Origin of the sequence: Burkholderia sp. Bp8963 (genome assembly GCF_003854275.1) — a bacterium.
In the GTDB taxonomy this organism is placed as follows: Bacteria; Pseudomonadota; Gammaproteobacteria; order Burkholderiales; family Burkholderiaceae; genus Burkholderia.
Genome location: NZ_QTQP01000002.1, coordinates 172,359 through 230,029 on the forward strand (window position 1 = coordinate 172,359; position 57,671 = coordinate 230,029).

43 protein-coding genes and 1 pseudogene (2 of these 44 cut by a window edge) are annotated in these 57,671 nt (G+C 64.0%); 18 read left to right on the forward strand and 26 right to left on the reverse strand.

Features of this window, described 5'->3' with window-relative positions; all coding sequences use genetic code 11:
• The 4 genes in view from DID96_RS02665 to DID96_RS02680 are tightly spaced (each overlapping or abutting the next) and all read right to left on the reverse strand, a layout consistent with a single transcriptional unit that may run on beyond the window.
• Nucleotides 1-1,621: the 5' portion of a type I restriction endonuclease subunit R gene (locus DID96_RS02665; RefSeq protein ID WP_124597713.1), read on the reverse strand. 1,481 nt of this gene lie to the left of the window's left edge; only the first 1,621 of its 3,102 coding nucleotides appear in the window; the start codon lies at nucleotides 1,619-1,621; its stop codon lies off the left edge, out of view.
• Nucleotides 1,618-3,483: a DUF262 domain-containing protein gene (locus DID96_RS02670; RefSeq protein WP_124597714.1), complete on the reverse strand. Its 1,866-nt coding sequence runs from the start codon at nucleotides 3,481-3,483 to the stop codon at nucleotides 1,618-1,620. Before DID96_RS02670 ends, DID96_RS02665 begins: the two co-directional genes overlap by 4 nt.
• Nucleotides 3,480-4,871: a restriction endonuclease subunit S gene (locus DID96_RS02675; RefSeq protein WP_124597715.1), complete on the reverse strand. Its 1,392-nt coding sequence runs from the start codon at nucleotides 4,869-4,871 to the stop codon at nucleotides 3,480-3,482. The genes DID96_RS02670 and DID96_RS02675 overlap by 4 nt, the downstream gene beginning before the upstream one ends.
• Nucleotides 4,868-6,706: a class I SAM-dependent DNA methyltransferase gene (locus DID96_RS02680; protein ID WP_124597716.1), complete on the reverse strand. Its 1,839-nt coding sequence runs from the start codon at nucleotides 6,704-6,706 to the stop codon at nucleotides 4,868-4,870. The genes DID96_RS02675 and DID96_RS02680 overlap by 4 nt, the downstream gene beginning before the upstream one ends.
• A gap of 186 nt (nucleotides 6,707-6,892) precedes the next feature.
• Between DID96_RS02680 and DID96_RS39500 the strand changes: the two are divergent.
• A pseudogene (locus DID96_RS39500) lies at nucleotides 6,893-7,081 on the forward strand (DUF6538 domain-containing protein); the annotation flags it as partial.
• A gap of 51 nt (nucleotides 7,082-7,132) precedes the next feature.
• A complete protein-coding gene (locus tag DID96_RS02685; RefSeq protein WP_185732158.1) occupies nucleotides 7,133-8,617 on the forward strand; it encodes a tyrosine-type recombinase/integrase in 1,485 nt (494 codons plus the stop codon).
• 713 nt (nucleotides 8,618-9,330) lie between these two features.
• Here the strand turns inward: DID96_RS02685 and DID96_RS02695 are convergent.
• The 4 genes from DID96_RS02695 to DID96_RS02710 form a co-directional block, all read right to left on the reverse strand.
• On the reverse strand, nucleotides 9,331-9,903 hold the full coding sequence (locus DID96_RS02695) for an HAD domain-containing protein (protein ID WP_124597718.1): 573 nt from the start codon (nucleotides 9,901-9,903) through the stop codon (nucleotides 9,331-9,333).
• The gene (locus tag DID96_RS02700) at nucleotides 9,897-10,340 is read right to left on the reverse strand and encodes a hypothetical protein (protein ID WP_124597719.1); all 444 of its coding nucleotides are present in this window, start codon (nucleotides 10,338-10,340) and stop codon (nucleotides 9,897-9,899) included. Before DID96_RS02700 ends, DID96_RS02695 begins: the two co-directional genes overlap by 7 nt.
• A gap of 40 nt (nucleotides 10,341-10,380) precedes the next feature.
• Nucleotides 10,381-10,836, reverse strand: a complete 456-nt coding sequence (locus tag DID96_RS38645; RefSeq protein WP_221624566.1) for a DUF6088 family protein — start codon at nucleotides 10,834-10,836, stop codon at nucleotides 10,381-10,383.
• 209 nt (nucleotides 10,837-11,045) lie between these two features.
• Nucleotides 11,046-11,543, reverse strand: a complete 498-nt coding sequence (locus DID96_RS02710) for a hypothetical protein (RefSeq protein WP_124597721.1) — start codon at nucleotides 11,541-11,543, stop codon at nucleotides 11,046-11,048.
• A gap of 200 nt (nucleotides 11,544-11,743) precedes the next feature.
• On the opposite strand from DID96_RS02710, the gene DID96_RS02715 reads away from it, so the two are divergent.
• The 3 genes from DID96_RS02715 (at nucleotide 11,744) to DID96_RS02730 (ending at nucleotide 15,694) form a co-directional block, all read left to right on the forward strand.
• A complete protein-coding gene (locus DID96_RS02715) occupies nucleotides 11,744-12,067 on the forward strand; it encodes a helix-turn-helix domain-containing protein (RefSeq protein ID WP_260463784.1) in 324 nt (107 codons plus the stop codon).
• Nucleotides 12,068-12,585: 518 nt separating this feature from the next.
• Entirely contained in the window at nucleotides 12,586-14,292 is a 1,707-nt protein-coding gene (locus DID96_RS02725; protein WP_124597724.1) for an ATP-dependent endonuclease, read from the forward strand.
• A complete protein-coding gene (locus DID96_RS02730; RefSeq protein ID WP_124597725.1) occupies nucleotides 14,285-15,694 on the forward strand; it encodes a UvrD-helicase domain-containing protein in 1,410 nt (469 codons plus the stop codon). The genes DID96_RS02725 and DID96_RS02730 overlap by 8 nt, the downstream gene beginning before the upstream one ends.
• A 141-nt stretch (nucleotides 15,695-15,835) precedes the next feature.
• Here DID96_RS02730 and DID96_RS02735 read toward each other — a convergent pair whose 3' ends face one another.
• The 6 genes from DID96_RS02735 to ppa form a co-directional block, all read right to left on the reverse strand.
• Complete coding sequence (locus DID96_RS02735) at nucleotides 15,836-16,672, reverse strand: HNH endonuclease (protein WP_124597726.1); 837 nt, start codon at nucleotides 16,670-16,672, stop codon at nucleotides 15,836-15,838.
• Nucleotides 16,669-18,180, reverse strand: a complete 1,512-nt coding sequence (locus DID96_RS02740) for an AAA family ATPase (RefSeq protein WP_124597727.1) — start codon at nucleotides 18,178-18,180, stop codon at nucleotides 16,669-16,671. The genes DID96_RS02735 and DID96_RS02740 overlap by 4 nt, the downstream gene beginning before the upstream one ends.
• Before the next feature lie 255 nt (nucleotides 18,181-18,435).
• Entirely contained in the window at nucleotides 18,436-20,265 is a 1,830-nt protein-coding gene (locus tag DID96_RS02745; protein WP_260463785.1) for a DUF3732 domain-containing protein, read from the reverse strand.
• A 20-nt stretch (nucleotides 20,266-20,285) separates the two neighbouring features.
• Entirely contained in the window at nucleotides 20,286-20,678 is a 393-nt protein-coding gene (locus tag DID96_RS02750) for a three component ABC system middle component (RefSeq protein ID WP_221624567.1), read from the reverse strand.
• A 43-nt stretch (nucleotides 20,679-20,721) separates the two neighbouring features.
• Complete coding sequence (locus DID96_RS02755) at nucleotides 20,722-21,939, reverse strand: ABC-three component system protein (protein WP_124597730.1); 1,218 nt, start codon at nucleotides 21,937-21,939, stop codon at nucleotides 20,722-20,724.
• A gap of 577 nt (nucleotides 21,940-22,516) precedes the next feature.
• Nucleotides 22,517-23,044 carry an inorganic diphosphatase gene (ppa, locus tag DID96_RS02760; RefSeq protein WP_017333852.1) on the reverse strand — a complete coding sequence of 176 codons (528 nt, stop codon included), beginning with the start codon at nucleotides 23,042-23,044 and terminating at the stop codon, nucleotides 22,517-22,519.
• Nucleotides 23,045-23,329: 285 nt separating this feature from the next.
• Between ppa and DID96_RS02765 the strand changes: the two genes are divergently transcribed.
• From DID96_RS02765 to DID96_RS02775, 3 genes are all read left to right on the forward strand, one after another.
• The gene (locus DID96_RS02765) at nucleotides 23,330-24,769 is read left to right on the forward strand and encodes an aldehyde dehydrogenase family protein (RefSeq protein WP_124597731.1); all 1,440 of its coding nucleotides are present in this window, start codon (nucleotides 23,330-23,332) and stop codon (nucleotides 24,767-24,769) included.
• Nucleotides 24,770-24,835: 66 nt separating this feature from the next.
• On the forward strand, nucleotides 24,836-25,594 hold the full coding sequence (locus DID96_RS02770; RefSeq protein ID WP_124597732.1) for an SDR family oxidoreductase: 759 nt from the start codon (nucleotides 24,836-24,838) through the stop codon (nucleotides 25,592-25,594).
• 99 nt (nucleotides 25,595-25,693) lie between these two features.
• On the forward strand, nucleotides 25,694-26,998 hold the full coding sequence (locus DID96_RS02775; RefSeq protein ID WP_124597733.1) for an MFS transporter: 1,305 nt from the start codon (nucleotides 25,694-25,696) through the stop codon (nucleotides 26,996-26,998).
• Between the two features lie 143 nt (nucleotides 26,999-27,141).
• On the opposite strand, the gene DID96_RS02780 is transcribed toward DID96_RS02775, so the two are convergent.
• Genes DID96_RS02780 through hemC form a run of 3 tightly spaced genes read right to left on the reverse strand, consistent with a single transcriptional unit; the run spans nucleotide 27,142 to nucleotide 31,345 of the window.
• Nucleotides 27,142-28,329 (reverse strand): heme biosynthesis protein HemY, encoded by a 1,188-nt coding sequence (locus DID96_RS02780; RefSeq protein WP_124597734.1) that lies wholly within the window; start codon nucleotides 28,327-28,329, stop codon nucleotides 27,142-27,144.
• A gap of 2 nt (nucleotides 28,330-28,331) precedes the next feature.
• Nucleotides 28,332-30,335, reverse strand: coding sequence for a fused uroporphyrinogen-III synthase HemD/membrane protein HemX (gene hemDX, locus DID96_RS02785; RefSeq protein ID WP_409333755.1), 2,004 nt, complete (start codon nucleotides 30,333-30,335; stop codon nucleotides 28,332-28,334).
• A gap of 8 nt (nucleotides 30,336-30,343) precedes the next feature.
• Entirely contained in the window at nucleotides 30,344-31,345 is a 1,002-nt protein-coding gene (gene hemC / locus DID96_RS02790) for a hydroxymethylbilane synthase (protein WP_124597736.1), read from the reverse strand.
• Between the two features lie 189 nt (nucleotides 31,346-31,534).
• Between hemC and ppc the strand changes: the two genes are divergently transcribed.
• The gene (gene ppc, locus DID96_RS02800) at nucleotides 31,535-34,555 is read left to right on the forward strand and encodes a phosphoenolpyruvate carboxylase (protein ID WP_124597737.1); all 3,021 of its coding nucleotides are present in this window, start codon (nucleotides 31,535-31,537) and stop codon (nucleotides 34,553-34,555) included.
• A 61-nt stretch (nucleotides 34,556-34,616) separates the two neighbouring features.
• Here the strand turns inward: ppc and DID96_RS02805 are convergent, their stop codons facing one another.
• A complete protein-coding gene (locus DID96_RS02805) occupies nucleotides 34,617-35,369 on the reverse strand; it encodes a class I SAM-dependent methyltransferase (RefSeq protein WP_124597738.1) in 753 nt (250 codons plus the stop codon).
• A 133-nt stretch (nucleotides 35,370-35,502) separates the two neighbouring features.
• On the opposite strand from DID96_RS02805, the gene DID96_RS02810 reads away from it, so the two are divergent.
• The 3 genes from DID96_RS02810 (at nucleotide 35,503) to DID96_RS02820 (ending at nucleotide 38,671) form a co-directional block, all read left to right on the forward strand.
• On the forward strand, nucleotides 35,503-36,312 hold the full coding sequence (locus DID96_RS02810) for a helix-turn-helix transcriptional regulator (RefSeq protein ID WP_124597739.1): 810 nt from the start codon (nucleotides 35,503-35,505) through the stop codon (nucleotides 36,310-36,312).
• Nucleotides 36,313-36,473: 161 nt separating this feature from the next.
• Nucleotides 36,474-37,883, forward strand: a complete 1,410-nt coding sequence (gene argH / locus DID96_RS02815; RefSeq protein WP_124597740.1) for an argininosuccinate lyase — start codon at nucleotides 36,474-36,476, stop codon at nucleotides 37,881-37,883.
• A 107-nt stretch (nucleotides 37,884-37,990) separates the two neighbouring features.
• Entirely contained in the window at nucleotides 37,991-38,671 is a 681-nt protein-coding gene (locus DID96_RS02820; protein ID WP_124597741.1) for an HAD family phosphatase, read from the forward strand.
• A gap of 39 nt (nucleotides 38,672-38,710) precedes the next feature.
• Here DID96_RS02820 and DID96_RS02825 read toward each other — a convergent pair whose 3' ends face one another.
• The 5 genes from DID96_RS02825 to apbC form a co-directional block, all read right to left on the reverse strand.
• A complete protein-coding gene (locus DID96_RS02825; RefSeq protein WP_124597742.1) occupies nucleotides 38,711-39,517 on the reverse strand; it encodes a lysozyme inhibitor LprI family protein in 807 nt (268 codons plus the stop codon).
• Nucleotides 39,518-39,543: 26 nt separating this feature from the next.
• Entirely contained in the window at nucleotides 39,544-41,823 is a 2,280-nt protein-coding gene (locus DID96_RS02830; RefSeq protein WP_124597743.1) for an arginine/lysine/ornithine decarboxylase, read from the reverse strand.
• An 88-nt stretch (nucleotides 41,824-41,911) separates the two neighbouring features.
• Complete coding sequence (dcd, locus tag DID96_RS02835; RefSeq protein WP_124597744.1) at nucleotides 41,912-42,481, reverse strand: dCTP deaminase; 570 nt, start codon at nucleotides 42,479-42,481, stop codon at nucleotides 41,912-41,914.
• A gap of 142 nt (nucleotides 42,482-42,623) precedes the next feature.
• Nucleotides 42,624-43,160 carry a superoxide dismutase family protein gene (locus DID96_RS02840; protein WP_124597745.1) on the reverse strand — a complete coding sequence of 179 codons (537 nt, stop codon included), beginning with the start codon at nucleotides 43,158-43,160 and terminating at the stop codon, nucleotides 42,624-42,626.
• A 131-nt stretch (nucleotides 43,161-43,291) separates the two neighbouring features.
• Nucleotides 43,292-44,383, reverse strand: a complete 1,092-nt coding sequence (apbC, locus tag DID96_RS02845; RefSeq protein ID WP_124597746.1) for an iron-sulfur cluster carrier protein ApbC — start codon at nucleotides 44,381-44,383, stop codon at nucleotides 43,292-43,294.
• Nucleotides 44,384-44,730: 347 nt separating this feature from the next.
• On the opposite strand from apbC, the gene DID96_RS02850 reads away from it, so the two are divergent.
• Both DID96_RS02850 and metG read left to right on the forward strand, forming a co-directional pair.
• Nucleotides 44,731-45,372 carry an OmpA family protein gene (locus DID96_RS02850; protein WP_124597747.1) on the forward strand — a complete coding sequence of 214 codons (642 nt, stop codon included), beginning with the start codon at nucleotides 44,731-44,733 and terminating at the stop codon, nucleotides 45,370-45,372.
• A gap of 375 nt (nucleotides 45,373-45,747) precedes the next feature.
• Nucleotides 45,748-47,928 (forward strand): methionine--tRNA ligase, encoded by a 2,181-nt coding sequence (metG, locus tag DID96_RS02860; protein ID WP_124597748.1) that lies wholly within the window; start codon nucleotides 45,748-45,750, stop codon nucleotides 47,926-47,928.
• Nucleotides 47,929-48,036: 108 nt separating this feature from the next.
• Here the strand turns inward: metG and DID96_RS02865 are convergent, their stop codons facing one another.
• Both DID96_RS02865 and DID96_RS02870 read right to left on the reverse strand, forming a co-directional pair.
• On the reverse strand, nucleotides 48,037-52,095 hold the full coding sequence (locus tag DID96_RS02865; RefSeq protein ID WP_124597749.1) for a translocation/assembly module TamB domain-containing protein: 4,059 nt from the start codon (nucleotides 52,093-52,095) through the stop codon (nucleotides 48,037-48,039).
• 23 nt (nucleotides 52,096-52,118) lie between these two features.
• Complete coding sequence (locus DID96_RS02870; RefSeq protein ID WP_124597750.1) at nucleotides 52,119-53,942, reverse strand: autotransporter assembly complex family protein; 1,824 nt, start codon at nucleotides 53,940-53,942, stop codon at nucleotides 52,119-52,121.
• Between the two features lie 252 nt (nucleotides 53,943-54,194).
• Between DID96_RS02870 and DID96_RS02875 the strand changes: the two genes are divergently transcribed.
• The 4 genes from DID96_RS02875 to panD all read left to right on the forward strand — a co-directional run bounded on the left by DID96_RS02875 (nucleotide 54,195) and on the right by panD (nucleotide 56,807).
• Nucleotides 54,195-54,383, forward strand: a complete 189-nt coding sequence (locus tag DID96_RS02875; protein ID WP_010091005.1) for a DUF3460 family protein — start codon at nucleotides 54,195-54,197, stop codon at nucleotides 54,381-54,383.
• 4 nt (nucleotides 54,384-54,387) lie between these two features.
• A complete protein-coding gene (locus DID96_RS02880; RefSeq protein ID WP_185732159.1) occupies nucleotides 54,388-55,290 on the forward strand; it encodes a ScpA family protein in 903 nt (300 codons plus the stop codon).
• Nucleotides 55,291-55,536: 246 nt separating this feature from the next.
• Nucleotides 55,537-56,376, forward strand: a complete 840-nt coding sequence (gene panC, locus DID96_RS02885; RefSeq protein WP_124597751.1) for a pantoate--beta-alanine ligase — start codon at nucleotides 55,537-55,539, stop codon at nucleotides 56,374-56,376.
• 44 nt (nucleotides 56,377-56,420) lie between these two features.
• Nucleotides 56,421-56,807 (forward strand): aspartate 1-decarboxylase, encoded by a 387-nt coding sequence (panD, locus tag DID96_RS02890; protein ID WP_124597752.1) that lies wholly within the window; start codon nucleotides 56,421-56,423, stop codon nucleotides 56,805-56,807.
• Nucleotides 56,808-57,034: 227 nt separating this feature from the next.
• Here panD and DID96_RS02895 read toward each other — a convergent pair whose 3' ends face one another.
• On the reverse strand, nucleotides 57,035-57,671 hold the 3' portion of the coding sequence (locus DID96_RS02895) for a ParA family protein (protein ID WP_124597753.1). Its footprint extends 14 nt past the window's final position; 637 of the gene's 651 nt are visible here — the last part of the coding sequence; its start codon lies off the right edge, out of view; its stop codon occupies nucleotides 57,035-57,037.

The following is a 57,671-nucleotide window of genomic DNA, read 5'->3' on the forward strand; positions in this document are numbered from 1 at the left end:
TCTCGTCGTATTCCTGGCCGTCATGGGCCAGCTTGAACGCGAGCTTGTAGGTCGTGTAGTTCTTGAGCACGTCGAGAATGAAGCCTTCCTCGATAGCCTGGCGCATCGAATACACGTGAAACGGTTCCGGCAGGCCGTCCGGTCCAGGGCGGCCGAACAGCTCCAGAGTCTTCTGCTTTGGCGTCGCGGTAAACGCTACGTAGGTCAGCCCTTCGCGGCCGGTGCGTGCGCCCATCTGCGCGGCAAGTAGCACCTCGGTATCAATTTCCCCTCCATCTTGCAGTTCTGCCCATTCCTCGGCCGACAGCAACTGTTTGAGCTTGGCCGCCGCCTCGCCCGTCTGCGAGCTGTGGGCCTCGTCGGCAATTACCGCAAAGCGCTTGCCTTCCGTTGCCGCCAGTTCTTGCACTGCCTGCAAGGCAAACGGGAAGGTCTGGATGGTGCAGACGATGATTTTCTTGCCGTCCTTCAGCGCCTGCGACAACTGTGCGCTCTTGCTGCCATGTTCATTCGTGACGGTCGCGACCACCCCGGTGGTCCGCTCGAAGTCAAAGATGGCTTCCTGTAGCTGCGCATCCAGCACAGTACGGTCGGAGACCACCAGCACACTGTCGAACAGCTTCGCATGTTGGTCGTTGTGCAGGTCGGCGAGAAAGTGGGCAGTCCAGGCGATTGAGTTGGTCTTGCCCGAGCCTGCGGAGTGCTGAATCAGATAACGCTGGCCAGGTCCCTGGGCCAGCACATCGGCAACCAGTCTGCGTGTCGCGTCGAGCTGGTGATATCGCGGGAAGATGACGCTCTTGAGCTGCTTCTTGTCATCGCGCTTGCCAATCAGGTAGCGGTGCAGGATGTTGAGCCAGCTGTCACGCGCCCACACTTCTTCCCATAGATAGGCAGTGGCGAACCCGCCCAGATTGGGTGCGTTGCCTGCGGCGCCGGCATTGCCCCGGTTGAATGGCAGGAAGTAGGTGGCCGTGCCGGCCAGCCGGGTGGTCATTATGACCTCGGTCTGGCTGACGGCGAAATGCACAAGCGCCCCGCCGGGAAAGCTGAGAAGGGGCTCGACCTGTCCGCCCTTCGGCTGCGGATTTCGGTCAAAGCGGTACTGGTCCACCGCGTCCTGCACGCCCTGCGTGAAATCCGATTTCAGTTCGGCGGTCGCGACCGCGATACCGTTGACAAACAGGACAAGGTCGAGCGCATCTTGCGGCTGGTTCAGCGAGTGCCGCACCTGGCGCACCACGCGCAGGCGGTTGGCAGCATAGTGCTGCTGGATGACCGGGTTGATGGCCAGCGCGGGCTTGAACTGCACGAGCGAGAGCGGCTCTTTCAGGCCCAACATCTCGACGCCCCGGCGCAGCACATCGAGCGTGCCGCGCTCGTTCAGACTCTTGCGCACCCGTTCAGCCAGACGCTCGTGAAGCGCGGGACCGTGAGTCTTGCTCAGGCGCTGCCAGGTGTCGGGCTGGGTGGTCTCAATCCAGGTCAGCAGGTCGGGCAGGAAAAGCGCGTTAGTGCGGTCATACCGCGCCGCATCGCCTTCGCTATATAGCCAACCGTGGTCTGCTAAGTGAGCGCAGATTTCGGCCTCGAAGTGGACTTCCTGGTGCAGCGCCATCAGGCCCCCTGTGCTTCACGCGTTAGTTGCTGCGGGTCCCAGACGCGGTCTGCCAACTGGCGGTAGAGCTGCTGGCGAGCCTCCATCTCGACCTTGTGGAACTGGGGCAGCGCCTCAAAATGCAGGCCGTGCTCCCGGATATAAGTCAGGAAGCCCGGGTGTCGCTCATAGCATTGCTCGTGCAGCGAGCGGGCAAGCAGATTCTGGCTCACATAGTGTTGCCGCTTTTCGGCGTATGGTAGGTCGCTATAGCTAGCATTGAAGGTCTTGGGCAGCAGTAACAGGCCGCCGAAGCGGTTGCGCCATTCAGCGAAGTCCGCAGGCGAAGCAAACTCGTCAACGTGTCGTTCAGGATGGTCCGCCCAGATATGCTCGATTTCGAAGCGGCCACGACCTTCCACCAAGAAATCACTTGTCTGGCTGCGTACACCAGAGGCCGCCTCCAGGAAGGCTGTCATGCGCGCAAGCAGCACCTTGATATAGCGCATCGACCATTGGTTGAGCCCGAACCCGGCGAAGCCGTTACGCTTGCGGTCGCTCGTACCGTCGAAGTCGCATCCCTGTTCTTCGAGCCTTGCCAGAAGGACACTCACCAATTCACCCAAATCTTTGCCACGAATGTCGCGCAGGATGAGGAACACGGCGTACGACATCGCCCCATAAGTCATGCTGAGGTAATTCACCGCGCGGCGCGCGAGCAGGATGTCCAAGAAGGTGGCTACGGCGCGCACCTTCCGTATCACCATCTCAGGCGAATCGGTCACTCTCAGCGGCGCCAACAGCAACGGGTACTGCAAGCTGAAATTGAAGCACGCGACGTGGTACACCGGCTCCAAACCTTCTTCGGGTTTGAGCGATGCCTTGCGGATGCGCTCATACTGGCGCGTGTAGAAAACGAAGTCTTCGCACAGGAAACGGACATAGTCCCCGCTGTTATGCAGCCCGAGCGCCTCGGCGTGCTCGCCGACCCAGCGATGAAACTCGGTGCCGATGCGTTCAAAGTCCTTATTCTCTGCCCCACTTTTACGTTCGCGCACGCTGTTGGCATAGCAGGCACGCAGCCAAGCTTTCACTGCGTCGGTGTCCTCGTCTTTCCCGAGCTTACGGAGCGCCTCCACGCGTTCGCGCCAAAGCCTCGCCGCCTCGTTGCGCTGGCTAACGTCGCTGATGTTGGCCAGCAAATAGCCCTTTAGCATATCCAGCGGCGAGAGCGACAGGCCCCGGTCATTCATCGTCTCGAAGATAGTGTATGCATCCTCGTCGGAGGCGGCACGAATCTCGATGAGGTACACCTTCTCGCTCAGCCAGTCGCAAAAGTAAGGCAACGCTTCATCATCGAGGTCTTCGCCGAGTTCATCGAACAATTCCTCCAGGTCAGCGTAGCGCGCGACGATGGTCTGCACTGACTCTGACGCCTCGCTGGTGTCGGGAACCTCGCCATTGAACAGCGCCATCATGATGGCGCGGCGGTCTTCGACCGCGATGTTGAACGCTCGTTCGCCGAAGCGCTCGGAGTAAATCAGGTCTTCCAGGTGCACGCGGTCCGTTCGCTCGCCTTGACGGCGGTGTAGCAGCAAAAGCAGCAGAGTTAGCGTAGTCAGGCGTTGCTGACCATCCACAATGAACAGTTGCCCGTCACGTTCGCTAAGGATGATTGAGCCTAGAAAATAGTTGCCGTACTGCGCGACCGCGCCACGCGCATTGCCGGCGCGGTGCGACTGCAGGAACTGGCCGGTCAGGTCATCGATGAGTTCCTTGGCCTGCTTGCGCTGCCAGCGGTACTCGCGCTGATAGTAGTCGATGCCGTAGCGCTTTCCTTTGAGCACCTCGCTGACGGTGCGCGCCTTGCCGTCGATGGTCTTCATGCGGCGAGTTCCTCCCCTTTGTCGACGGGCGATGCAACTGCACCGCGCACGTCAATTTTACCCGTGACGGCAGCGGCAATTACGGCGGTGCGGCGCTCCCTCAGTAGTTCGATGCTCCTCTCGGCTCGGGACTTCAGGGCGTCAAGCCTCTCTGTCTCCGCATCAAGGAAGGCGACAATATCGCGTTGCTCTTCCACGGGGGGCAGCGCGAGCATGATTCTGACCATACGCGTGAGGCCAAGGTCATTGTTGGTCGCGCCGCGTGTCAGGAGTTGGCTCTGCTCGTAGCATCCGATACTGTTTAGCGCATACGCTACGAAATACGGGTCCGCAAGCTCTCGGCGTATTTTTAGGACCGCAACGTGAACCCAAACTTGGAAAGGGACTTCGAGGTCAACTACACGCGCGACTCCGGTTGTGCCACCCTTTGTATACAGCACGTCTCCTTTCTCCGGAATTACCCGCTTGCAGAACTCCTCGTAATCTGCTTTTGAAACATATTTCGCGTCACCGAGGGACCACCCACCAACTTTGATATTTCTTGCCGACAAGAACATTACGCCCTCATCTTCTTCCACGTATATGGGTGAGAAGTGAGGGCCATCAGAAACCTGCCTGCACAGCCTGCCAAGTTGAACTCGTTGCCAGTGCGTTGGCAGGCTGCCGAGCCAGGTTACGCCGGATTCCTTCATCTGCGCGTCGCGATTAAGGCCGCGTGTAACTGCGTGCGAGATAGTGGCCTGGCGCTTTTCTGCCAGCAACACGAGGAGCTTTTCCTGCTCTGCAATCAGTGCATCAATCTTGTCGTTCTCGCGGTCGAGAAAGGCGATGATGTTCGCCTGCTCTTGCAAAGGCGGTACGGGAATAACCAGCGAAGCCATCGTCTCCGTGTAGATAACTTCGATAGTAGTGGCGTTGCTGTACAGACTAATTTGAGTTCGCAATAGACTGCTATCTTGAATCAATGCAAGGAAAAATTGCGCGTGAAGCTTTGCCGCGTCCGGTTGCACCCGCAACAGGCATGGGTGCAGGATTCCCCTCTCCGCGTTCTCCGGAAGTATCGCCGCCCTTCCGATTGTTCCACGCGTGGTGACCAGCACGTCACCTGGAAAGGTCTCGAACGAGCTAAGTTGTTCAAACTTCGCTTCAGATATGAAATTCTCGCCGCCGACAAAATCGCCATCGATAACATTGCGTTGGTTATATACCTTGACTGAGCCCTCGAGCATTTCTGCGGAAGTTAAGTGACTTCCAAAAGGACCAGTTTTAATGGCACCGGAACCGTGTCGTATGAAGTGTTTAAGCGCCCCAATCTCCCAATGCTCGGGAACTTTCCCCAGCCATGGCAAGCCGCTGTCTTTGTATTTCGGATATCTCAGCAAGCTCATTCGGCCAACTCCTCTAGCATCTTCATGATGTTGGCCGACACTGCCTTCAACTCATCATCAATTGTGTGCAAGTCGCGCGGCGGCTCAAACACGTAGAAGTGCCGGTTGAACGGAATCTCATAGCCGACCTTGCTCTTCTCTTTGTCTATCCAGGCATCCGGCGCGTGCGGCAGCACCTCCCGCTCGAAATACGTGCCGACATCCTCGACGAGCGGCACGTTCTCAGTGTCACGAAGCGCGCTATCCGCCTGCGGCTTACCCTTCTGCTTGCCTTTGACCCCCAGTACGACCCGTCCCTGCTCGTCGCGCAGCGGGCGCTCGACTGTAATCGTCGTGTAGCCGAAGTCCTCATTCCTGAAAATGCGCGAAATCGGCATCGACTTCACGTTGCCGCCAGCCGGCGCGTCGGGTGCGCTGCCACCAGCCGGTACTACCCACCGTGACACCTCCTTGCCCCCAGCGTCAAACACCGTCGTGAGTTCAGCATCGACAAAGTTCCCGAACAGCTTGGTGACAGTTGCGATTTGCTCGTCGGACATTTCCTTCCGTTTACTGCCAAGCGACTTTCGCATCTTCTGCCAGAAGCTCGACGCATCGATGAGCTGGACAAATCCTTTGCGTGCAGCGGGCTTCTTGTTCGACAGTATCCACGCGTACGTCGCGATGCCCGTGTTGTAAAACATGTCCACAGGCAAGCCCACGATGGCTTCCACCAGGTCGTTCTCTAGTACGTAGCGGCGAATCTCGCTCTCGCCAGAGCCCGCGCCGCCTGTGAACAGTGGCGACCCATTGAGTACAATACCGAACCGGCTGCCGCCATCGGTTGCAGGGCGCATTTTCGAGAGCAGGTGCATCAGGAACAGCATGGAGCCGTCCGAAACGCGCGGCAGGCCCGGACCGAAACGTCCGTCGAAACCCTTCTGCTCATGCTCGGTTCGCACGGCCTTCTCGACCTTCTTCCATTCGACGCCGAAGGGGGGATTCGAGAGCATGTAGTCGAACTTGCGACCGCCATGGCCGTCGTCCGACAGCGTGTTGCCCGCAACGATATTGGCAACATCCTGCCCCTTGATGAGCATGTCCGCCTTGCAGATTGCGTAGGACTCGTCGTTGAGTTCCTGCCCAAACATCGTCAGCCGCGCCGCCGGGTTATGCTCGAGCAGATATTCACCCGCGATTGACAGCATGCCTCCGGTACCGGCCGTGGGGTCATAAATGGTCCGCACCACAGCGTTGCCGGGCGTCAGGACGTCGTCATCCTCGACAAACAGGAGGTTGACCATCAGCCGGATGACCTCGCGCGGAGTGAAGTGCTCCCCGGCGGTCTCGTTCGAGATTTCCGCGAATTTTCGAATCAGCTCCTCGAAGACCAGCCCCATCTGGTTGTTGTCCACCACAGCCGGATGGAGGTCGATGTTTGCAAACTTCTCGGTGACCAGATAGAGCAGATTGGCCTTGGCAAGCCGTTCGACCTGCGTGTAGAAGTCGAAGCGTTCGAAGATGTCCCGCGCAGCAGGCGAGAAGGCTTGAACGTAGGCATAAAGGTTCTGCCGGATATTGTCCTGGTCGCCCAGCAGCTTGACCAGGTCAAGGGGGGAAGTGTTGTAAAACGACTGGCCGGCCTTCCGAACGAGAAACGGGTCGGGATTCAAGCCAGCCTTCGTTTTGGCGTCAAACTCCGCGAGAACCGCAGCCTTGGTGGTTTCCAGGACGCAATCGAGACGGCGAAGTACTGTAAACGGCAGGATGACCCGGCCATACTCGGACTGCTTGTAGTCGCCGCGTAGCAGGTCGGCGACCGACCAGATAAATGAGGATAGGGCGTGATGATTCATTCTTGGTGCCTTATGCGCGCTGCTTACAGTAGGTAAGCCAACTAACCGATGCCAGCCGCCACGCGAGATTGACGAATTTAACGGCTAAAAACTGGCCGATTTTACCCCTCAAGGTCACACGCGGAGGGAACCACAAGGCGGCCGCCATGGGAATTCTGTCGCAGTAGTTCGACCGAGGAGGGAAAAATGTCGCAAACATCACACGTCCTCATACGGCGGGATTCGCGCGTGCCGTACTTTCGTAGGTCAATCCCCGAAGCCCTCCGCAGCCAGTTTGGCCGCCGGGAATTCATTTGCTCCCTACGGACAACGGAAACGGCGGAGGCAGAAAGGCGGGCCGGCGCCTTGCTCGCAAAGACAGAGGAGTTGCTCCGATATGCCCGACGCGCGTCGAGGGCGGCCCAAGACGGCTCCGTCGAGTTGGGGATGATATTCGACCGTTACCGAGAAATGACGTGTTGCGACGGAAACGCCCTTGCGTATCCAGATGCCGGAGACGAACTGCCGCCGCTCCCGTTCGCCGAAGCGCGTAATACGCGTTCATGTAACCAGCGGTTTCGATACGCGTTCCACCCCTCGATGTCTGCTCGCCTGTTGGGACGTTACCAGGCACGTGTGCTGTCAGATGACGATGCATGGCGCCAAACGCTCGCGCCGAGTGACTTGCACGCGGCTAGGGCGGACCTCGTACAGCGCGAGCAGGCGCTCATCGACGACATCGCACTCGACAACGTCAACAATGCGTGGAAAAGCGCGGCTGAACTGCTGAAACTCGAGGGAGTCGACTCGACGCTAGCGTCGATGGCGGCAATGCAGTCGTTCGTCAACCGCTACCTGCGCAACGAGCTCGACCTCATTCGAATTCGAATCGCCCGACTCAACGGCGCAGACATCCCAACTCCTCAATTACCGCCAGGCGCCTTGGACGAGGACGAATGGGCCGTCATGCAGGCAACGTGGGAAGCGGCACGGGTTCCGAAGCCTGCCAGCAGATACGAGGCCGCCCTTGCCGTCAAACGGCTGCGCGAGTGCATTCATGACAAGAGCCCATGCGATTTGACACTAGCCGATGCGATGCTTTTCAGGACCTCGCTTCTTTCATACATGTCGCGCGGGCGGGCGAAGTCGAGCCTCTCGCTCGTGCGGTCAATCCTCAAAACGGCGGCTGCGGAATACCGCGTACCCCTCAACGTGAGCATGGCATTCGAGTCGGTGAAAATTGAAGTTTCCGAAAAATCTGTTCACTCGTTCCAACCTTTTTCCGTTAGCCAGCTTCAAGCGTTTTTTGACGGCCCTGTGCATTCCCGCGGACTGCGCCCCGCAAAGGGCGGCCGCGACGCCGCTTTCTGGGTGCCACTGTTGGCGCTCTTTGAAGGTATGCGCCTTGAGGAAGCTGGCAGTCTGGTATGTGGGGCATTGAGCCCGCGTTCGGGGCGATACTGGTTGCGTATAGGGCGAAGCAAAACGGCGGCTGGACTTCGCGAAATACCCCTGCACCGTGAGCTCGAACGGCTCGGGTTCGTTGAATACTTCGTGGCACAACAGGCTGGCCGAACTGCAACCGAACCCCTCTTTCTCGGGCTGCGCTACGGGAGCAAAGAGAACCAAACGCACATGTTTTCGACTTGGGTGAACGAATACATCGACAAACACGTTGTTGATGAAGCAGCCTATGTTTTCCATTCGTTCCGGAACAGCTTCGAGGATGCCGCAACTGCTGCCGGTGTTCCTGAGGACGTGCGTCGAGCCCTCATGGGGCATGCACAGGTCGCGATGACGCGCCGTTATGGCAAGAAAGATGGGCGGAACCGGCGCATCTTCCCTGACCAAGCACTCATTGAGGCAATCGACAAAGTCTGCTACCAGGGACTTGATTTGTCACACGTGATTCGTATGGAAACTGGGCTCTAGATTTTGTTTTGCATTTGCTGGCGAACGCGGTCTAGTTGTTCTACGAAGGCTGTGAAGCGACGCTTTGCATCTAAGCTAGCACCTTCGTACCAGATAGCTGTAGACCAAGAAAAATTGATTTGATTCGGTAGGTCACGAGTCTGCGATGCCACGGACGTGCTAACAAGAACCCCGTCGGAGGCGTCAGGCAAGGACTCATCGAGCCGGGCGCCTCGCGGTGCGTCGTGGCAACTAAAATTACTCCACTTCCGGCGGGTCAAAAAAGGCCATGATGCGCTGATACGTGCTGCTGTCCGTCTGAGTGCTTCCAAGCTTGCGCATCGCGTTGTGGTGACGGTCGTTCAGCCAGAGGCCTGGCCCTTCCTCGCGGAGCTGAGTACGGAAGACTCGGATGTCCTCTCTGCTCGCAAAGAGTTGCTCCAGATAATTGGAACCTTGGAGCCGTCCAGCTTCTGCCGCCGCCGCTAATCCTTTCGGGATGGGGAGCCTTTAACTAAGCAGTCTTCAGGTGTGCGAACTGGGCAGCGCGCAACAAGGTCCCACACCGATGCCGACCAGCGCGGGTAGTCCGCCACGACAGCTTCGTCACCGACGCCATTGAGCAACTGTTCCTCGAGACGCACTCGATATCAGCAAACGCACCATCACGTATTCGACCAATATCCGCCGTCGCGATGACTCGGCACCCCGACTCGCGACCACCGGGCCACAACTTAACCGTCACTTTCAGCACCATCCCCTCCAAACGTCTTTTCCAGCTTTCTTTTAAGTTCCGCAAGCACGTGCGGCTCGCTGATGCCGAGCAGAGGGTCTGTGCGCACAAGTTGTTCGCGGCACCATGCGGGCCAATGCAGATAATCGTCGTCGAGCGCGAGCCATGCGGACGGTGTACGGCGCAGGACGTCAGCCCATATCTGCATACCCCTCGGTGCCTGAGAAAACTCGGCGACGTCCATCCTCGAGTGGTACGTGGCGCCAATAACTCTTGCCTGCAAGCCCGGCGTCAATCTACGCGACACGCGGTGGATGCTTCCGCGGTAGCGACGCACCCAGGACGTCGAAAGGACAATGCGAACATCGCTGTACGATGCGAGCAGTTCTTCAAGAAGTGCGCAGTGCTCAAAAAGTTGGTGACCCGGGGAGTTCTGCAAGGTTGGACCGCGCCTGTGAAGCAAAAATACGTTCTCCGGATGTAGCACCCCATCGTAATCGAGAAAGAGCAGGCGCCCGCCGGTGTGTCGCGGGCGCGGTATCTCGTACGTCGGCCCCGCAAATTCTTTTAGCATTGCCTGTCGCCGTCTGTCTGAAGCACCACTGACCAAGCCTCCAACAGGCGACGGGCAGTGGTGACCACGTCGTCGCCAATCACATACGCGGTTGGCGGAAGCTGCGCAACCGATTGAGCCGCTCGTGCGCTGGCGTAAGCGAAACTTCCTTTGCATAGAACGTCAATTCGAAAGGTGGTCACCAGCCGCATGCCCGCGGCTGCGCGGCAGGAAGTCTCATGAACAAAAATCGTGAAGCGCTCCGACACCGGATATGGACCACGCGGTATCGGATAGGCGAGCGCCCGTAGAGCGCGCTGCGACGTCGTACCGCCCGATTCGATGGAAGTGCCGTCGCACACCACGAGCAAGGTATCGCCACTGCAGTCACCCAGATACACCGTGACGTCCGTCTGCACGGCAGCGCTATATGGCGACATCCCCATGGCATCGCACATCGCTAGTCCTCTCGCGTCTCGATTCGTCTCATGGCGTGTCCTAGTCACCGCGCTCGTACACGACTCTCCTGCTACCAACTTGAATACGCCGGGTGATACGTCGTCGGCCAGTGGTCACGACCGCCACCATAGGAATTTGCGTGGACGTACCAGCGTTGTACTCTCTCGCGAGCTTTCCCGGACCGACGGAAATGCCCAGCTTTTTGAAAGCCTCCGCGGCTATTGCCTCAAACGTCGAGGCCGGCGCGGGACGACCGGTAAATCGGTTTATGCGGGTTTTGGCATATATGCCATGCCCCACACGCGCCAGTTGTCCAGCGTCGACCAAGGCATGCAGCACACGGGTAAGCTGCGACGGACTTCCCAGTTTCGCGAGTTCTGACCGGAGAATGACGACTCCCTTTCTCTTTCGAATGGAGCGTGCAACTCGGTCCTTAACCCGGGAGGCGCGAGTCGTTGGGGAGCCCATATCATCAGGCCTTCGTATTGCACACATGGTGTGCTTCCTCAGTTGTCTTCGTACATCTTGGCCAGTTGTGTCTCAAGGTCCGCGAGCGCTGAAGGCTGACTTATCCCACGCAGCGGGTCTGTGCGCACGAGCCGGCGCAGCTACAAGCTGAGTTGTTAGATGGAGCGCTGCATACTCGAGTCACGGTGTGAGGACGACCACCGCGCGTCCTTACAAATCAGCAATGCGCCTCACCGTCATGGCGCGACTTTCATCCTGAATTCCTTTTTGCCGTCAAGCCCTGGCTCGACCCGAGTGCCGTGTGAAATCACCATGCCTGCAAGTCGATTGTCGAGCGCTTCACCAGCCGATTTAAGCTCCACGTCATGAAGCGCCGCATTGTTTGCAAGCAACTGGAGGTCCGACGAAGAAAGGTCCTGTAGCGACAGCAACACCCCCTCCGAGAATGCCTCCGTTTCGACGTTCAGCAGCAGCTGTTTCTGAACTGCCTCCGCTTCGACTTCGAGCAACGTCGTTACCCATTCATCCTTCGGCCTTCGGGCGAGGTAGTGGACGAACCGCCGGACCATCCACTTCATGTAGTCGGCTCGCCACTCGACCTCCCCCGGCATCTCGCGGGACGGAACCGCATAAATCAGTCCGTCGACCTCGAGCGCAATCACTGCCCCCAAACGAGACATCGTCGCGCGCGTAGTGGCGGGGACATACGCGAGATGTGAGAGACCAAGCTTCAAGTCGTTTCCTCGTCCGAAGAAGGCCATGTTTAGGCTGGAGACTGCTGAGCGAGAACGACGACGCTGCGACAGCTGACCGTCGCCAGCGACAGTAGAGCGCAGTTTAGGCGAAAAAATATGTCCTGTATACTCTGTCTATTTTAAATATGCCTATTTTTAGTCTGTAGATAAACAATCATCATTGGGCGATGCTTCCGGGCATGACTGATGACATCATTGATGCCCAGAAGCATGCACGCCACCTAGTGTCAGCAAATCTAAAATCGCTGCGAAAGAGGAAGGGTTTGTCCCAGGAAGGTTTCGCTGACCTAGCCGGCTTGCATCGCACTTACATAGGGAATGTAGAGCGTGAAACGGCCAACATCACGTTGGACAATCTCGTGTTGATAGCCACGACGCTCGGGGTTGAGGCGGCAGACCTTCTAAACAAGTCGCCCGAAAAGGTCGCCGACCTAAAACTGGGCCGTCGTCCGAAAACCTCATCCCCGACGGTTGAGCCACTACCGCGGCGGAAAGAAAAATAGCATCAACAATGCGCGTCTGACGGGTGCCGCATCCTGACTTGCCGACAGGCAACCGTCGCAGCACATCATTCGTCTCTCTCACGCAACCACGCGTACGCAACGTCCTGTCGCCAGCGCAGCAGTTCGTGCTCGTACAACTGAGCGCGTGGCGGAAGCCGCCACGGACGATGTCTTGCCCACAAGGTGATTGTGCGGACCGACACGCCGAGAAGTTCGGCAAGTTCGTAAGCGTCCAGGCACGTGAAAATCTGCGGGTCAACGGCTTTCATGCGCCATGTAGCGCAATCGTTTTAGTCACCGGTGTACCCCAGAGACCCAAGAGGTTCCGGTCCGCAGATTTTGCGTAGGTGATTGTCGCGTCGCACCCTACGCCCCTTCGGCATTGCCTAATTGCTATCGGAAGATGCGAACTGCCTGCCGTGGCTTCTGCTACATTTGAAGTGCCAACTCACTCGCCGAGTCGCAATGCGAATCGAATCTGCAGCCACGCAAAAACCGCTATACGCCAAGAGGGTGACGTGCACATCGTAGCGCTTCGGGTCTACAACTTTCGAGGAATCCGCGAGCTCTCTTGGTTTCCCGGTCAGGGAGTCAACTGTTTGATTGGCCCGGGTGACAACTGCAAAACGACGATTCTCGACGCTATCGACCTTCTGCTCGCAGAAAGGCAGAACGCCACCTTCGATGACCTCGACTTTTACGACGCGAATCCAACAAACGCCATCAGGATTGTTGCCTGCATCGCTGGGCTGCCGACGGAGTACTTGCGCGAGGACCGCTACGGCCTGTATCTATGCGGCTGGAACGACGTAAAGCTCGAATGGAAATCGGAGCCTGCTGAGAACGAGGGCTTCGCACCTGCCCTGGTGCTGCAACTCGACGTCGACGATACGCTCGAGCCCACATGGTCAATCTATGTTGGTGGCGCGACTAACGACAAGACCAAGCGAGTTCGCTTCGCTGACCGCAAGGAGATGGCGCCAGCGCGCCTCGGCGCCTACGCAGACCGGCATCTCTCATGGGGCCGCGGCTCCGCTTTGCAACGCGTCGGGGCACATCCAGAAAAGCTGCCAGCGCAGTTGAACGAGCTGCTGCGCTCGGCTCGCGACACCTTCGCTGCCAAAGGTGCGTCGACTTTCAGTGAAATCATTGAAGCGGTCTCGCCGGACATCGCGGGCTTGGGCGTTCAAGTCCGTGACAAACTGACGGCAAATTTGGACCACACGAGCTTCTCGATGAACGCAAGCGGGGTTGCCTTGCATGACGGCAACGTGCCGTTTCGCTGCATGGGAACAGGGTCCGCGCGCCTAGCCGTCGCAGCCCTCCAGAGCGCCGAGTCGGCGCAGCGTCACTTCCTGCTCATCGACGAGATTGAGTACGGGCTCGAGCCCCACCGAATCTCTCTGCTAGTAAGCCATCTGCGCAAACGGGTTGACGCAAGCGGTCAGGTATTCCTCACCACTCACTCTACGAGCGTTCTACGCGAGGTGAGATTCGGCGAAGTCTTCGTTTGTCGACGTGACGTTACAGGGAAGGTTGAGGTGAAGGCTTCCGCGGCAACCGCCACAGCCCCCCTCGAAGCAAAGCGTTACGTTCGTGACCTGGGCGAGGCGTTGCTCACGAGGTCCGTGCTTGTCTGCGAGGGCCAGACAGAAGTTGCGCTTCTCAAGGGATACGCTGAAGGGACACAGCTGCAGTTCCAGAGATTCGGCGCGACGGTCATAGATGGCGGCGGCGGGTCGGCGCCCGCCGTCGCCATCCACTTTGCGTCGCTCGGCTATCGCACTGCCCTGTTGACCGACAGCGATTCGCCAATCCCGCCGGCATTCATTGCGCAGCTCAAGGCCCACAACGTTCCCCACTTCGAATGGGGTGACGGGCGGTGCACCGAAGAGGAGCTTTTCATAGGGATATCGCCTTACTCGCGTTCCAACCTACTGAAACTGATAGCGCCCGAAATTGGCCTTCAGCGGATGCTCGGTGAGCTTTCCAGTCGAGCGAGGATGAGCTTCGGGACGATTGAACAAGTGCTCGCCTATCTTCAGAGCCTGGAGGCGCTCCGCACGATTGGCAATCTTGCGCATCAATCCAAGTGGATTAAGAAAGATTATGACCTTTGCTTCAGAATCGGAACCGATGTTCTAGCTCCAGAAAGCTTGATAGGTGGAGAAAGTCTCGACGGACACCTCGAACAAATCTTCGGATGGCTTTGCAGCAATGCTTGAACAAGCAGTCCAGCAGATGCTTCGCTCGCGCGTTGGAGCCATCGAGGCACCAGCGGGTACCGGCAAGACCGAGCAAATCGCTCTCGTGGGTGGCAATGTCCCGGGTCGCTGGCTGATTCTCACCCACACCGTCGCGGGCGTTGATGCTATTCGACGCCGGCTAGCCAAGCACAATGTTCCAGCCGAGAAAGCTCAAGTCGAAACGCTGTCCGCATGGGCGCATCGATGGGCGCGTGCTTTTCCCAAAGGGTCAGGCTTGGCTGCCGACTGGTCAGCGCGGTCGCGGCAATGGGACGCTGTCATGGTCGCAGCTGCGACGTTGGTTGAAAGCGGTGCGGTGCAAAGCATACTCGGCGCGTCGTATAGCGGTGTTCTTGTTGACGAGTACCAGGACTGCACCGTCGCACAGCACGGACTTGTACGTGCCCTTTCGCGTCGTCTTCCCTGCTACGTATTTGGCGACCCTCTGCAGGCAATTTTTGGCTTTCGTCCAGGCATGCTCGCAAACTGGCATTCGGACACCTTGGCTGTCTTCCCTCAAGCCGGCATGCTGAATACCCCACAACGATGGATTCACGCGGGCAATGCTGCTCTTGGCGCTTGGCTTATCGGCCAGCGAGCGAACTTTCAAGCCGGCATCTTCGATTTCCGAGATGCACCGAGTTGCCTGGAATGGCAGCCTTGCGCTCCCAAGCTCGCCGCTCAGCAACTCGCCGGCTCTTGCTCGATTCGGCCTCCGGAAGGAGAAACGCTCGCGATTATTCATTCGAGCGTCGATGAGGTGCGACGCGCGGACTTGGCTAAAGCCATTGGTGCGACTACGGTTGAACCCATTGGGGGAAAGACCGAGCGCAACTTTTACGAGAGCCTCAGAACCCAAACCGGCATCGACCGGGTAAGTGCTGTTCTTGACCTCATGGGGACGGCCTACGTGGGTGTTGGCGCTTCAAATAAAAGAAAGCGTGTCGAATCATTGTTGGCAAATCCTACGCGCATCAAGATGCCGGCAACCCCAGCGGAGCTCGCTTTGACCGGCGTGGCTGCAAGCGATTCGCTTGCAAATGTCTTGGACGTAATTCGGTGCGTTGAGAGCGAAACTGGCGTAACGGCGGTCCGCCCAGAACTGGTGTCTTGCATCAAGTCGGCATTGCAACTGTGCGCGGAAAATCCTGCGCTGCAGCTCGATGACGCGGCATTCCAGGTTGCAAACGCGCGTCGCGAGAAAGGTCGTGTTCTTAGGAACAGGGCGGTTGGCAGCACGCTACTCATGAAAGGCCTGGAGTTCGACCATGTCGTCATTACGCCGGACGCTTGCGAAAATCACCACCATTGGTACGTCGCTCTCACTCGCGGAACAAGGTCAGTTCGCGTCTTGGCGCCAAGCGTGAGCTTCAGCGCTTGACGATTCGAGTTCGCTTTGCGATAGCCTACGGGCACCACCAATATGTCGTTTCGCGAAGTCTTCTCACACAGAAACTAACACATTGAAAAGGAATCCAGATGAAATTTCTTCTTCTGATTGATTGCGAACGCTAAAAACATGTCACTCCTCTATCAGCTCAAAGCCACCATTGCAGAAGTCATCGCTTTCCGCCAGGCATCGATAAAGAACCGCCATCCACCCATTTAAGTTTGCCTGAGACCTAGTTTCGGCTACTTGCCGCAACTCCTCGCGCAGAGCCTCCGGTCCAGAAGCGAAGTTGTTCCGAAAATTTCGTTTGCTTTCTGCGAGTTCCGATGCGGCGTAGCTGACATAAAGCTCGTTAAGTTCAAGGAGGTCGAAGTGATTACGAGCGCGTTGCACATCGACAGCGGACATTTCCGGTGCTGTGAGAACCTGATACGACACCGTTAGACTTGCGCCAAATTCAAGCGATGCCCCGAGTACACAATATTCGCTCCAATCGTCAAAGTACGGGTGGAAAGTCTCTTCGGCACGGCTTTCGGCGACGTGAGCAAGTTTCGATTTGTTGCAATCCGCACAGGCGGGAACCAGATTTGCTGGAAACACGGCAAGTTCAGGAAACCTTGTTTGTGGCAAATAGTGGTCTAGGGTCTTCACAACACGGAGACCACAGAGGGGACAACGCTTGAATTTCGCACTGGCCTTGATTCGGTCGTAAATCGGTCGCCCGTATCCACCCACCAGCACGCGGTCGTACACGCCCGAGAGTTGGCCGCTGGTCACCCCGACCGGCTCCTCTCTATCGAAGGCTGAAAGGTCGCCCACTTCTGCAAGCCTTAAATATTCGCGAGCTCGGCGCTCCACACGTGGACCTTCAGCAACAAGTGCGGCACGCAACACCCGGTCTTGAGTGTGCTCAGCTAGCTCTTCAAATAATTCTCTCGGGTCGTCTCCCGGACATTCCATACCAATCATGCGTCGCGTCCCCGCAAAAGTGAACGCGCCACCGAACGTCCCTCGGCGCCAAGTTGGTCGTTAAAGACTGCAAGTACCTGCTCAAAGTCACGCGATTGCGCCACCACCTTTGAAATCAAGGCATGGTGAGAACTTTCCGTCATTTCAACCCGGAAGATTTCCCGTGTGAGTGTTCCCAAGTTCTCCGCGAACGTCTCCGCTTCTGGACGCTCGAGTTCCACCTCATCCCCAGTCCTGAAGAAAAGGGTCACGCACGCAGCTGGAATTTCCTGGACAACGACCGGAGAATGAGTCGCCAATAGTGCCACGCCATTACGGACAGCGAGAAGGTTTGAAAGCGCTCGCACAAACGCTGCGACAAGAGGAGGATGGAGATGTGCCTCCGGCTCGTCAATTACCACCAACGTCCGTTCGGTGACCAGCTCGACAAGTTTGGTCATCGTAAGCAAGACGACTTTGTGCCCCGAACTCGCCCTGTCAAAAAGCTCTCCAGCTTCCTGCGCAAATCGATTCTGTTCTAAATCGGCTAGCTTGACTAACCCGAGTGCTGCAAAGAGTGGGTCCGTCTCCAGGACCCGCATTGCGGCGCGCCAGCGCGGTACACGCGCACTGCGCAAACACGCAAGCGTACTATCTACGAATTCTTTCTTGAGCTCAGACGTTCTTTTGAGGCTGCTTGCCTCACCGTCCTTTCTTCGCTCCTTCTTCAGCCCCACATACGTGTACCTTATCCCAGTGCCGGTTCCCTTATTTGAGACAGGCGGGTCGAATTCGTCGAATGCGCTGAAAGCAACGGCAACAAGGTTGGCGAAGCTTGTGCGTTCAGTGCTCCCACTCGGCTTTCGCATTTGCAATTCACCGCCTCGCGCGGTGCTCCCATCCCGCAAGGTCTGCACAAGCAACCTAAGGAGTGTCGTTTTGCCGACACCGTTCCGGCCGATGATGGCATGGATGTTTGTAGGGGGATTTGAATCCGGTTCCACATTGACCCGCAGGCGAGCATCACTATTCGCTGAAAGTGAATAGCTAAATCGGAACGCGGTCGATGTGGTGCGCTCAAGGAGGATATCGCTCATCTTTTCGATATCGTCCCGCCCATGCCCGCGCATCAACGACGTTTGAAATGCCGGCTCTTGCTCCACACGTGCTCGGATATCGGCGTCCCATATTACGTCTCGCATCGCGCGAAGAATAACTATGCGCTCTTCCTCGTCGAGACTAATCAGATTTTCATAATATTCGGCGCTTCCACCCAATGAGGCATAGTCTTGCGGAAGTTCAGAGAATGAATCTTCGACGCTCACCCACCCTTCTTCCATGCCGTCGCTCATGACTTTCACCGACCCAATGTCGTGCCGTGTCCCTTCGGAGTCGAAGTAGACGAGCCGGAAAGTAGTCTTAAATAAGTAGTCGTCCCAGTTATCGCGCAGTAGATAACATTCGTCCGTGCCAGCCAGGCTACGAGCCTTGCGCGGAACGTCTTTGTATTGCACAACGGTAAAGAGCATGAGCCTCTCCAGCGAATGCCGCCAATGGTACAGAGTTTATCCGAACCACGGCTCAAAGCGCTTACGATTGGAGGACATTCACCTCCCCACACCCGACATCGTTGAGACTTTCGGGTATCCGAGCGCTAGAACTGCGCCTGGTGCAACTAGGGGAGAGATTGCCCGCCTGTCTAGTTCGATGAACGCCTATTTCAGACCGCCAAGTACGGCCGCAAGGATGACGGAGTATCACCGAAGTAGCCTTCACCTCTCTCGCTATGACTGCCACCCCTCGGGAATGAGCGCTTCTCCATTGCGGAACTCAGGAAGGATATGAACGTAGGCCATGTCCTTGAACGTTTCGCTCGGCACGTGCTCGAAGACAATCATCTGAAACTCGGTCTTGTAGTCCCTATTCATCCGCGCGATGAAATTATTGAGCAGATTGAAGGCAATCGATACCTTCTCCGTGTCGCTGTTCTTAAGCGTCACGTTGTCATCCGCTTTGTTGTCCGGATAGTAAGGCCTGCTAGGCTGGTCGATGATGAGGAAGCTAGGGATGAACATCGACTTGTGACTGATGGCAACCTCATGCAACGCGAGGAAATGCAGCAGATGCAGGAACATGTGGTTCGAGCTGCTGCCCACGTTTTCAATCAGCTTCGAGCGAGGCTTCCGTAGCCGTAAGCGCTTTTCCTTGTAGGCAAAGTCGGTCTGATAGGACGCGTAGTTCGCGAGCGCGTCTCCAGTTTCTTTGAGAAGGTCCAGCGCAATTTCGTTAATCATAGAGACGACGGCCTCGCGAGTTTCTTCCACATCGCGCACCTCGATGGCGTCCATCTGCCTCTGCAGGTCGTCTTCGTCGGAGGTCGTAGTCTGCTGCAGAACAGCCGGAGCTCGCGCTCCCTCATACGCTCTGAATCGCCCCATCGCCTCGCCCACGAACATCCATTTCTCGCGTTGAGAAGCGAAGGACTTGGGTTCTTGCGGAAGTCCGGAGAGGTCCCGTTGCAGCGCATCCCGTTCACCCTCGAGCGATTTGACCATCGCGCCAATCTGGCCATCGACCGGCTGCTTGCCAGTGATAGATTTCTTGACTGCCGACAGGTCTGATTTGAGGCTGCTGATGAGGTCATCAAAAATCTCGGACTTGACCAGGCTCGGTGCCTGCTTCATCAACTGCTCGATTGGTCGCAGACTGTCTTCAGCGTTCTTGAAGGTATCTTTGTAGGACCGGTATTCAGACGAGAACTGCCTGAGTTTCCGAAGGCGGCGCTCCACTACGAACAGCTTGGCGCTGGTCTCGACGTACCTGTTCAGGGCTTGCCCGGTCTCCGGCGACGCCGCGTCGCTGATAGCACGCCGGACGTTGTCCACAGACAGGCCAGCAGGGTCGCTGTCTATGAGGCCGTATTCGGCCGCCTTGACGGCAATATCGCGCACCTCTTCATCAAACGTCTCCCTCCCTTGGCCAAGGTGTGCCTCTTTGCGCTGGAGCCTTGCAATCTCCTTCCTCAGAGCTTCCCTTTTCTCGCGCGCGGCGATGTTAGAGAGGTCGTCAATGCCGAGAGCCATGTCAAAGATGCGCGGCAAAGCCTCCTGGTATCGCTCCTCGGACTGTTTATCGAAGAACACCTTGCTGTTGGTGATGATGTCTTCGGAAATTGTGTTGAACAGGAAAAAGTATCGGAACGACACCTTCGAACCAGTCTTCAGCGCGCGCCCGCCATAAGCGACCGTGACCTTATCGGTGATATGAAACTCTGCTTCAAGTATCGTTCGGATGTCGTCTTCTTTTGTATTCGACTCGGGCATGTCCGGTATCACCCCGGTGCTCGAAAAATAATAGTCGTTCGAGACCTCGTTGTCCCTTGGGCTCCTACGTGCAAGCGTGTACGTCTTGTCGTTCACGTAGAACGTCAGTCCATACCAGCCGACGTTCTCGTTGATGATACTATCCGGGAGCTTGTGGGAACTCGCCAGAAAGCAATAATCGATGATGTCGAGCAACGCGCTTTTGCCGGTGTGACTTTCGCCTGTAATCACGTTCAGGCGGTTGCGCTTGAAATTGAGACTGCGACGCTCGCCTGTGCGTGACCACAGCATGATGGAATCAAAGCCGAAATTCAAAGCTGCACCCTGAAGTTTAAATACAGCTCCTCGACCGGACCAGTGAGGAGCGAAGCGATATGACCCGCCGCTTTGGCGATTTTTTGCGCTCGTTTGCCAAACGCGGAGTCTACCTCTAGCGACTTCAGCAACGTCAAACCGCCATCGAAGCGAACAAAGCCCACTTCGACGAGAAGCTGTATCGCGTTAACTGTCATGGCGAGACTGCCGTCATACCGCGTCGCGAAATTGGCAAACAAATCGGGCCGCTGCGCAACCAGCGCCGCGGCCTCTCGCCGTGCGACTCGTGAGTCGCCAAGATGACGCACAGTCGCATCGTGCATTACCAGAGGCATCACGAGGAGCGCTTTCGGGAGCGTCACACTTTTTGAGTGTTCAAGGACGCTCATCAACGCGATTGCGCATATCCCGACATTGTTATATCCCGACCACCTACTGCTCATTGGCACTCCAGTCTTTATGCCAGCCTATCTGACCGGCGTCTGACAGGTAATAGAGCTCGCCGTTGCTAAGCGTCGTCGATAACTCGGTATCGCCGAGCTTGAACTGGTCCCGCCGCAGCGTAATCAGCAAGGCCATCGCAGCGTCAATAATCTGATGTGGCGTACTACAGCCTCGAAACGCCACCCGAAACTCGTTTCGCCAGCGCACGAATACCTCTTCGTGGAAAGTTTCAATCTCCTCGCTTACGAGGTCCCCCTCCTGGACCCACTGCTGGAGGTAACGCGAGATACGCAGTTTGTACGTGGTGTAATCGATGGCGAGTTCTTCGTCAGATTCGGAAATATCACCAATCTCCAATAGACGTCTGATAAATCTCTGAGCAAAGATATCGCTTGGCAGCTCCGGAGTAAATTTCGGATAGACCAACTTCTTCGTACGTCCATCATCGAAGATACGGCGATAGCGCTTCATGAAGTCGTCGAAGCTGATGAGTATTGCCTCTCCGCGCTTGACCGCAATGAAATTATCTGTCCGAATACTCGAATCCAATCGACTAAAAACCGTGTCGACCTTATCCGGGTCGATAATCTTCTCAAGCAGCGAACGCTTCACTCGACCGACAATGTCATCAAGCCCCAGCTCGACCTTGATGCGGCGAAAGAACGCCTCTAGAACCTCGGTCTCGAGCTTCAATACGCCGTCGATGTATCCTTTGATGCTCTGGTCGACGGTTTTGCTTTCAAGAGACTTTACGTGGTCAAGCAGCATCTGAAAGTCATCTTCACCCAAATTAAACCTATCGAGAATCTGAAGAAACTCGTTGGCCTTAGACTCAGACTTATTCGAGACCAGATGGAATTCGGTTTTCTCCACGTATCGAAGCTGCTGCGAGAGCTCCTTTCGCCCTTCCGCCTTGTCACTAATAACCTGCGACCAGTTATAAATCGTCTTCCAGAGGTCCGAATCGAGTTCGGTCAATGCAACAGGGTCACCCTTCGCATTACTGCGAACTGTATGCTTGAGCTGGACAAGTATATTGAAGTCAGCGTCAAGCGTCGTGTGAACGTCATCTTTGACTTCCAAACCGACGGTTTGACCTGATTTCAAATTAAGAAGGCGGTCCAGAAAATAGTAATATTGATACTCAAACCCAATACTCTTATCGTCTGCACTGGTCTTCTCGGTGAAACTCTTTTCGTTTGACACGTGCTACGCCCAGTTCTTTTGCTGACTACGCACACACTCGCCATCGCACCTGAACGCTTAAAAGCGCAGAATGGCAGCATCCCCGGAATCGAAAGCCTACAAAGCTAACCACGGCTTTCCGATAGCGAATCATACTTCGTTCCTACGTCTTTTTGTTGGCTGTGCAAGGGTTTGTCCGAGTAGCCTTGAAAAAAGGTACATCTGGCCCTGAACCGTAGAAATCAGCAAACGCATTCGCACTGAACCTGTATCAAACGTCCGCCTATTCGAAACGCGTGACAACCCTTCCTAATAATGCCCTCCCCCCATTTGGTCCGTCAGAACCGTGCCGATTCCCCGTGTGCACAACTCCGCTGTCCACACCACACGGGTGTGGACAGCCGCCCTAGGGGCGGTTCCGGAGTTGCGCACACTCGAAGGACTGCGCGCCGGCTACGCCGGCTTGCCTCAATCAAAGAAGATTCCCTAGTCAAAACCGAACGCAAAGGCCCACGCCCAAGGAACTCAGAGGCCATAAAAAAAGCGCTCCCGGAGGAGCGCTCTACCAGCCAAACTTTCGTTTTCTGGTTACCCGGCTCTACTTCTTGTAGTTCGCGGCGCCGTCGGTGATTTCCTTGTGCGCGGCATCGATGCCGGCCCAGCCCTCGACCTTCACCCACTTGCCCTTCTCGAGCGCCTTGTATTGCTCGAAGAAGTGCTTGATCTGGTCCTTCAGGTACTCGGGCACGTCGTCGATCGACTTCAGGTTCGCCGTCATCGGGCAGACCTTGTCGTGCGGCACCGCGACCAGCTTCGCGTCGACGCCCGACTCGTCGGTCATCTGCAGCATGCCGAGCACGCGCGAACGCACGATCGAGCCAGCCAGCAGCGGGAACGGCGTGATCACCAGCACGTCGACCGGATCGCCGTCACCCGACAGCGTCTGCGGGATGTAGCCGTAGTTCACCGGGTAGCGCATGCCCGTGCCGATGAAGCGGTCGACGACGAGGAGACCGAGCTCCTTGTCCGCTTCGTACTTCACCGGATCGCTTTGCGCGGGAATCTCGATGATGACGTTGAAATCTTGCGGCAGGTCCTTGCCGGCCGGAACATGGTTGAAGCTCATGAGCGTTCTCTGTTGGTCGAAGGGAATTCGGGACAGGGCACGCCGCGGTCGAGGCACGCGCCGCCGGCATGTCCGGAAAGAATGCGCCATTATAGCCAATCGATCGGTGGCGTCCGGATGACGATCGGCGCGATAATCGCGCTGAGCGTCCGGCCATCGAACAAAACGAGCGTTGCATCGGACAGAAGAGGCGCTGAAGCGCCCGTTCCGTCGACTTCCGATTGACAGCGAAGCACGGGATCGGAGTAACTGCTAAAGCGCTAACTCCGATCGACAGGAGCAGGCATGGAAGAGGCAAAGCACTTCATCGCGGGTGAATGGACATTGCCCGCGCAGCTGGAGACGATCCCGGTCATCGATCCGTCCGATGGCCAGCCGTTCGCGGCAATCGCGCGCGGCTCTGCCGCCGACATCGAGCGCGCGGTCGCCGCGGCCCGCGACGCATTCGCGGGCGCGTGGGGCGCCGCGAGCGCCGCCGAGCGCGGGCGCGTGCTGCAACGGCTGTCGACGCTCGTCGCAGCCCATCTCGAGGAACTCGCCACGCTCGAGGCCCGCGATACGGGCAAGCCGCTCAGGCAGGCCCGCGCCGACGCGGCCGCGCTCGCGCGCTACTTCGAGTTCTACGCAGGCGCCGCCGACAAGCTGCACGGCGAAACCCTCCCCTATCAGGCGGGCTACATGGTACTGACGGTGCGCGAGCCGCACGGCGTCACCGGCCACATCGTCCCGTGGAACTACCCGATGCAGATCTTCGGGCGCAGCGTCGGCGCGGCGCTCGCAGCCGGCAACGCGTGCGTCGTCAAGCCGGCCGAGGACGCGTGCCTGTCGGTGCTGCGCGTCGCCGCGCTGGCCGCCGAAGCCGGGCTGCCGGCCGGCGCGCTGAACATCGTCACCGGCTACGGCCATGAGGCCGGCGCGGCGCTTGCCCGCCATCCGGGCATCGACCACATCTCGTTTACAGGCTCGCCCGCGACCGGCAAGCTCGTCGCGCAGATGGCCGCCGACAATCACGTGCCCGTCACGCTCGAACTCGGCGGCAAGTCGCCGCAGATCGTGTTCGCGGATGCCGACCTCGACGCCGCGCTGCCGGTGCTCGTCAACGCGATCGTGCAGAACGGCGGCCAGACCTGCTCGGCGGGCAGCCGCGTGCTGATCGAGCGCACGGTGTACGAGCCGCTCGTCGAACGGCTCGCGACCGCATTCAACGCGCTCAAGGTCGGCCCGAGCCGCGCGGATCTCGACTGCGGCCCGCTGATCAATGCGAAGCAGCAGCAGCGCGTGTGGGATTTCCTGTCCGACGCGCAGCACGACGGCATTCCGATGGCCGGGCACGGCCAGGTCGTCCCGGAAGCGCCCGAAACCGGCTTCTACCAGGCCCCCGCGCTGCTGCGCGACGTGCCATCGACACACCGGCTCGCGCAGGAGGAAGTGTTCGGCCCCGTGCTCGCCGCGATGCGCTTTGCGGACGAGGACGAAGCGGTCGCACTCGCCAACGGCACGCCGTACGGTCTCGTCGCCGGCATCTGGACGCGCGATGGCGCGCGCCAGTTGCGCGTCGCGCGGCGGGTCCGCGCGGGCCAGGTGTTCGTCAACAACTACGGCGCGGGCGGCGGCGTCGAGCTGCCGTTCGGTGGCGTCGGCCATTCGGGCCACGGCCGCGAGAAAGGCTTCGAGGCGCTGTACGGCTTCACGGTGCTGAAGACCATTGCGATCCGGCACGGCTGAACGCGCGACGCCACGTTCAGCGGTTCGGCAGCACACGATGACATACGACAAACCAGGAGACACACCATGCGGTTGAGCGGCAAGACGGCGATCGTCACGGGCGGCGGCTCGGGATTCGGCGAAGGCATCGCGAAGACGTACGCGCGCGAGGGCGCGAACGTCGTCGTCAACGACCTGAACGGCGCGGCGGCCGAGCGCGTCGCGAGCGAGATCGCGCTCGCTGGCGGCAAGGCGATCGCGATCGCAGGCGACGTGTCGCAACGCGACGACTGGCGCGCGTTGCTCGCCGCCGCGCTCGACGATTTCCACACGGTGCAGATCGTCGTCAACAACGCCGGCACCACGCACCGCAACAAGCCCGTGCTCGACGTGACCGAAGCCGAGTTCGACCGCGTCTACGCGGTCAACATGAAAAGCCTCTACTGGTGCGTGCAGACGCTCGTGCCGTATTTCCGCACGCAGGGCGGCGGCGTGTTCGTGAACGTCGCGTCGACGGCCGGCGTGCGGCCGCGCCCGGGCCTCGTCTGGTACAACAGCACGAAGGGCGCGATGATCACCGCAAGCAAGTCGCTCGCGGCGGAGCTCGGCGCCGACCGCATCCGCGTGAACTGCATCAATCCCGTGCTCGGCGAGACGGGCCTGATGACCGAGTTCATGGGCTGCGAAGACACGCCGGAAAACCGTCAGCGCTTTCTCGCGTCGATCCCGCTCGGCCGCTTCTCGACGCCGCAGGACATTGCGAACGCGGCGCTCTACCTCGCATCGGACGAGGCGGAATTCATCACCGGCGTCTGCCTCGAAGTGGATGGCGGGCGCTGCATCTAGGCGAACCGGATCGTATCGGGCCACATCTGCCTGACCGGGCGGCATCGCAGCAGCGGCTGCATTGCATGAATTCCGGGCAGGCGCCAATAAGGAGACAACATGGCAACATCGACGCATTCGCTGCCGGGTTCATCCGGCGCCTTCGAGGAAGCGACGTACCGCAAGGTCTCGTGGCGGCTCACCCCGCTGCTGCTGCTGTGCTACGTGGTCGCGTATCTCGATCGCGTGAACGTCGGATTCGCGAAGCTGCAGATGGCGACCGACCTGAACCTGAGCGACACCGTCTACGGGCTCGGCGCCGGGATCTTCTTCTTCGGCTATTTTCTGTTCGAAGTGCCGAGCAACATCATCCTGCACAAGCTCGGCGCGCGCCTGTGGATCGCGCGCATCATGGCGACCTGGGGCGTGATCTCGATCCTGACGATGTTCGTCACGACGCCCGCGATGTTCTACGTGATGCGCTTCCTGCTCGGCGTCGCCGAAGCGGGCTTCTTTCCCGGCGTGATCCTGTACCTGACCTACTGGTATCCCGCGCACCGGCGCGGCCGGATGACGACGTTCTTCATGACCGCCGTCGCGCTGTCCGGCGTGATCGGCGGGCCGATCTCGGGCTTCATCCTGAAGACGTTCGACGGCTTGAGCGGCTGGCACGGCTGGCAATGGCTGTTCCTGCTCGAAGGCATTCCGTCGGTGCTGGCCGGCGTGCTCGTGTTCTTCGCGCTCGACGAGCGGATCTCGAAAGCAAGCTGGCTGACCGATGAGGAAAAGGCACTGCTCGCGCGCAACGTCGACGCGGAGGAGGCCACGAAGGAAGACCCGTCGCTCGGCACCGTGCTGTCGAGCCCGCGCGTGTGGCTGATGGCGCTCATCTACTTCTCGTTCGTGATGGGGCTCTACGGCGTCGGCTTTTGGCTGCCGACGATCATCAAGGCGACGGGCGTCACCGACACGTTCGCGATCGGCCTGCTGTCGGCAGTGCCGTATGCGGCCGCGGTCGTCGCGATGATCCTGGTCGCGCGCAGCGCGGACAAGCGCCGCGAACGCCGCTGGCACGTCGCGATTCCGGCGGCGATCGGCGCGCTCGGGCTCGTGCTGTCGGTGATCTGGGCGCACCAGACCGCGCTCGCGATCCTCGGCCTCACGCTCGCGACGATGGGCATCCTGACGACGCTGCCGCTGTTCTGGAGCCTGCCGACCGCATTCCTCGGTGGCACCGCGGCCGCGGCGGGCATCGCGATGATCAACTCGATCGGCAATCTCGCGGGCTTCCTGAGCCCGTACATGATGGGCTGGCTCAAGCAGGCAACGGGCGCGAACGACTCAGGCATGTACGTGCTCGCCGGATTCCTCGTGCTCGGCGGCCTGCTCGCGCTGTCGGTGCCGAAGCGGCTCGTCGACCGATAGGCTCGTCGACCGGCTTGTTGACCGTTAACGTGGCGCGAATCCGCGCGCCACAAACAAAACACCCCGAAGGCCGGGCGGCGTTCGGGGTGTGTCGGACTGCTGGCGCACCGTGTGCATCGTCTGCGCCAGCCGCATCGGCCGTGTCAGACCACGGTGATCGCGAGCGCGCTTTCGCGGTAGTGCTTCGCCGCCTTGTCGGACTCGCCGAGATGCTCGAACAGCCGCGCGAGCGCGCGATGCGTGCGCACCTTCAGCGCCTCGTTGTCGGCGAGCTTGAGCGCCGCCTCGAGGAACGACTGCGCCTTGCCCCACAGCTGCTGCTGCTGGCAGAGCCGGCCGAGCGCAAACAGCAGGTCGGCGTCTTCCGGATGATCCTTCTTCCACCCTTCCGCCTTCTGGATCAGCGGCAGCGCATCGGCGCCGGCCGTGTCCGGGTAGCGGCGCAACAGGCGCGCGTCCCAGTTGTGCGCGAGCGCGTCCTCGACGACGCGGCGCGCCTCGGGCCGGCGTTCGAGCGACACGAGCAGTTCGGCCGCGAGATCGGCGAGACGCGGCGACTGCCGCTCCGTCGCCGACAGCGATTGCCACACCTCCAGCAACGCATCCGGATCGTGGCGGCGGTCGCGCAGCAGGTTCTCGGCCGCCTGCTGGCGCAGCCGCACGGCGGCGGCCGGATGCAGCGCCTCGCGCTTCTCCAGCGCCTTCGCGAGCTTCAGCACCTCGGCCCAGTTCTTCAACTGCTGCTGCGCGCGCAGCGCGACCTGCTGCGCGTGGATGCGCTTGCCGCCCGCCTGCATCTCGGCCAGCGCGGCGAGGGCGCCGTCGGCGTCGCGCGCGTCCGCGCGCATGTCGGCCGCAGCGAGCATGCGCGCGTCCTGCCACTCCGGCGCGTCGACCTTCGACAGCCAGTCGTCACGGCGCGTGTACTCATGCATCCGGTGTGCAGCGGTGGCCGCGACGAGGCTCGCCGCGCCCTGGTTCGCGTCGATCGACAGCGCGTCGCGCGCGGCCTTCTCGGCGCGCGAGAAGCGGCCCGCGTACAGGTTCGCGATCGCGTCGCGCAGCGATGCCTGCGCCTTCTCGTTGCGCGTGCGGGCGCGATACGCGGCGACCCGATGCGGCATGCGCCAGATGTTGCGCACGATGCGCAGCAGCGCGTAGACGACGATGAACAGCACGACGATGCCGATCACGAACAGGTTCAGCGACAGGTCGACCCGGTACGGCGGATAGACGAGCAGCACCTGCCCCGTGTCGAAGCGGCCGACGGTGGCCAGCGCCGCGGCGATCGCGAACAGGATGGCGAGCCAAACGATTCCTCGAAGCGTCATCGTTACCCCCGGCTCTTGAACTGCTGAACGGCGTTCAGGCTCGTGTTCAGGTTGGGCAGCGCAACCGTCAGCGATGCGCCGTCGACCTGTTTCAGCAGATCCTCGACGGTCTGCGTGTCACGCGACGCCTGGTCGAAATACTTCGCGAGCGACGCCTGCGCGGCGTGCAGGTCGCCCTTCATCGCCGGCTCGTTGCGCGCGAGCAGCGACAGGCGGGCCGTCAGCAGGCGCAGCTTCACGTTCTCGCGCACGAAGTAGCCTTGATCGGGCGACGCGAGCATCGCGTCCGCGTTGTCGATCCGGCGCACCTGCACGAGGCCCTTCAGTTGCTGGCCGAGGCCGGCCGAGAAGTCGTGCCACCAGACCTTCCAGCGCGACTCGCCGGCCGTGGCGGCCGCGGAAGCCGCGGAGGCTGTTTTAGCGGCATCCGCCGGCGCGTCGGCCTTCGGCGCCGCGTGCGGCACGATCGCCTCGCCGGCGAGCGGCAGCGCGTCGATCTTCGCGATCGCGTCGTCGAGCTTGATCGCGAGGCCCGTGAGATCGGCGGACGGCGTGGCCTTCAGCTTCTCGATGTCCTGCGCAAGCGCCTTGCGCACCGTGACCGCCTGCGCGCTCTGCGACGTCGCGAGGCGCGCGTCGGCGTTCTGCAGCGCGATCAGCGCGAGCTGCGTGTTGCCCGTGAGCTGCAGTTGCTGGCTCGCGCTCGACAGCATCTGGTCGACCTCCTCGAGCATCCACGCGTCGCGATTGCGCGACAGGTCCTGGTATTGCTGCTGCAGTGCCTGCTGCGTGCTCTGCGCGTCGGCGAGCTTGCCGTCGAGCTGCGCGAGCTGCGTGTCGACCTGATGCGCGCTCGCGAGCGCCTGCTCGGTCTTCGTGCGCGTGTCGGCCGCCTGCGCGTCGAGCGCCTTCTGGCGTGCGACGACCGCACCGTCGAGCCGGTCGATCTTGCGGTTCAGCGCATAGCCGCCGACGCCCGCCGCGCAACCGAGCACGACGACGACGAGCCACAGCACGGCGCTGCCGCCGCGGCGCGCGGGCGGCTCGGGCGACATGTAGGGCGGGCTGGACGGCGTCGCGGCGGCTGCGGCCGGCTGGGAAGAGACGCTTTTGGAATCGTTGGTATCAGTCATGCGTTTGGTCACCGGTGCGGCTGTCGCCGGGTGGTCGGTCTCGTCGGCCTCGTCGGCCATCGTTCGAAACGCGCGGACGATGCGCTCATCGCCCGCGCCGGTCAGCGTAATCCTATCAAAACCCAATGCGCGCGCGGTCTGCTCGATCCGCGGGTGCGGCGTCACGAGCGGCGCGTGCTTCAACGCGTCGATCTCGGCGTCGGTCAGGTGCGCGTGCGCGAGTTCGTGCAGATTGCGCACGCCTTCCGAACTCGTGACGAGCCACGCGTGCGGCTCGCCGCCGAGCAGCGCGTGCACGCGCTCCCAGGTGCCGATGCGCGGCTCCGGCACGACGCGCCGGTACGCGGCGACGAGCTGCACGTCGGCGCCCGCTTCGCGCAGCCGGTCCGCAAGCCATTCGCGGCCGCCGTCACCGCGCACGATCAGCACGCGCTTGCCGGCGAGCGCCGCCGTGCCGCCGAATGCGGCTTCGATGCAGGCGAACAGGCTTTCGGAATCGTAATGCGGCGCGCTGCCGTCGGCCGGCGCCTGCGGCGCGATCACACGGTACGCGGGCGCCGCAATGCCGTGCCGCTCGAGCGCGGCGACGCTGCCGGGGCCGACGACGCCGACCGGCAGCGCGTTCGGCCAGATCGCGCCGTACTGCGCGAGCGCGCGGTCGATCGCGTTCGGCGACACGAAGATCACGAGCGCATAGTCGGCGAGCGCGGCGAACGCGGCGTCGAGCGGCGCCGGATCGTCGAGCGGCGCTATGTCGATCAGCGGAAATTCGAGGACGTCGCAGCCGGCATCCGCCAGTTGCGACGCGAGCCCGGCCGACTGCCCGTCCGGGCGCGTGAGGACGGCGGTGAACGCGCGCTGCTGGTCGGCCACGCCCGCCATCAGGCGTCGCCCTTGCCGGCCTGCGAGCCGGCGAGCAATGCACGGACGATATCGAGCGCGCCCTGCGCTTCCAGCTCGTCGGCAACCGCGCGGCCGAGCGCGAGCGCGTCGGCGGCGGTCATCACCGCCGCGCACTCCTCGGCCGTCAGCACGCGCTTGCCGTCGGTCGTCGACACGCGGCCCGTCAGGTACAGCTCGCCCGCGCGCCACACCGCATGCGCGGCGAGCGGCACCTCGCAACTGCCGCCGAGCGCACGCGACACCATCCGCTCGGCCTCGACCGCGAGCGCGGTCGCGCGATCGTGCAGCGGCGCGAGCCACGCGGCGACGTCCGCCCGGTGCGACGCGATCTCGATGCCGAGCGCGCCCTGGCCCGCCGCGGGCGGGCTGTCCTCGACGTCGATCAGCGCGCGGATCCGCGCATCGAGCCCGAGGCGCTTCAGGCCCGCGGCCGCGAGGATGATCGCCGCGTAGTCGCCGCGGTCGAGCTTCGACAGGCGCGTGTCGAGGTTGCCGCGCAGCGGCTGCACCTGCAGGTGCGGGTAGCGCGCGCGCAGCATCGCCTCACGGCGCAGGCTCGACGTGCCGACGACGGCGCCGGCCGGCAGCGCATCGAGCGACGCGTAGTCGTTCGACACGAACGCGTCGCGCGGGTCTTCGCGGCTCATGACGGCCGCGAGCGCGAAGCCGTCGGGCAGCGCCATCGGCACGTCCTTCAGCGAATGCACGGCCAGATCGGCGCGGCCATCGGCGAGCGCGTTTTCCAGTTCCTTGACGAACAGGCCCTTGCCGCCGACCTTCGACAGCGTGCGATCGAGAATTTGATCGCCACGGGTCGTCATCCCGAGGATTTTCACGTCACAAGCTGGATATAATTTGCGCAGCGCATCACGCACATGTTCGGCTTGCCACATCGCCAGTCGGCTCTCACGCGAAGCAATCGTCAGCGTCGCCGGCGGCTGTGCCTGTCGCGGCTCGGCCGCAAGGGTCTCGGAATTCATTGCAGGAACATCGAAGGACGGGATTGAAGATCGAACAATGGTAGCACGCACGCCCTCGCCCGCCCGGGCGCGGAACGGGCCCGGCGCCGCCTGGCGCGGGCCGCGGCGCAGATGCGCGGACGTGCCGCAGTAGTCGCAGTCGCTGGATCGCAGTTCCTTTTCACTCGAGCTTTCCCAAGGAAACCCATCGTGAAGTCTTCCGGATCGGCGCGCACGGCGCGCCGCAATGCTGCCTTGCCCTCCTCCGACGCCCAGACGGGCTCCATCGCCGCCGCTGCGAACGGTCGTGCGAAACCGGCAACGAAATCGGCAACGAAACCGAAAGACCCGATACGTCAGACAAGACGCACGACGAAAGCCGCCGCTGCGGGCGCAGCCGTCAACGCGAAGCCGCAAGCGCGCACCCGCGAGGACAAGGATCGCCCGCTGTTCGAGGACATCCGCTTCCTCGGCCGCCTGCTCGGCGACGTCGTGCGCGAGCAGGAAGGCGACGCGGTGTTCGACGTCGTCGAGACGATCCGCCAGACCGCGGTGAAGTTCCGCCGCGAGGACGACCGCGAAGCCGCGCAGACGCTCGAGAGGAAACTGCGCAAGCTGACGCCCGAGCAGACGGTCAGCGTCGTGCGCGCGTTCAGCTATTTCTCGCACCTCGCGAACATCGCCGAGGACCGCCACCACAACCGCCGCCGCCGCATCCACGCGCTCGCCGGCTCGACGCCGCAGCCGGGCACCGTCGCGTTCGCGCTCGACCAGCTGAAGCAGTCGGGCGGCGCATCGAAGGGCGTGCTGCAGCGCTTCTTCGACGACGCGCTGATCGTGCCGGTGCTGACCGCGCACCCGACCGAGGTGCAGCGCAAGAGCATCCTCGACGCGCAGCACGACATCGCGCGGCTGCTGGCCGAGCGCGACCAGCCGCTGACGACGCGCGAGCGTGCGTACAACGAATCGATGCTGCGCGCGCGCGTGACCGCGCTGTGGCAGACGCGGATGCTGCGCGACGCGCGCCTGACCGTCGGCGACGAGATCGAGAACGCACTGTCGTACTACCGCGCGACGTTCCTCGACGAACTGCCCGCACTGTATGGCGACATCGAGGCTGCACTCGCCGAGCACGGCCTGCCCGCGCGCGTGCCGGCGTTCTTCCAGATGGGCAGCTGGATCGGCGGCGACCGCGACGGCAACCCGAACGTGACGGCCACGACGCTCGACGAGGCGATCAACCGCCAGTCGGCGGTGATCCTCGAGCACTACCTGGAACAGGTGCACAAGCTCGGCGCCGAGCTGTCGGTGTCGAACCTGCTGGTCGGCGCGAACGACGCGGTGAAGGCGCTCGCGGCCGCGTCGCCCGACCAGTCGCCGCACCGCGTCGACGAGCCGTACCGCCGCGCGCTGATCGGCATCTACACGCGGCTCGCCGCGAGCGCGCGCGTGCGCGTCGGCGAAGGCACGGTGCCCGTGCGCAGCGCCGGGCGCGGCGCGCCGCCGGTGCGCGCGACGCCGTATGCGGATTCCGAGGAATTCGTCCAGGACCTGAAGGTGCTGATGGATTCGCTCGCCGAGCATCACGGCGCGTCGCTCGCCACCCCGCGCCTCGCGCCGCTCGTGCGTGCGGCCGAAGTGTTCGGCTTCCATCTGGCGAGCATCGACCTGCGCCAGAGCTCCGACATCCACGAAGCTGTCGTCGCCGAGCTGTTCGCGCGCGCGGGTGTCGAAGCCGACTACGCGTCGCTCGCCGAGGAAGACAAGCTGCGCGTGCTGCTCGCCGCGCTCGCCGATCCGCGGCCGCTGCGCTCGCCGTACTTCGAATACTCGGCGCTCGCGCAAAGCGAACTCGGCGTGTTCGAGAAGGCGCGTGCGGTGCGCGCGCAGTTCGGGCCGCGCGCGGTGCGCAACTACATCATTTCGCACACGGAGACGGTCAGCGACCTCGTCGAGGTGCTGCTGCTGCAGAAGGAAACCGGCCTGCTCGAAGGCGCGCTCGGCGCCAGGCACGGCGGCGCGAAGAACGGCCTGATGGTGATCCCGCTGTTCGAGACGATTCCCGACCTGCGCGACGCATCGCGGATCATGCGCGAGTACTTCGCGCTGCCGGGCGTCGAAGCGCTGGTCGCGCACCAGGGCGGCGAGCAGGAAGTGATGCTCGGCTACTCGGACAGCAACAAGGACGGCGGCTTCCTGACGTCGAACTGGGAGCTGTACCGCGCCGAGCTCGCGCTCGTCGACCTGTTCCGCGAGCGCGGCATCACGCTGCGTCTGTTCCATGGCCGCGGCGGCACGGTCGGCCGCGGCGGCGGCCCGACCTACCAGGCGATCCTGTCGCAGCCGCCCGGCACCGTGAACGGCCAGATCCGCCTGACCGAACAGGGCGAGGTGATCGCGAGCAAGTTCGCGAACCCGGAGATCGGCCGGCGCAACCTGGAAACCGTTGTCGCCGCGACGCTCGAGGCGTCGCTGCTGCCGCAGTCGAACGCACCGGCACAATTGCCCGCGTTCGAGACCACGATGCAGGCGCTGTCCGACAGCGCGATGGCCGCATACCGCGCGCTCGTCTACGAGACGCCCGGCTTCACCGACTACTTCTTCTCGTCGACGCCGATCACCGAGATCGCCGAGCTGAACATCGGCAGCCGCCCCGCGTCGCGCAAGCTGCAGGATCCGAAGCACCGCAAGATCGAGGACCTGCGCGCGATTCCGTGGGGCTTCTCGTGGGGCCAGTGCCGCCTGCTGCTGACCGGCTGGTACGGTTTCGGCAGCGCGGTCGCCGCATACCTCGACGGCGCGAAGGACGACGCCGAGCGCAGCAAGCGCCTCGCGCTGCTGAAGAAGATGGACAAGACCTGGCCGTTCTTCTCGAACCTGCTGTCGAACATGGACATGGTGCTCGCGAAGACCGATCTCGCGGTCGCGTCGCGCTATGCGCAGCTCGTCGCGGACAAGAAGCTGCGCAAGCACGTGTTCGACCGGATCGTCGCCGAGTGGGAGCGCACGTCGCAAGCGCTCGCGGAAATCACCGGCCACGACAGCCGGCTTGCGACGAACCCGCTGCTCGCGCGTTCGATCAAGAACCGCTTCCCGTACCTCGATCCGCTGAACCACCTGCAGGTCGAGCTGATCAAGCGGCACCGCGCGGGCGACACCAACGCGCGGCTGCGGCGCGGGATTCACCTGACCATCAACGGGATCGCGGCCGGCCTGCGCAACACGGGCTGATCCGCGCACGGGGCGCGGCGCATGCAGTGCATGGGCCGCGCCGGAACGGCACAGGCCGCGGTCAGCGCGCGTCGATCAGCAGCGCGTCATGTTCGAACGAGCCGTCCGGCTGCACCGCGTAATGGCTGCGCACCTCGTCGGGCGCATGCGCCCACAACGCGCGAATGCCCGTCACGCTGTCGGCCGGCGTGCGGATCCGCGCGACCCACGTGTCGAAATCGATCGGCAGGCGCCAGCGGCTCGCCACCTGCGCGTCGAAACCCGCGTCGCGGAACATCGCGAGCCATTCGTCGGCCCGGTAGTCGCGCACGTGCGACGCGTCGCGCAGCACTTCCGCCGCCTGCAGGTAGGTGTCGAGCAGCGGATGATCGTTGCCGGCGATGTCGATCATCAGCACCCGGCCGCCCGGCTTCAGCACCCGCCGCACCTCGGCGAGCGCCGCACGCACGTCGTGCCAGTGATGCGCGCTCATCCGGCTCACGACCCAATCGAACGTCGCCGCGTCGAACGGCAGGCGCTCGGCCGGCCCGTGGCAGGTGCGGATGTTCGCGAGACCGCGCTCGCGCGCCGCCGCGTCGACGGTCTCGAGCATCTGCGGCGCGAGGTCGTACGCAATTACCTCGCGCACGTGCGGCGCGACCGCGAAGCTCGCATGGCCCGCGCCGCAGCCGAGATCCAGCACCGCGGCGTCCGGCGTCGCGCACACCGCGTCGGCGAGCGCCTGCAGGTCGGCGCCCGTCGCATGGACCGTGCTCGTCAGGTAAGCGGCGGCCGTCGAGCCGAAGGCGTCGGCAACCTGGTCATGATGTTTCATTGCATTCTCCTTGGTGGAAACCGTCCGCACCGGTGCCAGCGGACGCGTGAGCCGTTACAATAGGCGCACGCTTGTACCAGTACAAGCTAAGCAGTTATTCTGGTATTCGATCCACCTGCCTGATGTATTCCGCATGAGCCTTCCGTCCGCCTCCCCCGCTCCGCCGCTCGACGCGACGCCCGCCCGCGCGCTCGGCGACTTCATCCGCGCGCACCGCGAGCGCCTGTCGCCGCAGGCCGTCGGCCTGCCGCCCGGCCCGCGCCGCCGCACGCCCGGATTGCGGCGCGAGGAAGTCGCGCAGCTGTGTGGCGTCAGCCCGACCTGGTACACGTGGATCGAGCAGGGCCGCCCGGTGTCCGCATCGGCCGACGCGCTCGCGCGCATCGCGGTCGCGCTGCAGCTGTCGCGGGCCGAACGCGCGTACCTGTTCGAGATGGCCGCGCAGCGCGACCCGGCCGAACCCGACGTCGCGGGCGGCGACCTGCCGCCGACGCTCGCGGCGACCGTCGCCGCGATCGCGACGCCCGCCTACGTGCTCGACCGGCAATGGAACGCACTCGCGTGGAACGCGCCGGCCGCCGCGCTGTTCGCGGGCTGGCTCGACGGCGATCACGACCGCAACCTGCTGCGCTTCACGTTCATGTCGCCGGCCGCGCGCGCGCTGATCGTCGACTGGGACACGCGAGCGCGCCGGCTCGCCGCCGAATTCCGCGCCGATTCGATCCGTCACCTGACCGAAGCGCCTACGCGCGCGCTGATCGACGCGCTGACGGCCGGCAGCGACGCGTTCGCGCAGTACTGGGCGTCGCAGGACGTGTTCGAGCGCGAAGGCGGCCAGCGCGAGTTCGACCATCCGGCAGACGGCCGGCTCGTGTACCAGCAGATCACGCTGAAGCCCGCGCATCGCGAGGACCTGAAGCTCGTCGTGCTGGTGCGCGAATAGCGCAGCTTGCGCGGCCGTCGCAGCGGCGCCGCGCGGCTGCGACGCACGGCGCCGGCAGGCTCCGGCCGCGCCCCGCACGGCGCGGCGGCCTGGCCCGCGAATGTTAGAATCTCCGGATTCCTCGCGGCGCACGCCGCCCAACATCCCTTCGAAGAATCGCCATGACGTCCCAACTGCACAAAAAGGGCGAGGCCTGGTCGGCCCGCTTCTCGGAACCGATGTCCGAGCTGGTCAAGCGCTACACGTCGTCGGTGTTTTTCGACAAGCGCCTCGCGCTCGTCGACATCGCCGGCTCGCTCGCGCACGCGAAGATGCTCGCCGCGCAGAAGATCATCAGCGCCGACGACCTCGCAGCGATCGAACGCGGGATGGCGCAGATCCAGGGCGAGATCGAGCGCGGCGAATTCGAATGGCAGCTCGACCTCGAGGACGTGCACCTGAACATCGAGGCGCGCCTGACCGCGCTGATCGGCGATGCCGGCAAGCGCCTGCACACGGGCCGCTCGCGCAACGACCAGGTCGCGACCGACATCCGCCTGTGGCTGCGTGGCGAAATCGACCGGATCGGCGGCCTCTTGAACGACCTGCGCGGCGCGCTGATCGACCTCGCGGAGCAGAACGCCGGCACGATCATGCCGGGCTTCACGCACCTGCAGGTCGCGCAGCCCGTCACGTTCGGCCACCACCTGCTCGCATATGTCGAGATGTTCTCGCGTGACGCGGAGCGCATGCGCGACTGCCGCACCCGCGTGAACCGCCTGCCGCTCGGCGCGGCCGCACTCGCCGGCACGAGCTACCCGATCGACCGTCACGCGGTTGCGAAGACGCTCGGCTTCGACGGCATCTGCGCGAACTCGCTCGACGCGGTGTCGGATCGCGATTTCGCGATCGAATTCACGGCCGCAGCCGCGCTGGTGATGACGCACGTATCGCGCTTCTCGGAAGAGCTCGTGCTGTGGATGAGCCCGCGCGTCGGCTTCATCGACATCGCCGATCGCTTCTGCACGGGCAGCTCGATCATGCCGCAGAAGAAGAACCCGGACGTGCCCGAGCTCGCGCGCGGCAAGACCGGCCGCGTGAACGGCCACCTGATGGCGCTCCTCACGCTGATGAAGGGCCAGCCGCTTGCGTACAACAAGGACAACCAGGAAGACAAGGAGCCGCTGTTCGACACGGTCGACACGGTTGCCGACACGCTGCGGATCTTCGCCGAGATGGTCGCGGGCATCACCGTGAAACCGGACGCGATGCGCGCGGCCGCGCTGCAGGGCTTCTCGACTGCGACCGACCTCGCCGACTACCTCGTGAAGCGCGGCCTGCCGTTCCGCGACGCGCACGAGGCGGTCGCGCACGCGGTGCGGATCTGCGACGATCGCGGCATCGACCTCGCGGACCTGACGCTCGACGAAATGAAGCAGGAGCTGCCGAACGTCGCGCACCTGATCGGCGACGACGTGTTCGGCTACCTGACGCTCGAAGGCTCGGTCGCGAGCCGCAACCACCCGGGCGGCACCGCGCCGGACCAGGTGCGTGCCGCGGCGCAAGCCGCCCGCGCGGCGCTCGGCAAGTAAGCCTGCCGGATCCGACGGACGCCGCCGCGGCGTCCGTTTTTCGTTGGCGCGGCCATGCGCGTGATGCGCGCCGCGCCCCGCTCCGCCCTCGACTCCCGGACTTCCCAATGACGTTTTCCGCTGCGATCTTCGACATGGATGGCCTGCTCATCGACTCCGAGCGGACGATCATGAACACGTGGATCGACATCGCAGGCACGCATGGCGTCGCGCTATCCGTCGCCGACTATCTGCAGATCGTCGGCCGCTCGTTCGCGGAAGGCCAGACGATCCTCGCACGCATCATCGGCGACGCCGATACATTCGATTCGGTGCGCACGCGCGTGCGCGAACGGCTCGCCGCGCCGGAGCCCCATCCGAAGTTCCCGCTGAAGCCCGGCGCGCACGCGCTGCTGTCCGCGCTCGCACAGGCCGGGATCCCGTGCGCGGTCGCATCGTCGTCCGCGCGCGACGTGATCCGCGCGCGGCTAGACGCGGTCGGCGCGCTGCCGTTCTTTCACGCGATCGCGGGCGGCGACGAAGTCACGCGCGGCAAGCCCGACCCGGCCGTCTACCGGCTCGCGGCCGAACGGCTCGGCGTGGCGGCCCATGCGTGCGTCGCGTTCGAGGACAGCGATTTCGGCGCGCAGGCCGCGGCCGGCGCCGGCGCGGCCGTCGTCACGGTGCCCGACCTGAAAGCGCCCACGCCCGAGATCGTCGCGCTGAGCCTGCACGTGCTCGCGTCGCTCGACGATGCGCTCGCGCTGATGCCTGCGTGGTTCGGCCTGCACAACGTACCGCATCGCTGACCCGGTCACGCGGGTCGTCCGCGGAAGGTCACCCGTGCGTCACCGGTTACCGGCCGTCTCCGACAGCCGCTTCATCGTCGCGATGCGCGCGCCGATCAGGTCGATACGACCATCCTCGCCGACGAGCGGCGCTGTGGCGTCGCGGTACGCGATCCAAGCGCGCTGTGCATGCACGAGCGTCGCCGCCGAATGCGCAGGCATCTTGCGCCGCAGCTTCTGGTAATAGCGGTTCAGGTCGAACAGCGCATGCTCGCACGCGGCGTCCTGCTCGCACGGCCGGATCCGGCGCACGGGGTCGCGCGCAGCATTCGATGTGCCGCCCTGTGTGCCGTTCGCCGCGGCGCTAGCCGCAATGCTCGACGCGCCGCCCGTGCTGGCTGCCGCCGGCTGCGATCCGCCGTTCGGCGCGGGCGCGGGCGCCGGCGCATAGCGATCGGCGGCCGAACGCAGCGCGAGCGCGCGTTCGCGCACGGGCTGCAGCTGCATGTCGGCGCTCGCCATCGTGTACGCGGTGCCGCGCGTCGTGTCGTACACGGCCTTCAGCAGATGCGCTTCGTCCTTGCGCCACGTGAGCCAGCGCCGCTGGCTCTCCTGCCAGCCGCGCTTCGCGTCGTCGGGTGCGTCGTTCAGCAGGCGCTGGTAGGCGCCGTCCATCACCGTCTGCCACTGCTGCAGCGCTTCGCCCATGCACTGGATCTGGCCGGCCGGCGACGAGCGGTCGCGCCGGGCCAGACACTGCCGCATCGCCACGTCGACCGGGTCGGCCGCCGCGACTTCCGCATGCGCGGCACCTGACCAGGCCGACCAGGCTGCCAAGGCGACGAGCGCGGCCGCGGCCGTGCGCATCGTCCCGATTCGATTCCGCGCCATCGTCAATCGCGCACGCAGTCGACGAAATACTCGACGCGCCCGTTCACCTCTTCCGCGACGAGGCCGTGGATGTCGGTGTGGAACCCCGGGAAGCGCTCGTTGAAGTCACGCGCGAACCGCAGGTAGTTGACGATCGTCTTGTTGAAGCGCTCGCCCGGGATCAGCAGCGGAATGCCCGGCGGGTACGGCGTCAGCAGGATGCTCGTCACGCGGCCTTCGAGCTCGTCGAGCGGCACGCGGTCGATCTTGCGGTGCGCGAGCTTCGCGAACGCGTCCGACGGCTTCATCGCGGGCTCCATGTCCGACAGGTACATCTCGGTCGTCAGACGCGCGATGTCGTTCGCACGGTACACGTCGTGGATCTGCGTGCACAGGTCGCGCAGGCCGACGCGCTCGTAGCGCGGATGCTGCGCGACGAATTCCGGCAGCACGCGCCACAGCGGCTGGTTGTTGTCGTAGTCGTCCTTGAACTGCTGCAACTCGGTCACCATCGAGTTCCAGCGGCCCTTCGTGATGCCGATCGTGAACATGATGAAGAACGAGTACAGGCCCGTCTTCTCGACGATGATCCCGTGCTCGGCGAGGTACTTCGTGACGATCGCGGCCGGGATGCCCGTCTCGCCGAATTCGCCGTCGACGTCGAGCCCCGGCGTGATGATCGTCGCCTTGATCGGGTCGAGCATGTTGAAGCCTTCCGCGAGCGGGCCGAAGCCGTGCCAGTGGTCGTTCGGCTTCAGCATCCAGTCGTCGCGCGAGCCGATGCCTTCCTGCGACAGGTCGTCCGGGCCCCACACGCTGAAGAACCAGTCGTCGCCGTACTCGGCGTCGACCTTGCGCATCGCGCGGCGGAAATCGATCGCCTCGGCGATCGATTCCTCGACGAGCGCGGTGCCACCCGGCGGCTCCATCATCGCCGCGGCGACGTCGCACGACGCGATGATCGCGTACTGCGGGCTCGTCGACGTGTGCATCAGGTACGCCTCGTTGAAGCGGTGCTTGTCGAACGTGCGGTTCTCCGAATCCTGCACGACGATTTGCGACGCCTGCGAGATGCCCGCGAGCAGCTTGTGCGTCGAGTGCGTCGCGAACACCAGCGCGCCCGTGCGCGGACGGCCGTCGCCGATTGCGTGCATGTCGCGGTAGAAATCGTGGAACGCCGCGTGCGGCAGCCACGCTTCGTCGAAGTGCAGCGTGTCGAGCAGGTCGCCGAGCAGGTCCTTGATCATCTCGACGTTATAGATGACGCCGTCGTACGTGCTCTGCGTGATCGTCAGGATGCGCGGCTTCAGATCCGGGTTCTGGCGCAGCGCCTCGCGCGCGAACGGGTTCGCCTCGATCTTCCGGCGGATATTCTCCGGCTTGAATTCGTCGCGCGGGATCGGCCCGATGATGCCGAAGTGGTTGCGCGTCGGCGTGAGGAACACCGGAATCGCGCCCGTCATCGTGATCGCGTGCAGGATCGACTTGTGGCAGTTGCGGTCGACGAGCACGATGTCGCCGGGGGCTACCGTCGCATGCCAGACGATCTTGTTCGACGTCGACGTGCCGTTGGTCACGAAGAACAGGTGATCGGCGCTGAAGATGCGCGCGGCATTGCGCTCCGACGCCGCGACGGGGCCCGTATGGTCGAGCAGCTGGCCGAGTTCGTCCACCGCGTTGCAGACGTCCGCGCGCAGCATGTTCTCGCCGAAGAACTGGTGGAACATCTGGCCGAGCGGGTTCTTCAGGAACGCGACGCCGCCCGAGTGGCCCGGGCAGTGCCACGAGTACGAGCCTTCGTCCGCGTACTTGACCAGTTCCTTGAAGAACGGCGGCGACAGCGAGTCGAGATAGACCTTCGCTTCGCGGATGATGTGGCGCGCGACGAACTCCGGCGTGTCCTCGAACATGTGGATGAAGCCGTGCAGTTCGCGCAGGATGTCGTTCGGCAGGTGGCGCGACGTGCGCGTCTCGCCGTACAGGAAGATCGGGATGTCCGCATTGCGGCGGCGCACTTCGGTCACGAACGCGCGCAGCTCGATGATCGCGGTCGCGAGCTCGGGCAGTTCGCCGTCCGGGCCCGTCTCGCCGAGCATGAGTTCGTCGTCGTCGATCGACAGGATGAAACACGACGCGCGGCTCGACTGCTGCGCGAACGACGTCAGATCGCCGTAGCTCGTGAGGCCGAGGACTTCGACGCCCTCTTTCTCGATTGCTTCGGCCAGCGCCCGGATGCCGGAGCCCGAGATGTTCTCGGAGCGGAAATCTTCGTCGATGATGACGACAGGAAAACGAAACTTCATGGGCGATTCTCCAAAAAGAACGACCGCGGCGCTTCACGCGCGGCGGTCACCCGGTAACTGGTCGGTGTTCAGCTGATATACAACCAGATCAGGTTTTCGGCAGCGTGACACCGCGTTGGCCCTGATACTTCCCGCCGCGATCCGCGTACGACACGTCGCACACTTCGTCGCTCTCGAAGAAAAGGACCTGGGCGACGCCTTCATTCGCGTAGATCTTCGCGGGCAGCGGCGTCGTGTTCGAGAATTCCAGCGTGACGTAGCCTTCCCACTCGGGTTCGAACGGCGTCACGTTGACGATGATCCCGCAGCGCGCGTAGGTCGACTTGCCGAGGCAGACCGTCAGCACGGTGCGCGGAATCCGAAAATATTCGACGGTGCGGGCCAGCGCGAACGAGTTCGGCGGGATGATGCACACGTCGCCCTTGAAATCGACGAACGAGCCCTCGTCGAAGTTCTTCGGATCGACGATCGTCGAGTTGATGTTCGTGAAGATCTTGAATTCGTCGGCGCAGCGGATGTCGTAGCCGTAGCTCGAGGTGCCGTAGCTGACGATCCTGCGGCCGTCCTCGGACGCGCGAACCTGACCGGGCTCGAACGGCTCGATCATCTTGTGCTCTTCGGCCATGCGCCGGATCCACTTGTCGGACTTGATGCTCATATCGGGGCGCCAGGAGACGCTGCGTGACGGTAATCGAGGTAAGCGAAGGCCACCGCGAGGTAAACGAAGACCACCGGTTCAGTGCGGCGGCCGGGAAAGGCGCACATTTTACGCGATCATCGGCATGCGCATGCGGTGCCGCTCAACGAATCACGCCACACGCGAGCGCGGGCCCCGCGCCGTGCTGCGGGAACGCGGGATCGCTCGGGTCGCGATGCACGAGCGCCGAGCGGTTCAGCGCCGAACGAACGCCGTCGAGGGCCAGATCGGGCGCGACGATGAAGCCTGTTGCGACGCCGTTCGCGTCCGCGTGGATGTTGCCGAGGTCGCCCGCGACGCGGGCGCCCGCGCGCAGCCGGTCAGCAGCCGGCGCAAACACCTGGCCGGCGCTCGAGCCGTCGCCCGCATTGCAATCGCCGCGCTCGTGCACCTGCAGCGCGTGGTCGCTGTTCGGCGGCAGACCCACCAGGTTGTAGGTAACCTGCACGCCGTCCGGACGCTCGACGAGCGTCACCGTGCCGCGCGTCTGCGAGCCGACCGTCGGCTGCAGCTGCGCGTCGCCGCGCTTCTCGTGCGTCGACGAAAAGGAAGTACAGCCGGCCAGCAAGGCCAGCGCGGCGGCGGCCAGCAGCGCGTGGCACGCGCCGCCGGCGCGCGCGCCGTGATGTCGTTGATTCATGCGATCCTCATGCCGGCAGGCAGCCATCTGACACGGCGCCCACCGGGCGGGTAAAGGGACCCTGGAAAAGTCGCCATGATACCGCGCCTTGCGGCGCCGTAAACAGCGTCCGGCCCCGTCCCGCAAGGGTTTTACGTATTTTGAACAACGATGCTCGGGAACTTCGACGTCATGTCGCGTGCGCGCTCCGCGATCGCGAGCGCGACGCCGCGCGCAATCTCGCGATAGCGCCGCGCGAGCTTGCCGTCCGGATCGGCCGCGACCGTCGGCGCGCCGCTGTCGGCCTGCTCGCGGATCGCGATGTCGAGCGGCAGACTGCCGAGCACGTTCACACCGTAGTCCTTCGACATCCGCTCCGCGCCACCCGCGCCGAAGATGTGCTCCTCATGGCCGCAGTTCGAGCAGACGTGGATGCTCATGTTCTCGACGATGCCGAGAATCGGAATGCCGACTTTCTCGAACATCTTCAGGCCCTTCTTCGCATCGAGCAGCGCGATGTCCTGCGGCGTCGTGACGATCACCGCGCCCGTCACCGGCACGCGCTGCGCGAGCGTGAGCTGGATGTCGCCGGTGCCCGGCGGCATGTCGACGATCAGATAGTCGAGGTCGCGCCAGTTGGTCTGGCGCAGCAACTGTTCGAGCGCCGACGTCGCCATCGGGCCACGCCACACCATCGGGTTGTCCTCGTCGATCAGGAAGCCGATCGAGTTCGCCTGCAGCCCGTGGCCGACGAGCGGGTTCATCGACTGGTTGTCCGGCGACTCGGGCCGCTGGCCGTGGATGCCAAGCATGGTCGGCAGCGACGGGCCGTAGATGTCGGCGTCGAGGATGCCGACCGACGCGCCTTCCGCGGCGAGCGCGAGCGCGAGGTTGACGGCCGTCGTGCTCTTGCCGACGCCGCCCTTGCCCGACGCGACCGCGACGATGTTCTTCACGTTCGGCAGCAGCTTCACGCCGCGCTGCACGGTGTGCGCGACGATATCCTGCGAGATGTTCACACGCGCGTCGCGCACGCCCGGCACGCTCTTCAGCGCGGCGGCGACGCGCGCGCGCACGTCGTCGTGCTGGCTCTTCGCCGGATAGCCGAGCACGACGTCGACGCTCACCGCGTCGCCGTCGATCGCCACGTTGCGCACCCCTTTGCCGGCCGCGTACGGACGGCCCGTATTGGGATCAGCGACAGCCGCGAGTGCGGCGTCGACGAGGGCCCGGTCAATGCTCATCAAAACTCCGTGAAAACGTTTTTTTCGCGCTCAAACGTCAAGAAATATCAAATAACGCGGCGAAAATCGGGAAAAGTGAAAGAATCTGTTGCATGCCATTGCGCGAACGCGCGAGCCGGCGCAATCTTCGCGTGCGGCACGCTATGGGGCCAAATCGACCTCGTACCGCCTATATTGTAGAGGCTGACGCGTCGCGCTGCCCGAACAGCCACGCTGCCGGGCAGGGCATGCGGTTGCCTTCCGCGGCCGCCGCGAGAGCAGGACCCTCCTTCCTTTTCCGGACGGGCCTGCCTGGGAGCCGTAACTGTTGTCGTTGTCGACTCGTTCAACCAAGAGAGGAATCCAACATGAGCATGAAAATCGCGACCCGCCTGTCCGTCTTCGCGCTGGCCGGTGCACTGCTGGCCGGCTGCGCGACGCAGCAAGGCGCCAACACGGCCGTCGGCACCGGCACGGGCGCCGCACTCGGCGCCGGGATCGGCGCGCTGGCGGGCGGCGGCAAGGGCGCAGCGATCGGCGCGGGTGTCGGCGCGCTCGTCGGCGGCGTGACGGGCTACAACTGGCAAGCGATCAAGAACAAGCTCGCGCCGTCGGCGGCGCAGACGGGCACCCAGGTGACCGAGCAGCCGGACGGCTCGCTGAAGCTGAACGTGCCGAGCTCGGTGACGTTCGCGACGAACCAGTACGCGATCACGCCGGCGTTCACGCCGCTGCTGAACGACCTGGCGACGACGCTGAACCAGAACCCGCGCGTCACCGCGTCGGTGGTCGGCTACACCGACAGCACGGGCTCGGCTTCGCTGAACCAGACGCTGTCGCAGAACCGTGCGCAGAGCGTCGTCAACGCGCTCACGCAGCGCGGCGTCGCGGGCGGCCGCCTGTCGGCGCAGGGCATGGGCCCGTCGAACCCGGTCGCCGACAACGCGACCGAAGCCGGCCGCGCCCAGAACCGCCGCGTCGAAATCTACCTGCGCGCTGCCCAGCAGTAAGCGCACACAAGCGTGGAATGCGCGGGCGCGCCGCCCGCACGCCCCGCCAGACAAGGCTTCCGGCGGGACAAGTAACAATTCGAAAAAAATTTCGAACTTCTGTCGCGGACCGTGGTCTTTATTAACGGTACGCGGCTGGTGTTGCCGGCGCGTCACCATTCTCCTCTTGTCGTTGTTGCTCCGGGGCCGTATCCGCCCCGGTTTTTTTTGCCTGCACGATCCGTGCTGCATCGCAACAACGGCCGCGCGGGCACGCGTGTTGCGTCATCCTTGCCCGCCTCCGCCCCGCCTGCCGCGGCCGCCCGCCTGCCCGGCCCGCGCCCCTGCTAGAATCGCAGTTTCCCGAAGCTTCCCCGCTGTTCCTCTACAGACCCTATGTCCGAATCCGACCTCACTTCCGTGCAGGCCGGCGCGCCGCAAGGCCGCCGCCAGATCCTCGTCACGTCCGCGCTGCCGTACGCCAACGGCCAGATCCACATCGGCCACCTGGTCGAGTACATCCAGACCGACGTCTGGGTGCGGACGCTGCGAATGCACGGCCATGAGGTCTACTACATCGGCGCCGACGATACGCACGGCACGCCGGTGATGCTGCGCGCCGAGAAGGAGGGCCTGACGCCGAAGCAGCTGATCGACCGCGTCTGGACCGAGCACAAGCGCGACTTCGACAGCTTTGGCGTGTCGTTCGACAACTTCTACTCGACCGACTCGGACGAGAACCGCGTGCTGAGCGAGAAGATCTATCTCGCGCTGAAGGAAAACGGCCTGATCGCCGAGCGCGAGATCGAGCAGGCGTACGACCCCGTCAAGGAAATGTTCCTGCCGGACCGCTTCATCAAGGGCGAGTGCCCGAAGTGCCACGCGAAGGACCAGTACGGCGACAGCTGCGAAGTGTGCGGCTCGACCTACCTGCCGACCGAGCTGCTGAACCCGTATTCGGTCGTATCGGGCGCGACGCCGGTGCGCAAGACGTCGAAGCACTACTTCTTCCGCCTGTCCGACCCGCGCTGCGAAACCTTCCTGCGCGACTGGGTGAGCGGCCTCGCGCAGCCGGAAGCGACCAACAAGATGCGCGAATGGCTCGGCGACGCCGGCGAGGCCAAGCTCGCCGACTGGGACATCTCGCGCGACGCGCCCTACTTCGGCTTCGAGATCCCGGGCGCACCTGGCAAGTACTTTTACGTGTGGCTCGACGCGCCGGTCGGCTACTACGCGAGCTTCAAGAACCTGTGCGACCAGCGCGGCATCGATTTCGACGCGTGGATCCGCAAGGGCTCGACCGCCGAGCAGTACCACTTCATCGGCAAGGACATCCTGTACTTCCACACACTGTTCTGGCCCGCGATGCTCGAGTTCTCGGGCCACCGCACGCCGAACAACGTGTTCGCGCACGGCTTCCTGACGGTCGACGGCGCGAAGATGTCGAAGTCGCGCGGCACGTTCATCACCGCGCAGAGCTACATCGACACGGGCCTGAACCCCGAGTGGCTGCGCTACTACTTCGCCGCGAAGCTGAACGCGACGATGGAAGACCTCGACCTGAACCTCGACGACTTCCAGGCGCGCGTGAACAGCGATCTGGTCGGCAAGTACGTGAACATCGCGAGCCGCGCGGCGGGCTTCCTGATCAAGCGCTTCGACGGCCGCGTGCAGGACAGCGCGATGAACCACCCGCTCGTCGCGAAGCTGCGCGACGCGATTCCCGGGATCGCCGCGCACTACGAGGCGCGCGAATACGGCCGCGCGCTGCGCCACACGATGGAGCTCGCGGACGAAGTGAACGCGTACGTCGACGGCGCGAAGCCGTGGGAGCTCGCGAAGGATCCGGCCAATGCGGTCGCGCTGCACGAAACCTGCAGCGTGAGCCTCGAAGCGTTCCGCCTGCTGTCGCTCGCGCTGAAGCCGGTGATGCCGCGCGTGGCGGAAGCGGTCGAGAAGTTCTTCGGCATCGCGCCGCTCGCGTGGGCCGACGCCGCGAAGCCGCTGTCGTCCGAACAGCCGATCAACGCGTACCAGCACCTGATGACCCGCGTCGACGCGAAGCAGATCGACGCGCTGCTCGCCGCGAACCGCGATTCGCTGCAGGCCGAGCAGACGGGTGCGGCAGCAGCCGGCGCGAATGCCGCAAATGCCGCGAAGGCGACCGTCAAGGCGAACAACAAAGCGAACGCGAAACCCGCCGCTAACGGCACGGACGGCGCGGACAACGGCGACGCGCCCATCTCGATCGACGATTTCGCGAAGATCGACCTGCGGATCGCGAAGATCGTCGCGTGCCAGGCGGTCGAAGGGTCGGACAAGCTGCTGCAGCTCACGCTCGACGTCGGCGAGGAGAAGACCCGCAACGTGTTCTCGGGGATCAAGTCCGCGTACCAGCCGGAGCAGCTCGTCGGCAAGCTGACGGTGATGGTCGCGAACCTCGCGCCGCGCAAGATGAAGTTCGGGCTGTCCGAAGGGATGGTGCTCGCGGCGTCGGCCACCGACGAGAAGGCCGAGCCGGGCCTCTACATCCTCGAGCCGCATAGCGGCGCGAAGCCCGGCATGCGCGTGAAGTAAGCGGCGCGCGGGCGCATGGCCGCCCGCCGCCTGTCGTCACGTCAGAAAAAACCCCGCGCGATTCCAGTCGCCGCGGGGTTTTTTATTGCCGCTGCACGCGCGCCGCCGTCACCGCCGGCCGAACCACCGGTCGAAGCGCCGCGTGTAGTTCAGGTCGACGCCCTGGAACGTGCCGCCATACCCGGACACCGACCAGAAGCGCGTCAGGTTGATCGTCGCCTTGAACGCGTTGCTCGCGGACTGCAGCCCCTGCTCGTAGCCGAGCACGAAGCGTTCGTTGATCGCCTTCGAGATCTGCACGACCTGCGGGTCGGTCAGGCCGACGTCGCTGCGGCCGATCGAGAACTCGTCGAGGCCGATGCTCTGCGCGACGCGCTTGCCGGTCGCGCTGCCGAGCAGCGCGAGCGCGGTCGTCATCGTGTTCTGCTGGCCGAGGTTGTTGCCCTGGTCGGTGCCATGGCCGAACAGCAGCCACGACAGCTTCTCGTTGTCGGACACGTTCGGCTCCGACACGAGCTTGACCGTCGGCGACTGCACCGTGCCCGTCACCTGCACGCCGGCCTCGACCTCCTGGTTGCGCCGCATCGCAAGGATGTTGATCCCCGGGTTCGACACCGGGCCGTTGAACGTGAAGAAGCCGTTCTCGATCGCGAGCTTGCGGCCGAACGACGTGTACGTCGAGCCTTCCGTCACGCGCACGTTGCCGACCGCGCGCAACGGCACGCCGGGCGCGCTCATCACGGTGATCGTGCCGCGCAGCCCGAGATCCGCGCCGTGCCCCTTAAAGCGGAAGTCGTTGCCGAGGCCGATGTCGATGTTCGCGCGCGGCGCGAGCGACGGCGCCGGCTTGTCCTCGGCCGGCTGCGGCTTCGCGATCGCGGTACCCGTCTGCGTCTCGCCGCGCACCGTGCCGTCCGGCCGCACGATCACGACGTCGTCGGACAGGTGCGGCGCCCCCTGTTCCGGCAGGTCGAACAGCGCGCGATCGACGACGAACTTGCCGTCGATCGCGAGCCCGCCGCGCGGCCCTTCGTTCGCGACCGTCGCCTTGCCCGACAGCGACAGCTTGCGGTCCGGCGCCGCGAACAGCTCGAGCTTGTCGGCGACGATGCTCGCGGTCAGGTCCGGCGCTTCGTTGTCGAGCCGCACGCGGCCGATCGCGCGCAGCGTGCCGTCGCCGCCGTGGAACTCGACCTGCTGGAATTCGACGAGATTCTCCGACAGCTTGATCCTGACGATGCCGTCCTTCAGTTGCACCCCCTGGTCGACGAGCGTCGCGGACAGTTCGTCGCCCGTCAGCATCCCGGACAGGCTCGGCTTCGCCGGCGTGCCTGCCACCGTCAGCTTCAGCGCCGCGCGCCCGCCAAGCAGGTAGCTCGGCCCGAACAGGTTGCCGGTGGTCTTCAGCGACGGGATGTCCGCGTCGATCCGGCCCGACAGCGCGCCGTCGTCCGCGACCGCGAGCACGCCGTCGCGCGGCGCGAACGGCACCGCGACGTTCGCGTCGAGCGTGCCGACCCGGTTCGCCTTGCCCTGCGCCGTCACGTTCAGCCGGTTGCCCGCGCCGAACGCGGCGCGGGCCTGCAGATCCGTCAGCCCGAGCGATGCGATGCCGCGGCCGGTTTCGACCGTCACGTCGCCGCTGCGCCGCTTGACCTGGACATGGCCGGTCGCGGTCGCGCCGAGCGAAAAATCCCAGTCGGCGTCGAGCACGACATCGGTGCGCACCGGCGGGCGGGCGCCCGTCAGTTCCTGGCGGACCTCGAGGAAGCGCGCGACCGACGCGCCGCTCACCGAGCCCGCCGAGCGCAGCTGGCCGTGGTCGAACGCGAACGACTTCAGGTCGATCGCCGCGCCTTCGAGCGTCAGACGCGCCGCGCCGAGCGTCACGCGCCCGGCGCCCGCCGACACCGTGAGCGGCGTCTCGAGCGCGACGGCCGGCGTGCCGCGGTTCGCAAGGCGCGTCACGGTGCCGTCCCAGCGCATCCCGTCGCGGTTCTCCACGACGCCGCCGTTCGCGGCGAGCGTCAGGTCGATCACGCGGCCGCCGGCCATGCCGAGCGCCGACGCGTCGAGCGTGTGCTTCGCGCGCGTGCCGTCGAGGTTCGCGCGCAGTGTCTTCAGCTGCAGCGAGCCGAGCGCGACGTTGCTCGCGTCGACCGTGAACACGAGCGCGCCGTGCGCGCCGTCGCGGATGTCGGCGCGGCCCCGCGCGGCGCCGATCCGGTTCGAACCGACCACCACGCCTTCGGCCTTGTAGGTCGCCGTCACGTTCGGATGCGCGAAGCTGCCCGTCAGGTCGCCCTGCGCCTCGACGAGCCCCGCGACGCCGAAGCCGAGCCGGTCGAGTTGCGGCGCATCGATCGCGAAGCGCAGGCGGTCGCCGGGCGCGCCGAAGCTGCCGCGCAGGTCGACGCGGTTGCCCGCGATCGACAGGTTCGCGTTGCTCGGCAGGATCCGCGCGCCGGCGAGCTGCACGACGCCCGCCCCGGTCAGCGGCACGCCGTCGTACAGGCTGTCGCCGAGCTTGAAGGTCGCCTTCGTCGACACTTGCGGCGCGAACGCGCCCGACGCGGTCAGCGTGCCGTTCACACGCGTCTCGCCGCGCTTCGCGGGCGTGGCCTTCTCGGCCTTCGCGGCCTTCGTCACCTTCGCGGCCGCGCTGCCGGCGGCGGCCTTCGGCGCGCTCAACGCGGCGAGCCGCAGCGGATCGAAATTGGCGAGCGTCGCCTTCGCGTCGTAGCTCGAATGCGCGTCGTGGCGGAACACGCCGGTCAGGTCGATGCGCCCGTTGCCGGCCGTCACCCGGGCGTCGGTCAGCACCGTCTGCTGCGGCGTCAGCGCGACCTTCGCGCGCGCGCCGAGCGCGAGCTTCGGATCGTTCAGGTCGAAATCGACGGTCTGCACGCCGCTCGCGAGCGTCACGCCGACCGGCCCGCCGAGCCGCATCGGGTGCAATTCGGCGACGAACGCATTCAGGTCGAGATTGGCGACCTTCAGGTCGAAGCGGCCCTTGCCGCCCGCCAGCGTGCCGCCGCCCGTCACGCTGCCGTCGCGGATCAGCCTCAGCGCGAGGCCGTCGATCCGCTGCGTGTGCGCGTCGAGCCGGACGCTCGCCTTCGCGTCGACGACCGGCAGCAGGTGATCGCCGAGCGTGCCCGGCTTCGCGTTGACGATCGACACCGGGCCCGTCACCGCGAACGCGTGCGGATGCGCGGGATCGGCCGGCGCCGGCGCGAGCTCGGCGCGCACCGCGAGATCCGCGGCCGGTGCGCCGGGCGACAGTGCCTGCGGGTTCACATGATCGAACACGAGCGACGCGCGCGTAAGCGGCACTGCACCGAACGGCGCCGCCTCGACGTGCGCGCGCCCGTTCAGCTTCAGGCCGCTCGCGTCGACGTCGGCGACGAGCACCTCGAGCGAGCCCGATACGCGCGCGCGCGCATCGACCGGCTCGTCGGAGACCTTGCCTGCATAGGTCGCGTCACCGGTCAGCGCGAACGGCCGCACGCCGTCGAGCTTCGCGCGCGCGGTCAGTGCGCCGAACGGCGTGTCGAGCCGGTCGAGCGCGAGTTCGTGCAGGCGGCCGTCGCTACGGCCACTCAACACCAGATGGTCGAGCCGGGTCGTCGATGCGCCTTCGTGGATGGCCAGATGGTCGAAGCGCAGGTCGTCGATGCGCAGTTGCAGCGGCACGCGCAGATCCTTCGGCATGACCGTCGGCGACGGCGGGCTCGGCGCGACTCGCACATCGATCGTGCCCGCGCGCAGATAGGTGAGCGTCACGCGCAGCGGCGCGCGGGTCACCGACCAGCGGCCGTCGAGGCGGTCGATCCGCACCTCGGTGCCGGTGCCGTCCGGGCTCGTCCACGCGAACGACTTCACGTGCACGCCGGTCGCGAGTGCACCGCCCTCGAGCGTGCCGGCAAGCCGCCCGCCGAGCACGCGCACCGCCGCCTGCCATGCGAGCTGCGTGCCGCGCTCGGTCGTGACCGCGGCAAGCACGAGCCCCGCCGCGAGCACGACGACGAGCACGATGCCGACGAGCGTCCACGCGAGCCCGCGCACGAGCCGCGAACGGCGCGGCGGACGCGGCGCGTCCTCGCGCTGGTCGTCGGGCGAATCCGGATCGTGAGGCGGCGGCGGGTCGTGGGCGTCCTTCGTCATGCGGTGCGGGTTCGTTCAGGGTTTCAAAATGCGATGCCGAGCGTCAGGTAAGGTCGCACGGTGCGGTTGCGCAGCCCATATGCGATGTCGACATTGACCGGCCCGACCGGGCTGCGCCAGCGCGCGCCGATACCGACGCCCGGATAGAACACCTTCTCTCCCCATGCGTCGGTCGCGGTGCCGATGTCGAAGAACGTCGCGGCGCCCCAGTCGCGGTTGAACCAGTGCTGGTACTCGGCGGTGCCGGTCATCAGGTACTTGGTCGGCAGCACCGAGCCGTCGACGTTGTTGCCGATGCTCTGGTAGCCGTAGCCGCGAACCGAGTTCGAGCCGCCCGCGCGGAACAGCAGCGACGCCGGCACGCCCGACGAGCTGCCGCTCGTGAACACGCCGCCCAGCTCCGCGCGGAACACGAACAGGTCGCGCTTGCCGATCGGCAGGTACTGCTGGCCGCGCGCGTAGCCGCGGATGAAGGTCTGGTCGGTCAGCACGTTCTTCACCGCGAAGCCGGCTTCCGCGTGGATCAGGTTGCCCGAGCGCGGGAACAGCGGATCGTCGACGTTGCGGCGCGTCCACGCCCACTGCGGCACGAGCGCGCGGCTCATGGTCGGCCCCGCGCCGTTCTGGTCGAGCCGGTCCTGGTAGAACATCAGCGAGTATGCGTAGTCGATGAACTGTCCGGCGCGCGTGCGCTGCACGCCGATCCGCGCGCTGTAGATGCGCGTGTCCGACACGTTGGTGTTCGTGTACGACGCGAGTACGCTGTTGGTCCACGCGCGCGGCCCCGGCGGCATCGACAGCTGGATCTGGCCGTACTGCTGGATCTGGTCGACCCGGCCCGATAGCGTGAGCGGCCAGGCCGCGCCGAACGTGTCGAGGTACGTGTACGAGCCCTGGATGTGCGGGCCCGTGTCGGTCGCATAGCCAACCCCGCCGCGCACGCTGTTGTACGGATACTCGCTGACCTTCACGTGCACGGGCGTCTTGTCCGGCTTCGCGGTGTCGTCGCCGACGTCGATCGCCACACTCGCGTAGTACGGCGTGTTCTGCAGCTGCCGCTGCAGCTCGGTGATCCGCTGCACGTCGTAGATCTCGCCTTCGGACAGCGGATTGACGTTCGCGACGATCTTCTCCGGATAGCGGCGCACGCCTTCGACGTCGACCTTGCCGATCGTGAAGGTCGGGCCGCTGTCGAACGTGACGGCGAGCGTCGCGCGCTGCGTGCGCGAATCGACGCGGGCCTCGGACGCGGTGATCTTCGCGCCGAGATAGCGGTGCGACTGCAGTTGCCTGAGCGCCGCGCTCTTCGCAGTGTCCCACCCTGCCTGCGTGAACGGGTCGCCATTCTTCAGCGAGAACGCGAAACGCGTCGCGGCCTCCTGCTTCGGGTCCTCCGTGCCGACCGGCCCCTTGAAGGTCAGCTCGACCGACGACACGACCGTCTGCGGCCCCGGATCGACCGACACCTTCACGTCGCGCTTGCCGTTGCGCGTGCGCACGTCGGTGCGCACGACCGGCGAGAAATAGCCTTCCGTCGCGGTCAGGTCACGCACCTGCTGCGGGGTGGCGGTCACGAGGAAGTCGAACTGGTCGTCGCTGACGTCGTCGCGCTTGCCGAAGCGCGCGATGTCGAGGTGGGACTTGAGGAGCTTGCGGATCGTGCGCGGCGCGTCGATCTCGACGTCGTACTTCGCGTAGGCGGGCAGCGACGCAAGCGCCGCGATGCAGGCGAGGAGCACGCTCGCGGCGCGGGCCGCGCCGCCGTCGCCGCGCGCCGCGCCGGCCCGGCCCGCCTGCCGCCCGGCGTCATGCGCCGCGTTTCGTTGCTGATTCGCCTGCCCCGCCAAATATGACCTCGCCCTCGTTGATGTTCGAATTGATGGGAAACCCTGTATTTGACCACACGGACGCCATCGCACCGCCATACGCGCGCCATTGACGCTTGCGCGCAACGGCGCGCGAATGGTGCACGAACGGCGGTGCGGCGCCAGTCCGCGTTTCGACGTGCGTTTCGCGCCGGCTGTTCCCCGCGATGCGGTAAAATCCCGCCATCCCACATTCCGGCGCACCGCGCGCCGCCCGTCACGGAAAGCCAAGCCATGCCGTACCAGTCCGACGTCACGCAATTCCTGAACCAGCTCAAGCAGCAGAAGCCGACGCTCGAAGAAGAGCAGCGCAAGGGCCGCGCGCTTCTGTGGGACAAGCAGCCGATCGACCTCGACGAGCGCGCAGCGCAACAGGATTCGCGCGTGAAGCAGACGTCCTACGTCTATTACCAGAATTTCTGACGTCGTGAGCGCCGCCGACGAGGCCAGCGCCGCCCGGCCTGACGCGGCCCGGCCTGACGTGGCCCGGCCGGAAGATGCGGTCGCCGCGCCCGCGGGCGCCGATTCGACGCCCGACACGGTCGACGGCGTCGCCGCATTCGCGCGCCTGTACGGCGAGCCGCTCTTCAAGCTGCCGCAGGATCTCTACATCCCGCCCGACGCGCTCGAGATCTTCCTCGAAGCGTTTGAAGGCCCGCTCGACCTGCTGCTCTACCTGATCCGCAAGCAGAACTTCAACGTGCTCGACATCCCGATGGCGCAGGTCACCGCGCAATATCTCGGCTATGTCGACCAGATCCGCACGTCGAACCTCGAACTCGCGGCCGAATACCTGCTGATGGCCGCGATGCTGATCGAGATCAAGTCGCGGATGCTGCTGCCGGTCAAGAAGGCCGATACGGGCGAGGAAGCAGAGGATCCGCGCGCCGAACTCGTGCGCCGCCTGCTCGAATACGAGCAGATGAAGCTCGCCGCGCAACGCCTCGACCAACTGCCGCAGCTCGGCCGCGACTTCCTGCGCGCCGAGGTCTACATCGAGCAGAGCGTCACACCGCGTTTCCCGGACGTGAACTCGGACGACCTGCGCGCCGCGTGGGCCGACGTGCTGAAGCGCGCGAAGCTCGTCCAGCATCACAAGATCTCCCGCGAGGAGCTGTCGGTGCGCGAGCACATGAGCCTGATCCTGCGCAGGCTGCAGAACGCGCGCTTCATGGAGTTCGCCGATTTGTTCGACACATCGCGCGGCGTGCCGGTCGTCGTCGTGAACTTCATCGCGATGCTCGAGCTGTCGCGCGAATCGCTCGTCGAGATCACCCAGGCCGAACCGTTCGCGCCGATCTACGTCCGCCTCGCATACCTGCCCGCCTGAGCCGCCGCTCCAGTATCAATTGGGGCCTGTTTGCGCCCGTGCAGCGGTATTCCTGACAGAAGCGAACGATCGTGCCTTTATCGATGCGTGCTGCGGCCAAATCCTCTACAATCCGCCGACGCCCGACGCGCCGCCCGCGCGCGGGCGCGATTGCCGCTGCATTTACCACTACGTTTGCCGCTACGACCCCGACGCCGCGTGCCGCGGCGCCAACGCGCACCAGCGCGAGGAACCCGCTACCCGACCATGAAAGTCATCAGCTCGATCCAGGAACTGCGCGACCAGTTGCGCGGACAGAACCGCACCGCCTTCGTGCCGACGATGGGCAACCTGCACGAAGGGCACCTGTCGCTGATGCGGCTCGCGCGCCAGCACGGCGACCCGGTTGTGGCGAGCATCTTCGTGAACCGCCTGCAGTTCGGTCCGAACGAGGATTTCGACAAGTATCCGCGCACGCTGCAGGATGACATCGAGAAGCTGCAGAAGGAGAACGTCTACGTGCTGTTCGCGCCGACCGAGCGCGATATGTATCCGCAGCCGCAGGAATACCGCGTGCAGCCGCCGAACGACCTCGGCGGGATCCTCGAGGGCGAGTTCCGGCCCGGTTTCTTCACCGGCGTGTGCACGGTCGTCACGAAGCTGATGTCGTGCGTGCAGCCGCGCGTCGCCGTGTTCGGCAAGAAGGATTACCAGCAACTGATGATCGTGCGCAGCATGTGCCAGCAGCTCGCGCTGCCGGTCGACATCGTCGCGGCCGAGACCGTGCGCGACACCGACGGCCTCGCGCTGTCGTCGCGCAACCGCTATCTCGCGCCGGCCGAACGCCAGGAGGCGCCGGAACTCGCGAAGACGCTGCAGCGCATCCGCGAGTCCGTGCTCGGCGGCGAGCGCGACCTCGTCAAGCTCGAACAGCACGCGCACGCGCACCTCGCGGGCCGCGGCTGGGCACCCGACTACATCTCGATCCGCCGGCGCGCGAACCTGCTCGCGCCGAGCGCCGCCGAACTCGAGGCCGGCGAACCGCTCGTCGTGCTCGCCGCCGCGAAGCTCGGCGCGACCCGCCTTATCGACAACCTGGAAATCTGACGGCTTTCGTCCGCCAGCGCATCACGACGCATCAAGGAGGCACCATGCAGCGCAACATGCTCAAATCGAAGATCCACCGCGCGGCCGTCACGCACTGCGAGCTGCATTACGAAGGCTCGTGCGCGATCGACGAAGACTTGCTCGAAGCCGCGAACATCGTCGAGAACGAGCGGATCGACATCTGGAACATCAACAACGGCGAGCGCTTCTCGACCTACGCGATCAAGGGTGAGCGCGGCAGCGGGATGATCTCGCTGAACGGCTCGGCCGCGCGCCGCGCGCAGCTCGGCGACCTCGTGATCATTGCGGCGTTCGCGGTGGTCGACGAAGCCGAACTGAAGGCCGGCTGGAAGCCGGACCTCGTGTTCGTCGACGAAGGCAACAAGATCAAGGGCAGCCGCGATCACGTGCCGACCCAGAACTGGACGTAATCGCGTGCGGTGCCCGGGCGCGCGGCCGGAGCACGACGCGGCGGCCCGCGCGGGCACGGGTGGCCCATCCGGACGGCCGCCGCGCCGGCTCGCGCCGCGCAGGATGAACGAAGGGCCGGGTTCCGTACGGAACCCGGCCCTTGTTATGCAAGGTCCGCAAGCCTGTGCCCGCCTTGGGGGCCGCGCCGTCGTGGACGGCTGGCCCTGGAAGCGCCGCGCTCAGCGCGTCACGACGCCTTCGCGGCCTTGGCCGGCCGGACTTCGGCCCATTCGATGATCGGCCGCCACTGCTCGAGATCCTTGTCGACGCGGCTCTTCGCGACGTCCCACAGCGTGAGCCCGTGCGCGGCGAGCTGCACGTAGTTCTGCGTGTCGCGCACGTAGCCGAGCACGGGCAGCTCCAGCCCCTCGACGAAGCGGTGCAGCTGATCGGCCGAGCGCGTGCGCGCATCGACCCGCATCCCGACGATCCCGACCTCGATGTTGCCCTTGCGCACGGCCTTCTCGTTCGCGAGCCGTTCGAGGAAGTGCTGGGTCGCGAGGATGTCGAAGATCGACGGCTGCAGCGGCACGATTACCTTGTCGGCAAGCTGCAGCGCGACGGTCAGCCGGTTGCCGTGCAGGCCGGCCGGCGTGTCGATCACCGCGTATTCGAGGCCGCGCGGCGGCTTCGACGGCGCATCGGGATCGAGCTCCCACGCCTCGATGGCCGGCAGCCCGGCCGGGCGCAGATCGAGCCACGCATGCGCGGACTGCTGCCGGTCGAGATCGGCGAGCGCCACCCAGGTGCCCTGCGCTGCGAAATAACCAGCGAGATTGGTAGACAGCGTGCTCTTCCCCACGCCGCCTTTCGGATTCGCCACT

Excerpts from the sequence above, each read along its gene's own strand:
- DID96_RS02670 (WP_124597714.1), bottom strand. The coding sequence starts at position 3,483 with ATGAAGACCATCGACGGCAAGGCGCGCACCGTCAGCGAGGTGCTCAAA.
- DID96_RS02675 (WP_124597715.1), bottom strand. The coding sequence starts at position 4,871 with ATGAGCTTGCTGAGATATCCGAAATACAAAGACAGCGGCTTGCCATGG.
- DID96_RS02680 (WP_124597716.1), bottom strand. The coding sequence starts at position 6,706 with ATGAATCATCACGCCCTATCCTCATTTATCTGGTCGGTCGCCGACCTG.
- DID96_RS02685 (WP_185732158.1), top strand. The coding sequence starts at position 7,133 with ATGATATTCGACCGTTACCGAGAAATGACGTGTTGCGACGGAAACGCC.
- DID96_RS02695 (WP_124597718.1), bottom strand. The coding sequence starts at position 9,903 with ATGCTAAAAGAATTTGCGGGGCCGACGTACGAGATACCGCGCCCGCGA.
- DID96_RS02700 (WP_124597719.1), bottom strand. The coding sequence starts at position 10,340 with ATGTGCGATGCCATGGGGATGTCGCCATATAGCGCTGCCGTGCAGACG.
- DID96_RS38645 (WP_221624566.1), bottom strand. The coding sequence starts at position 10,836 with ATGTGTGCAATACGAAGGCCTGATGATATGGGCTCCCCAACGACTCGC.
- DID96_RS02715 (WP_260463784.1), top strand. The coding sequence starts at position 11,744 with ATGACTGATGACATCATTGATGCCCAGAAGCATGCACGCCACCTAGTG.
- DID96_RS02730 (WP_124597725.1), top strand. The coding sequence starts at position 14,285 with ATGCTTGAACAAGCAGTCCAGCAGATGCTTCGCTCGCGCGTTGGAGCC.
- DID96_RS02735 (WP_124597726.1), bottom strand. The coding sequence starts at position 16,672 with ATGATTGGTATGGAATGTCCGGGAGACGACCCGAGAGAATTATTTGAA.
- DID96_RS02740 (WP_124597727.1), bottom strand. The coding sequence starts at position 18,180 with ATGCTCTTTACCGTTGTGCAATACAAAGACGTTCCGCGCAAGGCTCGT.
- DID96_RS02745 (WP_260463785.1), bottom strand. The coding sequence starts at position 20,265 with ATGCTGTGGTCACGCACAGGCGAGCGTCGCAGTCTCAATTTCAAGCGC.
- DID96_RS02750 (WP_221624567.1), bottom strand. The coding sequence starts at position 20,678 with ATGAGCGTCCTTGAACACTCAAAAAGTGTGACGCTCCCGAAAGCGCTC.
- ppa (WP_017333852.1), bottom strand. The coding sequence starts at position 23,044 with ATGAGCTTCAACCATGTTCCGGCCGGCAAGGACCTGCCGCAAGATTTC.
- DID96_RS02765 (WP_124597731.1), top strand. The coding sequence starts at position 23,330 with ATGGAAGAGGCAAAGCACTTCATCGCGGGTGAATGGACATTGCCCGCG.
- DID96_RS02770 (WP_124597732.1), top strand. The coding sequence starts at position 24,836 with ATGCGGTTGAGCGGCAAGACGGCGATCGTCACGGGCGGCGGCTCGGGA.
- DID96_RS02775 (WP_124597733.1), top strand. The coding sequence starts at position 25,694 with ATGGCAACATCGACGCATTCGCTGCCGGGTTCATCCGGCGCCTTCGAG.
- DID96_RS02780 (WP_124597734.1), bottom strand. The coding sequence starts at position 28,329 with ATGACGCTTCGAGGAATCGTTTGGCTCGCCATCCTGTTCGCGATCGCC.
- hemC (WP_124597736.1), bottom strand. The coding sequence starts at position 31,345 with ATGAATTCCGAGACCCTTGCGGCCGAGCCGCGACAGGCACAGCCGCCG.
- DID96_RS02805 (WP_124597738.1), bottom strand. The coding sequence starts at position 35,369 with ATGAAACATCATGACCAGGTTGCCGACGCCTTCGGCTCGACGGCCGCC.
- DID96_RS02810 (WP_124597739.1), top strand. The coding sequence starts at position 35,503 with ATGAGCCTTCCGTCCGCCTCCCCCGCTCCGCCGCTCGACGCGACGCCC.
- argH (WP_124597740.1), top strand. The coding sequence starts at position 36,474 with ATGACGTCCCAACTGCACAAAAAGGGCGAGGCCTGGTCGGCCCGCTTC.
- DID96_RS02820 (WP_124597741.1), top strand. The coding sequence starts at position 37,991 with ATGACGTTTTCCGCTGCGATCTTCGACATGGATGGCCTGCTCATCGAC.
- DID96_RS02825 (WP_124597742.1), bottom strand. The coding sequence starts at position 39,517 with ATGCGCACGGCCGCGGCCGCGCTCGTCGCCTTGGCAGCCTGGTCGGCC.
- DID96_RS02830 (WP_124597743.1), bottom strand. The coding sequence starts at position 41,823 with ATGAAGTTTCGTTTTCCTGTCGTCATCATCGACGAAGATTTCCGCTCC.
- dcd (WP_124597744.1), bottom strand. The coding sequence starts at position 42,481 with ATGAGCATCAAGTCCGACAAGTGGATCCGGCGCATGGCCGAAGAGCAC.
- DID96_RS02840 (WP_124597745.1), bottom strand. The coding sequence starts at position 43,160 with ATGAATCAACGACATCACGGCGCGCGCGCCGGCGGCGCGTGCCACGCG.
- apbC (WP_124597746.1), bottom strand. The coding sequence starts at position 44,383 with ATGAGCATTGACCGGGCCCTCGTCGACGCCGCACTCGCGGCTGTCGCT.
- DID96_RS02850 (WP_124597747.1), top strand. The coding sequence starts at position 44,731 with ATGAGCATGAAAATCGCGACCCGCCTGTCCGTCTTCGCGCTGGCCGGT.
- metG (WP_124597748.1), top strand. The coding sequence starts at position 45,748 with ATGTCCGAATCCGACCTCACTTCCGTGCAGGCCGGCGCGCCGCAAGGC.
- DID96_RS02865 (WP_124597749.1), bottom strand. The coding sequence starts at position 52,095 with ATGACGAAGGACGCCCACGACCCGCCGCCGCCTCACGATCCGGATTCG.
- DID96_RS02875 (WP_010091005.1), top strand. The coding sequence starts at position 54,195 with ATGCCGTACCAGTCCGACGTCACGCAATTCCTGAACCAGCTCAAGCAG.
- panC (WP_124597751.1), top strand. The coding sequence starts at position 55,537 with ATGAAAGTCATCAGCTCGATCCAGGAACTGCGCGACCAGTTGCGCGGA.
- panD (WP_124597752.1), top strand. The coding sequence starts at position 56,421 with ATGCAGCGCAACATGCTCAAATCGAAGATCCACCGCGCGGCCGTCACG.